Annotated in this window: 56 protein-coding genes (1 of these 56 only partly in view); 24 read left to right on the top strand and 32 right to left on the bottom strand. The window is 66.9% G+C overall.

The window, feature by feature from the left end:
* The 12 genes from BR47_RS0113775 to BR47_RS0113720 all read right to left on the bottom strand — a co-directional run.
* Window positions 1-553 carry the beginning of a hypothetical protein gene (locus BR47_RS0113775; RefSeq protein WP_141772233.1) on the bottom strand. 2,300 nt of this gene lie to the left of the window's left edge, so the window shows 553 of its 2,853 coding nt (coding positions 1-553); it begins with the start codon at window positions 551-553; its stop codon lies off the left edge, out of view.
* 2 nt (window positions 554-555) lie between these two features.
* The gene (locus BR47_RS0113770) at window positions 556-1,197 is read right to left on the bottom strand and encodes a hypothetical protein (RefSeq protein ID WP_141772232.1); all 642 of its coding nucleotides are present in this window, start codon (window positions 1,195-1,197) and stop codon (window positions 556-558) included.
* 66 nt (window positions 1,198-1,263) lie between these two features.
* A complete protein-coding gene (gene nrdE / locus BR47_RS0113765; protein ID WP_029119866.1) occupies window positions 1,264-3,432 on the bottom strand; it encodes a class 1b ribonucleoside-diphosphate reductase subunit alpha in 2,169 nt (722 codons plus the stop codon).
* Window positions 3,399-3,851, bottom strand: coding sequence for a class Ib ribonucleoside-diphosphate reductase assembly flavoprotein NrdI (gene nrdI / locus BR47_RS0113760; RefSeq protein ID WP_029119865.1), 453 nt, complete (start codon window positions 3,849-3,851; stop codon window positions 3,399-3,401). Before nrdI ends, nrdE begins: the two co-directional genes overlap by 34 nt.
* Before the next feature lie 32 nt (window positions 3,852-3,883).
* On the bottom strand, window positions 3,884-4,123 hold the full coding sequence (gene nrdH, locus BR47_RS0113755) for a glutaredoxin-like protein NrdH (RefSeq protein WP_020104016.1): 240 nt from the start codon (window positions 4,121-4,123) through the stop codon (window positions 3,884-3,886).
* Window positions 4,124-4,651: 528 nt separating this feature from the next.
* A complete protein-coding gene (locus BR47_RS0113750; protein ID WP_051634802.1) occupies window positions 4,652-4,981 on the bottom strand; it encodes a hypothetical protein in 330 nt (109 codons plus the stop codon).
* 32 nt (window positions 4,982-5,013) lie between these two features.
* Window positions 5,014-5,955, bottom strand: coding sequence for a metallophosphoesterase family protein (locus tag BR47_RS0113745; RefSeq protein WP_020104018.1), 942 nt, complete (start codon window positions 5,953-5,955; stop codon window positions 5,014-5,016).
* Window positions 5,952-6,266 (bottom strand): cupredoxin domain-containing protein, encoded by a 315-nt coding sequence (locus BR47_RS0113740; RefSeq protein ID WP_029105817.1) that lies wholly within the window; start codon window positions 6,264-6,266, stop codon window positions 5,952-5,954. The genes BR47_RS0113745 and BR47_RS0113740 overlap by 4 nt, the downstream gene beginning before the upstream one ends.
* 231 nt (window positions 6,267-6,497) lie before the next feature.
* On the bottom strand, window positions 6,498-7,214 hold the full coding sequence (locus BR47_RS0113735; protein ID WP_029119863.1) for a Rieske (2Fe-2S) protein: 717 nt from the start codon (window positions 7,212-7,214) through the stop codon (window positions 6,498-6,500).
* A complete protein-coding gene (locus BR47_RS0113730; protein ID WP_029119862.1) occupies window positions 7,211-7,756 on the bottom strand; it encodes an RNA polymerase sigma factor in 546 nt (181 codons plus the stop codon). Before BR47_RS0113730 ends, BR47_RS0113735 begins: the two co-directional genes overlap by 4 nt.
* Window positions 7,757-7,864: 108 nt before the next feature.
* Complete coding sequence (locus BR47_RS0113725; RefSeq protein ID WP_051634792.1) at window positions 7,865-9,142, bottom strand: PucR family transcriptional regulator; 1,278 nt, start codon at window positions 9,140-9,142, stop codon at window positions 7,865-7,867.
* 125 nt (window positions 9,143-9,267) lie between these two features.
* Window positions 9,268-9,807 carry an NADPH-dependent FMN reductase gene (locus tag BR47_RS0113720; protein ID WP_029119860.1) on the bottom strand — a complete coding sequence of 180 codons (540 nt, stop codon included), beginning with the start codon at window positions 9,805-9,807 and terminating at the stop codon, window positions 9,268-9,270.
* 105 nt (window positions 9,808-9,912) lie between these two features.
* Between BR47_RS0113720 and BR47_RS0113715 the strand changes: the two genes are divergently transcribed.
* Genes BR47_RS0113715 through BR47_RS0113705 form a run of 3 tightly spaced genes read left to right on the top strand, consistent with a single transcriptional unit; the run spans window position 9,913 to window position 12,735 of the window.
* Window positions 9,913-10,545: a TetR/AcrR family transcriptional regulator gene (locus BR47_RS0113715; RefSeq protein WP_090562732.1), complete on the top strand. Its 633-nt coding sequence runs from the start codon at window positions 9,913-9,915 to the stop codon at window positions 10,543-10,545.
* Between the two features lies 1 nt (window position 10,546).
* Window positions 10,547-11,581, top strand: a complete 1,035-nt coding sequence (locus BR47_RS0113710) for a DNA polymerase IV (RefSeq protein WP_029119858.1) — start codon at window positions 10,547-10,549, stop codon at window positions 11,579-11,581.
* Entirely contained in the window at window positions 11,575-12,735 is a 1,161-nt protein-coding gene (locus tag BR47_RS0113705) for an AAA family ATPase (protein WP_029119857.1), read from the top strand. Before BR47_RS0113710 ends, BR47_RS0113705 begins: the two co-directional genes overlap by 7 nt.
* A gap of 19 nt (window positions 12,736-12,754) precedes the next feature.
* Here BR47_RS0113705 and BR47_RS0113700 read toward each other — a convergent pair whose 3' ends face one another.
* Together BR47_RS0113700 and BR47_RS0113695 are read right to left on the bottom strand one after the other, a co-directional pair.
* Window positions 12,755-13,612 carry an SDR family oxidoreductase gene (locus BR47_RS0113700; protein WP_029119856.1) on the bottom strand — a complete coding sequence of 286 codons (858 nt, stop codon included), beginning with the start codon at window positions 13,610-13,612 and terminating at the stop codon, window positions 12,755-12,757.
* A 9-nt stretch (window positions 13,613-13,621) separates the two neighbouring features.
* On the bottom strand, window positions 13,622-14,254 hold the full coding sequence (locus BR47_RS0113695; protein ID WP_020104028.1) for a TetR/AcrR family transcriptional regulator: 633 nt from the start codon (window positions 14,252-14,254) through the stop codon (window positions 13,622-13,624).
* Between the two features lie 127 nt (window positions 14,255-14,381).
* Between BR47_RS0113695 and BR47_RS0113690 the strand changes: the two genes are divergently transcribed.
* Window positions 14,382-15,863: a cytochrome P450 gene (locus BR47_RS0113690; protein ID WP_029119855.1), complete on the top strand. Its 1,482-nt coding sequence runs from the start codon at window positions 14,382-14,384 to the stop codon at window positions 15,861-15,863.
* Window positions 15,864-15,887: 24 nt separating this feature from the next.
* Here the strand turns inward: BR47_RS0113690 and BR47_RS0113685 are convergent, their stop codons facing one another.
* The 3 genes from BR47_RS0113685 to BR47_RS0113675 all read right to left on the bottom strand — a co-directional run bounded on the left by BR47_RS0113685 (window position 15,888) and on the right by BR47_RS0113675 (window position 18,320).
* The gene (locus BR47_RS0113685) at window positions 15,888-16,370 is read right to left on the bottom strand and encodes a 2-isopropylmalate synthase (RefSeq protein ID WP_029119854.1); all 483 of its coding nucleotides are present in this window, start codon (window positions 16,368-16,370) and stop codon (window positions 15,888-15,890) included.
* 154 nt (window positions 16,371-16,524) lie between these two features.
* On the bottom strand, window positions 16,525-17,316 hold the full coding sequence (locus BR47_RS0113680; RefSeq protein WP_029119853.1) for a Fic family protein: 792 nt from the start codon (window positions 17,314-17,316) through the stop codon (window positions 16,525-16,527).
* Window positions 17,316-18,320: a putative nucleotidyltransferase substrate binding domain-containing protein gene (locus BR47_RS0113675; protein WP_020104032.1), complete on the bottom strand. Its 1,005-nt coding sequence runs from the start codon at window positions 18,318-18,320 to the stop codon at window positions 17,316-17,318. Before BR47_RS0113675 ends, BR47_RS0113680 begins: the two co-directional genes overlap by 1 nt.
* Window positions 18,321-18,426: 106 nt before the next feature.
* Between BR47_RS0113675 and BR47_RS0113670 the strand changes: the two genes are divergently transcribed.
* Window positions 18,427-19,176 (top strand): sulfite exporter TauE/SafE family protein, encoded by a 750-nt coding sequence (locus BR47_RS0113670; RefSeq protein WP_020104033.1) that lies wholly within the window; start codon window positions 18,427-18,429, stop codon window positions 19,174-19,176.
* On the opposite strand, the gene BR47_RS0113665 is transcribed toward BR47_RS0113670, so the two are convergent.
* On the bottom strand, window positions 19,167-20,219 hold the full coding sequence (locus tag BR47_RS0113665) for a phosphotransferase family protein (protein WP_081831296.1): 1,053 nt from the start codon (window positions 20,217-20,219) through the stop codon (window positions 19,167-19,169). The two genes, BR47_RS0113670 and BR47_RS0113665, sit on opposite strands and share 10 nt — an antisense overlap.
* A gap of 101 nt (window positions 20,220-20,320) precedes the next feature.
* On the opposite strand from BR47_RS0113665, the gene BR47_RS0113660 reads away from it, so the two are divergent.
* The 6 genes from BR47_RS0113660 to BR47_RS0113635 all read left to right on the top strand — a co-directional run bounded on the left by BR47_RS0113660 (window position 20,321) and on the right by BR47_RS0113635 (window position 28,146).
* Window positions 20,321-21,853 carry a molybdopterin-dependent oxidoreductase gene (locus BR47_RS0113660; RefSeq protein WP_029119851.1) on the top strand — a complete coding sequence of 511 codons (1,533 nt, stop codon included), beginning with the start codon at window positions 20,321-20,323 and terminating at the stop codon, window positions 21,851-21,853.
* A gap of 55 nt (window positions 21,854-21,908) precedes the next feature.
* Window positions 21,909-22,271 carry a GatB/YqeY domain-containing protein gene (locus BR47_RS0113655; RefSeq protein ID WP_029119850.1) on the top strand — a complete coding sequence of 121 codons (363 nt, stop codon included), beginning with the start codon at window positions 21,909-21,911 and terminating at the stop codon, window positions 22,269-22,271.
* Window positions 22,272-22,306: 35 nt separating this feature from the next.
* Entirely contained in the window at window positions 22,307-23,833 is a 1,527-nt protein-coding gene (locus tag BR47_RS0113650) for an ATP-dependent DNA ligase (RefSeq protein WP_029119849.1), read from the top strand.
* Between the two features lie 44 nt (window positions 23,834-23,877).
* Complete coding sequence (locus tag BR47_RS0113645) at window positions 23,878-26,172, top strand: carbon starvation CstA family protein (RefSeq protein ID WP_020104038.1); 2,295 nt, start codon at window positions 23,878-23,880, stop codon at window positions 26,170-26,172.
* A complete protein-coding gene (locus tag BR47_RS32610) occupies window positions 26,172-26,309 on the top strand; it encodes a YbdD/YjiX family protein (protein ID WP_020104039.1) in 138 nt (45 codons plus the stop codon). The genes BR47_RS0113645 and BR47_RS32610 overlap by 1 nt, the downstream gene beginning before the upstream one ends.
* Before the next feature lie 154 nt (window positions 26,310-26,463).
* A complete protein-coding gene (locus BR47_RS0113635; RefSeq protein WP_051634791.1) occupies window positions 26,464-28,146 on the top strand; it encodes an acyl-CoA synthetase in 1,683 nt (560 codons plus the stop codon).
* Window positions 28,147-28,211: 65 nt separating this feature from the next.
* Here BR47_RS0113635 and BR47_RS0113630 read toward each other — a convergent pair whose 3' ends face one another.
* Together BR47_RS0113630 and sigI are read right to left on the bottom strand one after the other, a co-directional pair.
* Window positions 28,212-28,580, bottom strand: coding sequence for a SpoIIAA family protein (locus BR47_RS0113630; RefSeq protein ID WP_029119847.1), 369 nt, complete (start codon window positions 28,578-28,580; stop codon window positions 28,212-28,214).
* A 121-nt stretch (window positions 28,581-28,701) separates the two neighbouring features.
* Entirely contained in the window at window positions 28,702-29,559 is an 858-nt protein-coding gene (sigI, locus tag BR47_RS0113625; protein ID WP_029119846.1) for an RNA polymerase sigma factor SigI, read from the bottom strand.
* Between the two features lie 91 nt (window positions 29,560-29,650).
* On the opposite strand from sigI, the gene BR47_RS0113620 reads away from it, so the two are divergent.
* Together BR47_RS0113620 and BR47_RS0113615 are read left to right on the top strand one after the other, a co-directional pair.
* Window positions 29,651-30,502: an NmrA family NAD(P)-binding protein gene (locus BR47_RS0113620; protein ID WP_029119845.1), complete on the top strand. Its 852-nt coding sequence runs from the start codon at window positions 29,651-29,653 to the stop codon at window positions 30,500-30,502.
* On the top strand, window positions 30,495-30,938 hold the full coding sequence (locus BR47_RS0113615) for a nitroreductase/quinone reductase family protein (RefSeq protein ID WP_029105822.1): 444 nt from the start codon (window positions 30,495-30,497) through the stop codon (window positions 30,936-30,938). Before BR47_RS0113620 ends, BR47_RS0113615 begins: the two co-directional genes overlap by 8 nt.
* Before the next feature lie 2 nt (window positions 30,939-30,940).
* Here BR47_RS0113615 and BR47_RS0113610 read toward each other — a convergent pair whose 3' ends face one another.
* The 5 genes from BR47_RS0113610 to fabG all read right to left on the bottom strand — a co-directional run bounded on the left by BR47_RS0113610 (window position 30,941) and on the right by fabG (window position 36,263).
* Window positions 30,941-32,284, bottom strand: a complete 1,344-nt coding sequence (locus tag BR47_RS0113610; RefSeq protein WP_029119844.1) for an MFS transporter — start codon at window positions 32,282-32,284, stop codon at window positions 30,941-30,943.
* Between the two features lie 154 nt (window positions 32,285-32,438).
* Window positions 32,439-33,122, bottom strand: a complete 684-nt coding sequence (locus tag BR47_RS0113605; protein WP_029119843.1) for a GntR family transcriptional regulator — start codon at window positions 33,120-33,122, stop codon at window positions 32,439-32,441.
* Window positions 33,106-34,299 (bottom strand): acyl-CoA dehydrogenase family protein, encoded by a 1,194-nt coding sequence (locus tag BR47_RS0113600; RefSeq protein ID WP_029119842.1) that lies wholly within the window; start codon window positions 34,297-34,299, stop codon window positions 33,106-33,108. Before BR47_RS0113600 ends, BR47_RS0113605 begins: the two co-directional genes overlap by 17 nt.
* Complete coding sequence (locus BR47_RS0113595; RefSeq protein WP_029119841.1) at window positions 34,296-35,516, bottom strand: acetyl-CoA C-acetyltransferase; 1,221 nt, start codon at window positions 35,514-35,516, stop codon at window positions 34,296-34,298. The genes BR47_RS0113600 and BR47_RS0113595 overlap by 4 nt, the downstream gene beginning before the upstream one ends.
* Window positions 35,517-36,263: a 3-oxoacyl-ACP reductase FabG gene (gene fabG / locus BR47_RS0113590; RefSeq protein WP_029119840.1), complete on the bottom strand. Its 747-nt coding sequence runs from the start codon at window positions 36,261-36,263 to the stop codon at window positions 35,517-35,519. It abuts the gene before it with no gap.
* 128 nt (window positions 36,264-36,391) lie between these two features.
* Here fabG and BR47_RS0113585 point away from each other — a divergent pair, with 128 nt between their 5' ends.
* On the top strand, window positions 36,392-37,588 hold the full coding sequence (locus BR47_RS0113585) for an acyl-CoA dehydrogenase family protein (RefSeq protein ID WP_020104050.1): 1,197 nt from the start codon (window positions 36,392-36,394) through the stop codon (window positions 37,586-37,588).
* A 12-nt stretch (window positions 37,589-37,600) separates the two neighbouring features.
* On the opposite strand, the gene BR47_RS0113580 is transcribed toward BR47_RS0113585, so the two are convergent.
* Complete coding sequence (locus BR47_RS0113580; protein ID WP_029105825.1) at window positions 37,601-38,053, bottom strand: MaoC family dehydratase; 453 nt, start codon at window positions 38,051-38,053, stop codon at window positions 37,601-37,603.
* A 380-nt stretch (window positions 38,054-38,433) separates the two neighbouring features.
* Between BR47_RS0113580 and BR47_RS0113575 the strand changes: the two genes are divergently transcribed.
* The 3 genes from BR47_RS0113575 to BR47_RS0113565 are packed head-to-tail and all read left to right on the top strand — an operon-like array spanning window position 38,434 to window position 43,172.
* Window positions 38,434-39,150: a hypothetical protein gene (locus BR47_RS0113575; protein ID WP_020104052.1), complete on the top strand. Its 717-nt coding sequence runs from the start codon at window positions 38,434-38,436 to the stop codon at window positions 39,148-39,150.
* The gene (locus tag BR47_RS0113570) at window positions 39,150-41,279 is read left to right on the top strand and encodes an Rv1355c family protein (RefSeq protein WP_029119839.1); all 2,130 of its coding nucleotides are present in this window, start codon (window positions 39,150-39,152) and stop codon (window positions 41,277-41,279) included. The genes BR47_RS0113575 and BR47_RS0113570 overlap by 1 nt, the downstream gene beginning before the upstream one ends.
* A 12-nt stretch (window positions 41,280-41,291) precedes the next feature.
* Entirely contained in the window at window positions 41,292-43,172 is a 1,881-nt protein-coding gene (locus BR47_RS0113565; RefSeq protein WP_029119838.1) for a putative bifunctional diguanylate cyclase/phosphodiesterase, read from the top strand.
* A gap of 12 nt (window positions 43,173-43,184) precedes the next feature.
* Here the strand turns inward: BR47_RS0113565 and BR47_RS0113560 are convergent, their stop codons facing one another.
* Complete coding sequence (locus BR47_RS0113560) at window positions 43,185-44,090, bottom strand: hypothetical protein (protein WP_138158445.1); 906 nt, start codon at window positions 44,088-44,090, stop codon at window positions 43,185-43,187.
* A 185-nt stretch (window positions 44,091-44,275) separates the two neighbouring features.
* Between BR47_RS0113560 and BR47_RS0113555 the strand changes: the two genes are divergently transcribed.
* The 3 genes from BR47_RS0113555 (at window position 44,276) to BR47_RS0113545 (ending at window position 47,373) form a co-directional block, all read left to right on the top strand.
* Entirely contained in the window at window positions 44,276-44,944 is a 669-nt protein-coding gene (locus BR47_RS0113555) for a ScbR family autoregulator-binding transcription factor (protein WP_020104056.1), read from the top strand.
* Between the two features lie 71 nt (window positions 44,945-45,015).
* The gene (locus tag BR47_RS0113550; protein ID WP_029119837.1) at window positions 45,016-46,248 is read left to right on the top strand and encodes an acyl-CoA dehydrogenase family protein; all 1,233 of its coding nucleotides are present in this window, start codon (window positions 45,016-45,018) and stop codon (window positions 46,246-46,248) included.
* Entirely contained in the window at window positions 46,249-47,373 is a 1,125-nt protein-coding gene (locus BR47_RS0113545) for an acyl-CoA dehydrogenase family protein (protein ID WP_029119836.1), read from the top strand.
* Between the two features lie 38 nt (window positions 47,374-47,411).
* Here the strand turns inward: BR47_RS0113545 and BR47_RS0113540 are convergent, their stop codons facing one another.
* A complete protein-coding gene (locus tag BR47_RS0113540; RefSeq protein WP_020104059.1) occupies window positions 47,412-48,674 on the bottom strand; it encodes an amidohydrolase family protein in 1,263 nt (420 codons plus the stop codon).
* 75 nt (window positions 48,675-48,749) lie between these two features.
* On the opposite strand from BR47_RS0113540, the gene BR47_RS0113535 reads away from it, so the two are divergent.
* Window positions 48,750-49,610: an AraC family transcriptional regulator gene (locus BR47_RS0113535; protein ID WP_177127381.1), complete on the top strand. Its 861-nt coding sequence runs from the start codon at window positions 48,750-48,752 to the stop codon at window positions 49,608-49,610.
* A 9-nt stretch (window positions 49,611-49,619) separates the two neighbouring features.
* On the opposite strand, the gene BR47_RS30480 is transcribed toward BR47_RS0113535, so the two are convergent.
* The 3 genes from BR47_RS30480 to BR47_RS0113520 form a co-directional block, all read right to left on the bottom strand.
* A complete protein-coding gene (locus BR47_RS30480) occupies window positions 49,620-50,261 on the bottom strand; it encodes a nucleoside/nucleotide kinase family protein (protein WP_036427295.1) in 642 nt (213 codons plus the stop codon).
* A gap of 138 nt (window positions 50,262-50,399) precedes the next feature.
* The gene (locus BR47_RS0113525) at window positions 50,400-51,581 is read right to left on the bottom strand and encodes a WXG100 family type VII secretion target (RefSeq protein ID WP_029119834.1); all 1,182 of its coding nucleotides are present in this window, start codon (window positions 51,579-51,581) and stop codon (window positions 50,400-50,402) included.
* Window positions 51,578-52,093 (bottom strand): WXG100 family type VII secretion target, encoded by a 516-nt coding sequence (locus BR47_RS0113520; protein WP_029119833.1) that lies wholly within the window; start codon window positions 52,091-52,093, stop codon window positions 51,578-51,580. The genes BR47_RS0113525 and BR47_RS0113520 overlap by 4 nt, the downstream gene beginning before the upstream one ends.
* Window positions 52,094-52,239: 146 nt before the next feature.
* On the opposite strand from BR47_RS0113520, the gene BR47_RS0113515 reads away from it, so the two are divergent.
* Together BR47_RS0113515 and BR47_RS0113510 are read left to right on the top strand one after the other, a co-directional pair.
* The gene (locus BR47_RS0113515; protein WP_231506706.1) at window positions 52,240-53,256 is read left to right on the top strand and encodes a quinone oxidoreductase family protein; all 1,017 of its coding nucleotides are present in this window, start codon (window positions 52,240-52,242) and stop codon (window positions 53,254-53,256) included.
* Window positions 53,257-53,363: 107 nt separating this feature from the next.
* Entirely contained in the window at window positions 53,364-54,818 is a 1,455-nt protein-coding gene (locus tag BR47_RS0113510) for an AMP-binding protein (protein WP_029119831.1), read from the top strand.
* An 11-nt stretch (window positions 54,819-54,829) separates the two neighbouring features.
* On the opposite strand, the gene BR47_RS0113505 is transcribed toward BR47_RS0113510, so the two are convergent.
* Window positions 54,830-55,597 (bottom strand): DUF2127 domain-containing protein, encoded by a 768-nt coding sequence (locus tag BR47_RS0113505; RefSeq protein ID WP_020104066.1) that lies wholly within the window; start codon window positions 55,595-55,597, stop codon window positions 54,830-54,832.
* Window positions 55,598-55,818: 221 nt separating this feature from the next.
* Here BR47_RS0113505 and BR47_RS30475 point away from each other — a divergent pair.
* Window positions 55,819-56,115 (top strand): response regulator (locus tag BR47_RS30475; protein ID WP_036427332.1); only part of this gene is annotated, 297 nt, incomplete at its 3' end.

The raw sequence follows: 56,115 nt of genomic DNA, 5'->3' as shown, positions 1-56,115 counted from the left end.
GTTCGAACCAGTACGCGCCCAGACGCGCCGCGGGTCGACGGCGATCCCTTGTTTTGAACGGTTTAAAGAGCTGCTTGGCAAACCATGTGCCATCTCTCTGTTGCCCGCCTTGAAGGAGGTTCAGAGTGAACGCCACAAGATCCTCTGGATCCGTCCTCCAACCGAATCCGGTAGGTTGCCACGACTTAATCAGCGGCATCAATCGGACGGCTTGATCTGCAGAAATATTTGCGCCGACTTCAAACGTGCCTCTTCGGACCCACGCATTAGTGCTGTTCCCCAATTGCAGCAGCACGTTCACGACGGCTTCAGGTTCATCCGGCGCGACACGGACAAGATATCCGATCTCAGGCCAATAGATGTCTCGAACTAGACCGTTTTCGGTCTTCTCCGGCTCTGGCGGATAACTGAAGGCGCCCTTCTTTGCCAAAGGCACGACCCAGTGCGGATTCATCAGCCCCTCGAAAAAGGCACGCCTCAACGGAACAGTAGGTATTCTCCGCAGTACTTCGTCGACTTTTTCTTCAGTGGGTGGCAAGAACTTCGACGTCACGCTTACTCCTCGAAGGTCGCATTGATCTCGTCGAGCAGACTTTTCACCGCGACGAAATTTCCGAAGAAAGGAGCCGTGCGAACGTCGACTACGTCCTCAACAAACTTGATAGCGTCCAATAATTCGGTGTCGGTCGGTAGCGGGCGGTCGCCATGGCTATCGATGTGGGCCCACCGCACAAAATAGTGGTTATACATGTCCAACCACTGACTTACTGTGGGGTGGTTCTGGTTTCGCTCAGACCCTCCCGTAACCAAGGCAGCAGCGTTATCTCGATTCCGCCCATGCTCTTTCCGGGCCGCGCCAATCAGTGAATCAACAACGCAGGCCATAGCTTTCGGGACAGGAATCGATTCTTCTTCGCCCCCCAGGTCGAGCTGTGGGTGTTCGTCGGCCAGCTCCCTCAGCTTCCGTGCAAGATCGCTTGACGAAGGCCGGACGCGCTCGATCGGATCGTCGATTAGCGCAGTCTGCAGGCCCATCATCAACTCACGTATGCAATGACATATGACCGAAACGCGCGCTGATTCAAGACCGGATTCAGCGGGAGTCTGCAAAATCCGCAATGCCATTTCATACATACCCGCTAGGCGCGGGCTCCGATCTCGCAAGACCTTGACGATCTTCTGTTGTGCATCATTCATCGGAATTACCGCATCGGCGGCGGTCGGCGCGGCTACGCCACCTACACCACACACGCTTGATACGCCCTACAACATGCAGCTGACGCAACCCTCCACGGACGTGCCTTCCAGAGCCATCTGGCGCAGGCGGATGTAGTACAGCGTCTTGATGCCCTTGCGCCAGGCGTAGATCTGCGCCTTGTTGACGTCGCGGGTCGTGGCGGTGTCCTTGAAGAACAGTGTCAGCGAAAGCCCTTGATCTACATGCTGAGTGGCCGCAGCGTACGTGTCGATGATCTTCTCGTAGCCGATCTCGTACGCGTCCTGGTAGTACTCCAGGTTGTCGTTCGTGAGGTACGGCGCCGGGTAGTAAACGCGGCCGATCTTTCCTTCCTTGCGGATCTCGATCTTCGACGCGACCGGGTGGATCGAGCTCGTCGAGTGGTTGATGTACGAGATCGAGCCCGTCGGCGGGACGGCCTGCAGGTTCTGGTTGTAGATGCCGTGCGCCTGCACCGACTCCTTCAGCGAACGCCAATCGTCCTGCGTCGGAATGTGAATGCCGGCGTCGGCGAAGATCTGACGGACCTTGTCGGTCTTCGGCGCCCACTCCTGCTCGGTGTACTTGTCGAAGAACTCGCCCGAGGCGTACTTCGACTTCTCGAACCCGCCGAACTTCGTACCGCGTTCGATCGCAATGCGATTCGAGGCGCGCAGCGCGTGGAACAGCACCGTGTAGAAGTAGATGTTGGTGAAGTCGATGCCCTCTTCGGAGCCGTAGTAAATCTGCTCACGGGCGAGGTAGCCGTGCAGGTTCATCTGCCCGAGGCCGATGGCGTGAGAGTCGTTGTTGCCCTGCTCGATCGACGGCACCGACCAGATGTGCGTCTGGTCCGACACCGCGGTCAGCGCCCGGATCGACACCTCGATGGTCTGCGCGAAGTCCGGCGAATCCATGGCCTTCGCGATGTTCAGCGAGCCCAGGTTGCACGAGATGTCCTTGCCGACCTTGGCGTAGGACAGGTCCTCGTTGAACAGCGACGGCGTCGACACCTGCAGGATCTCCGAGCACAGGTTCGAGTGCGTGATCTTGCCGTCGATCGGGTTGGCCCGGTTCACCGTGTCCTCGAACATGATGTACGGGTAGCCCGACTCGAACTGCAGCTCGGCGAGGGTCTGGAAGAACTCGCGCGCCTTGATCTTCGTCTTGCGGATGGCGCCGTTGTCGACCATCTCGTAGTACTTCTCGGTGACGTTGACGTCGGCGAACGGCAGTCCGTAGACCTTCTCGACGTCGTAGGGCGAGAAGAGGTACATGTCCTCGTTCTTCTTCGCCAGCTCGAACGTGATGTCCGGGATGACGACACCCAGCGAGAGGGTCTTGATCCGGATCTTCTCGTCGGCGTTCTCACGCTTGGTGTCGAGGAAGCGGTAGATGTCGGGGTGGTGCGCGTGCAGGTAGACCGCACCCGCGCCCTGACGGGCACCGAGCTGGTTGGCGTAGGAGAACGAGTCCTCCAGCAGCTTCATGATCGGGATGACACCCGAGGACTGGTTCTCGATGTTCTTGATCGGCGCACCGTGCTCACGAATGTTGCTGAGCAGCAAGGCAACTCCGCCGCCGCGCTTGGACAGCTGCAGCGCCGAGTTGATGGAGCGGCCGATGGACTCCATGTTGTCCTCGATGCGGAGCAGGAAGCACGACACGGGCTCGCCGCGCTGCTTCTTGCCCGAGTTGAGGAACGTCGGGGTGGCCGGCTGGAACCGGCCGTCGATGATCTCGTCCACGAGCTTCTCGGCCAGCTCGGTGTCACCGGCGGCCAGGGTGAGGGCGACCATCACGACGCGGTCCTCGAAGCGCTCGAGGTAGCGCTTGCCGTCGAACGTCTTCAGCGTGTAGCTGGTGTAGTACTTGAACGCGCCCAAGAACGTCGGGAAGCGGAACTTCTTGGCGAAGGCCCGGTCGAGCAGCTGCTTGACGAAGTTGCGGCTGTACTGGTCGAGCACCTCACGCTCGTAGTACTCCTTCTCGATCAGGTAATCGAGCTTCTCGTCCTGCGAGTGGAAGAACACCGTGTTCTGGTTCACGTGCTGCAGGAAGTACTCCCGCGCCGCGAGCACATCCTTGTCGAACTGGATCTTGCCGTCCGCGTCGTACAGGTTGAGCATCGCGTTGAGAGCGTGGTAGTCGCTCTCACCGGGCAGCGCGTGCGTGGTGGCGGCTACCGGTTCTGCAGCTGTGACGGTTGGTGGCACGAGAGTTCCTTCCAGAAATCTTCCAGACCCTCACGAACGGCGATGACGTCGTCCGGGGTTCCCATGAGTTCGAGGCGGTAGAGGTACGGAACACCACACTTACGAGAGACCACATTGCCCGCGTACGCGAATTCAGCACCAAAGTTGTTGTTGCCCGCGGCAATAACGCCGCGGATCAACGACCGGTTGTGTTCGTTGTTGAGAAAGGCGATGACCTGCTTCGGGACGTAGCCACCGTCGTTGATGTCCGGGGTGGCACGTCCGCCGCCGTAGGTCGGGAGCACCAACACATAGGGCTCGTCGACCTCGATGCGGCCGTGCAGGGGGATTCGAGTGACGCGGTCGGCCGGCCAGTCCAATTTCTGGACGAAGCGGTGGGTGTTCTCCGACACGCTGGAGAAGTAGACGAGATTGCTCACTGTTTCCTTCTCCTCCCCCGGTTGGTTGATTGCTAGGCGGTGACCGCCACGGTGCTGAGCGCCTTGATCCGGTCGGGACGGAAGCCCGACCAGTGCTCGCTGTCGGTCACGACGACCGGGGCCTGCAGGTAACCGAGCGCGAGCACGTACTCGCGAGCTTCGTCATCGATGCTGATGTCGACCTTCTCGTAAGCGATGCCCGCCTTGTCCAGCGCCTTGTAGGTGGCGTTGCACTGCACACATGCCGGCTTGGTGTACACGGTGACGGTCATCTCGGTACGACTCCTCTTCGAAGGCCTGGAAGCTGAACTGAACATGGCTGGCAACTGACGGGGTAGCGCTTTCCGCTGATATCCCCATCTGGATCAGCGGCCCGGCAACCCCTGAAATTCCCGCATCTCCGGTCGTCCCGGGCCGTTCGGTCAGCACGTCCGAGAATCCCCGTCGAACTGACTTTCCGGCCCCGGCCGACCCTCAAATTGTGGGGGCCTGTCGGTCCGTCAAACACTACACCTAGTGGGCGACAAACCGAACAGATACAAGATGTTCTGAACAACATTCGTGAAATTCCCAGGTCGTAAGGCCGAATCCGAGACACTCTCTCGGCGTGTCGCACATCACACCCGGGGGCGTGTCGCGCTCCAACTACTGGTTTAGCACCAGGCACCGACAAGTTCCGGCGGCGCGCCGTCCGCGACGCGCCGAGCTCGGCCAGACGGAAGTCGCCAGCTACGCCGATTTCCGCGCGACGGACGCCACAGCTGTGGTACCAGCGTGACGAACGTGACAAATGTGGCCTGTCACCCCCGCGTGGCGCGCACTGCCCACACCCCCGCCGCCAGTACGGCCACCGCTTCGGCGACCACACTGAGGACTGCATACGGTACCGGCTCCCAGCCCGTCTCCACGAATCCGAACAGTCCGACCGTTCGCGACAACCCGAACGCCACCAATGCCCCCGCCGACAGCAGTCCCGACGCCCATCCGAACCACCGCGGGGCGCCCACCGCCAGCAACGCGCCGACGGCACAGAACACCGCCGCCTGCACCAGGAAGCCGGTGCCGATCGACGGGATGTGCCCGTACCCGTGGACGTAGAGGTAGGCGTGCAGCAGGCCGCTCGCCAGCATGGCCGCCGCGAGCACCAGACGGTAGACGAGAGTCACAGCAGGGTCCGTTCTTTGAGCGCGAGCATGTGCTGACCGGCCTGGTAACTCACCTCACGGATACCGAGCGCGTCGTGCAGTTTGCCGGCCGGCAGCGTCAGCGGCTTGGGCGCCGGACCATCGCCGGGGTGCGGCAACGGATAGGCGGTGGTCGTGCCGCTGTGGAAGGTGATGTTGCCCTCGGTCTTGGAAAACACCTGGTGCACATGGCCATTGAGGCACGTCACCGATGCGAACCGCTTGAGATAGCTCAGGGCCTGGGCGGAGTCGTCGGTCCCCCAGCCCCAATCGGGATACATCGCGAACAGCGGGATGTGGCTGAACACCACGATCGGCGTATCACTCGACAGCGGGGCGACGTCCTTCTCCACGAACTCGAGCTGATCGACGCCGAGGTGGCCGAGCTTCTTGAGGTTCAGCGTGTTCACCAGCGCGATGACGTGGACGCCGGCGATGTCGAAGCTGTACCAGCCGTCGCCGCGGGTGCCCGCACCGAAGGCCTGGCGGTACTTGGCGCCGGCGTCGTCGGCCGAATCATGTTCGCCCGGAACGGTGAATACGTGCGGGGTGCGCAGTCCGGTCATCATCTGCCGGACCTGATCGAACTGCTCCGGGGTGGCCAGATGCGTCAGATCGCCCGTATGGATGACGAAATCGGGGGTGTAGCCAAGGTTGTTGACGGTGTCGATGGCGTGCGTGAACGAGCCGGCGACGTCGGTGTTGGCGGCGCCGGTGAAGCCGATGTGGCTGTCACTGACCTGAGCGAAGCGCAGCGTGGGCGGTGCCGCCGGCGCGGATGAGCTGCTGCCCGCAACGTGCGACAGCACTTCCCCACCGACCACTGACAAGCCCACAGCGGCGCCGAACCACGCCGAGTGCCGGAGCAACTGGCGACGGTTCATCTGCTGCGGGTCGCCCTGAGCCGTGTTCTCGGTCATCGGACCACCACCGTCCCGTGCATGAAGGGATGAATGCCGCAGACGTAGGTGTACGTGCCCGGCGCCGCGAAGACGTAACTGAACGTCGCTCCGGAACCCATTGTCGGAGAACGGAACTGACCACCTTCGGCGACGACGTTGTGGGGGTCTTCGTCGTGGTTGGTCCACGTCACCGCCGTTCCGGCGGGCACCGTGAGGGTGTCGGGCGCGAAGGCGAAGTTGTCGATGTTGACCGCGTTCGGCCCCGCCGGCATCGGCGCCTGGTGGCCCGGTTCGGGCGGGGACATCGTCATCGACCCCATCGACCCCATGGTGGGTCCGGAGCCGGCACCGGCTCCGCTCATCCCGGGCGTCCCGCTGACGTCGGAACTGAAAACCGGTGTGGGTGCTGCCTTTTGCTGTGGCGCGGTCGAGGTGCATGCGGACAGGAGCAGGACTGCGCCGGTGAGCGCAACCAGGGATCGTCGCGACACGACGGGGACCTCCGTGGTCGTCGGGTACGGGTGCGCCTGCGCACCCTCACCAACAGATACGGTGGCGGGTTACACGCCTGCGGCGGGCCAACTCGGCGGAGACGGCGCGAACACCTCGATCACGCCACTCACCTCACGAACCTCGAACGTGGGCAACGGTTTCGGCGCAATCGGCAACTGATGCGTCAGCACGTGCCCGTCCGTGGCGAACGACGTGGAATGGCACGGGCAGCGCAGCCGGTTGTCGGGTCCGTCGAACCACAGCCGGCAGCCCTGATGCGTGCAGACACCAGAGATGCCCTGCACGTTCCCGTCGACCCGGCGCACGAATCCCACGACCGAGCCCAGATCGAACGGATGCACCGCCCCCTCCGACACGTCGGAGCTGTCGGCGACCTTCTGCCAGCTGCCCGCGGTCGGGACCAGCTCCTGGCTCGCGGTGTCCTGAGAGCCGGCCGCACCGCGACCCACCAACGCCCGGTCGACGGCCACCGCCGCGACCGCGGCACTGGCAGCCGCGGAGGTCCCGACGATCACCTGGCGGCGATTGGCACGCAACCAGCCGGGCTTCGGTGCCGCCGCGTCGTCGCCGTCGAACTGTGCGGCGAGCCTGCTCTGCAGGTCGGCGAGAAACTCCGGCCGCGGCTCGTCGGCGCCGGGCCGGGCCGCCTGTAGGTCGATCGCCGTTCGCATCTGCGCCGCGTCGAAATCGTCGGGCGTGAATCCCGACGGCTTGCGCCCGCGCAGCAGGTCGTCGAGGTACCGGCGCAACCCCCGCGCGTTCATGGCTCGCCCTTCTCGTTGATCTGTGCCGCCAGCCGTAATGCCCGGTGTTGCAACACCTTTGCGTTGGCGACGCTGACACCGAGCTCCGCTGCGGACTCCTTGATCGACTTGGTCTGGAGAAATCGCAGCTCCAGTATGCGTCGATAGTTGTCCGGCAGGGCGTCCAACACCGCGGCGACACGATCCGGTGCGGTGCTGATGGACTCTTCGGCTTCCGGTGGCGCCTCGATATCGAGGTCGATGCAGGTGATCTCCCGCCCCATCGTCTCGCGCCAGTGCGCGGCGAGCACGGTGCGCGCGGTACTCCGTAGATAGGAGCGCACCTCGGCGGCACTGGCCGTCAGCCGCAACGGCCGCAGCGCGGCGAGAAACACCTCGGCGGTGAGGTCCTCGGCGTCGGCCTGATTGCCGACCCGCGCGTAGATCGTGCGGTACACCCACGTCGCGTTGTCCTGGTAGACGGATTCCCAGTCGGGATACCGGGAATCCGACGAGACCACGCGCAGTGGGGGCCGGTGCACAGGGTCACGCTGCGCAGACACATTGGCCCCGTCTCATCGGTGCGGCCCGGCACACCCCGGGGCCACTTCGAGAAGTAGATAGCCCCCGGGGTTACATGCCGGGGAGGTGGGCACCGACTTCATCCGCTCTTAGCCGCCATCATCCGCCGGATCCAGCATTCGGTCGCCGAACTGACTGCACAACAGCAGGGCGACCTCCACGTCGAGCCGGTCGTCTTCGATGGGCCTGCCGCGGCGTTCGATCGCGCGCTGCACCCGGTACTTCACCGAGTTCGTGTGCAGATGCAACTCCTCTGCCGCGGCCTTGTTGCTGCCGCCCGCCTTCAGGAAGGCCTGCAGTGTCTCCCGCAGGCGCTGGTCGCTGACCGTCGAACAGGCCAGTGGGCCAAGCACTTCCGTGGCCCACGCCGACAGCGCGTCGACGTTCGACCCCAGCAGCGCCGCGAGCGCGACACCGCGGTGACCGAACGCGGTGAACCGCCGGCCCTGCGGTCCCGACGCCACTGCGACGATGCGGGCGTCTTCGGCCTGCCGGTGTGACAGCCGAAAGCCGGCGACGCCGGACTGTGGGGTGCCGACCGCCACGTACAGGCCCTCGGCCGGCACCAGGCTGCCCAGCCACGTCACCGCCTCATCCAGGACTACCGCGGGCACCGCGACCCAGGCCCACGCGGTGGCCCGATCGACCGAGATGAACAGTGGCGAATCTGCCGCGCCGATCGATGCGGCGAACTGCTGGATCAGGCGCTCCATCTCGGCCAGCCGATCCTCGGAGTCGTCGCACCACAAGACCACTGCGAGGTGGGTGCGCTGCAGCGGGTACCGGATCGCCACCGTCGCGGTATCGATGTCGACGTCGCCGCCGGCAAGTAGTTCACGAATCTCGGTGATGCGCACGCTGTTTCGATTCTCCAGCCAGCTCTCCCGAGCCTGCTGGTAGACCTCGACGACCTCTTGCGAGATCCGGTCGATGTAGTTGAACGAGATCGTCGACATCACGTCGAACACGTCCAACGCCAATCGCGGATCGAGTTCGGCCGTCCGAATCTCCTCCAGCACGGCTTTCAGCACCGCCTGCTGGCCCAGTCGGTACGACCGGACCAGCACATTGGCCGAGATGTCCCGTTGCGCCAGCCGGAGCGCGTGTTCGATGGCCGCTGCCGGAGCGTGCACGAGGTCGATCGAGATACCGTGCCGGGCTGCGGCGAAGAACGCGTCGATGTTCGCGGCGACCGAATCGCCCAGAATCTGCTGCAGTTGTTCCTCGCCGCGCAGCTCGGCGATATCGGACACCAGCTGATCCGAGACCGTGCGCGTGATCTCGGTGAGGCGAGTGTCCAGTCGCGTGCCGATTCCGGCCACCGCTTGGGTCAACGCGTCATCGTTGAGGTCCCCGCCACCGGCCATTAGCTGCCTGTTCTCCCGGCCACCCCCAAACCGTAGTTCGTCGTCAGTCCTTTTTGTCCCCGAAGGACGACAAAGGGCCGTCGGCATCCGTTCCCGGATGCCGACGGCCCTTTTGCGTTCTCGAGTCAGCCGACCTCGGCGGCCAATTTGGCGATCACTCCGCGCACGCCATCGACAACCTCGGCAGCCTCGCGCGGATGCTTGCCGTCGAACGCCGAAGCCGGCACCGACAGCTTGACGTCCACGACATCCGCACCGGCGATGCCGAACGACTTGCGCGTCTCGTCATGCGCCCACACACCGCCGTACTGCCCGAGCGCGGTACCGATCACGGCCAGCGGCTTACCGCTGACGGCACCGGCGCCATAGGGGCGGGACAGCCAGTCGATCGCGTTCTTCAAGACGGCGGGAATGGTGCCGTTGTACTCCGGGGTCACGGCCAGGATGGCGTCGGCGTCGCCCGCGATCTGGCGCAGCGCGACCACGGCTTCGGGCAGCGACTCGTTGTCCAGGTCTTCGTTGTAGAACGGCAGGTCGCCGAGGCCGTCTGCCACTCGTACCGTCACACCGTCGGCCGCCGACTCGACCGCGACCTCGGCGAGTTGCCGGTTCAGCGAGGCCGCACGGAGGCTGCCGACCAGGACCAGGACCTTGGTTTCTGCCATTTTCTTTCTCCTAGCTTGTGTCTGTGGCCGGTTCCGGCGAACCGATCCTCGCACGAGTCAACCGGACTGCGGTCCGATTAATTCCACCTGAGCTAAAGTTTTTTCATGAGCGACGGGTTGGCGCAACTGCGGCCGACGAACCTGCCCCTGGCCGGCCTGCCGATGACCCCTGCGGCGCCGGTCGAGCGCGGCGACGCGGCGCGCAACCGGCTCCTGCTGCTCGACGCGGCCCGCCGCCTCATCGCCGAGCGCGGCGCCGAGTCCGTCACGATGGACGACATCGCGGCCGAGGCCGGCGTCGGCAAGGGCACCTTGTTCCGCCGGTTCGGCAGCCGCTCCGGCCTGATGCTCGTGCTTCTCGACGAGGACGAGCAGGTCGAGCAGAGCGCCCTGATGTTCGGCCCACCCCCGCTTGGTCCCGGCGCACCGCCACTGGAACGGCTGATCGCCTACGGCCGCGACCGGCTCCAGTTCGTCTGGCAGCACCGCGCGCTGCTGTCCGACGCGGGGCGCGACCCGCAGAGCCGCTTCGGGGCCGCCGCCGCCGTCCACCGCACCCACGTCCGGATGCTGCTGAACTCCGCCGGCACTACGGGGAACCTGGACGCCCAGACCGACGCCCTGCTGGCCCTGCTCGAAGCCGACTACGTGAGCCACCAGCACGACGACCTCGGCCATAGCCTGCAGGCGCAGGGCGCGGCGTGGGAAAGCGTGGCGCACAAGCTTTGTGGGCACTGAGATGACGTGGGTGCTGCACGTCGATCTCGACCAGTTCCTGGCTTCCGTCGAACTGCGCCGACACCCTGAGCTGGTCGGACAGCCGGTCATCGTGGGAGGTAGCGGCGATCCCACCGAACCTCGCAAGGTCGTCACCTGCGCCTCCTACGAGGCAAGGGAATTCGGCGTCCATGCCGGCATGCCGCTGCGCACCGCGGCCCGCAAGTGTCCGCAGGCCGTGTTCCTGCCCTCCGACGCGCCCGCGTATGACGAAGCCTCCGAACAGGTGATGGGCCTGCTCCGCGACCTCGGACATCCGGTCGAGGTGTGGGGCTGGGACGAGGCGTATATCGGTGCGTCCGTGGCTGATCCGTTCGAGCTCGCCGAGAAGATTCGCGCCGTGATCGCCGCCGAGACCGGGCTGTCGTGCAGCGTCGGCATCAGTGACAACAAGCAGCGCGCCAAGGTCGCCACCGGATTCGGCAAGCCGGCCGGGGTTTTCGCCCTCTCGCCCGAGAACTGGATGACGGTGATGGGCGACCGTCCGGTCGACGCGCTCTGGGGCGTCGGCCCCAAGACCGCGAAAAAGCTTGCCGAGCTCGACATCACCACCGTCGCAGAGCTGGCCCGCACCGATGCGGAGCTACTCACCTCGACCTTCGGTCCGACGACAGGACTGTGGATTCTGTTGCTGGCCAAGGGCGGCGGCGACAGCACCGTGACGACCGAGCCGTGGGTGCCACGCTCGCGCAGTCATGTGGTGACGTTCCCGCAGGACCTCACCGACACCGCCGAGATGGAAGCCGCTGTCACGGAGCTGGCTCGGCGCACTCTGGATGAAATCGTCGAGCAGGTCCGGGAGGTAACCCGGGTCGCCGTGACCCTGCGGACCAAAACGTTCTTCACCCGCACCAAGATCCGCAAGCTACCGGTGGCCGGTACCGATCTGGAGACGATCACGCGGACCGCGATCGACCTGCTGCACGACTTCGAACTGGACCGGCCGGTGCGCCTGCTCGGGGTACGGCTGGAACTGGAGATGCCCGACAAGTGCTGACCACCATCGCCATCCGGGGCTACCGGTCGCTGCGCGAGATCGTCCTGCCGCTGTCGGAGCTGACCGTGGTGACCGGAGCCAACGGCACCGGCAAGTCCTCGGTGTACCGGGCGCTGGGCCTGCTGGCCGACTGCGGACGCGGAGAGGTCATCGGCTCCCTGGCCCGCGAGGGCGGCTTGCAGTCGGTGCTGTGGGCCGGCCCGGAGAACACCAGTGGCGCGCGGCGGACCGGCACCACCGAGGGCACCAGCCGGACCCGGCCCGTGTCGCTCGAACTCGGCTTCGCGGCAACCGATTTCGGCTATTTCATCGACCTCGGGCTGCCACAGGACCCGGGCCACAACTCGATGTTCGGCCAGGATCCCGAGATCAAGCGCGAGACGGTGTTCGCCGGGCGCTCTCCCCGGCCCAGCAGCGCCCTGGTCCGCCGGACCCGCACGTACGCCGAGGTGGCCTCCGACTCGGGCCGCGGCTTCGACGAACTGACCCGCGCCCTGCCGAGCTACCGCAGCGTCCTGGCCGAATACGCGAATCCCGAAGCACTGCCCGAGCTCGCCGCGGTGCGGGATCGGTTGCGCGACTGGCGCTTCTACGACGGCTTCCGCGTCGACCGGGACGCACCGGCCCGCCGCCGCCAGGTCGGCACCCGGACGCCGGTGCTCAGCAACGACGGCAACGACCTGGCCGCGGCCGTGCAGACCATCCTTGAAGCCGGGTTCGACGACCTGCCGCGGGCGGTCGGCGACGCGTTCGACGGCGCCGAGATATCGGTGAGTTCCGACAGCGGGTTGTTCGAACTGCAGCTGCACCAGCGCGGCATGCTCCGTCCGCTGCGCTCGGCCGAATTGTCCGACGGCACACTGCGGTTCCTGCTCTGGGGCGCCGCCCTGCTGTCGCCGCAGCCGCCTGCGCTCATGGTGCTCAACGAGCCGGAGACGTCCCTGCACCCCGACCTGGTGGGTCCATTGGCGGACATGATCGCCGCTGCCGCACGCAAGACGCAGGTCGTCGTCGTCACCCACTCGGCACGGCTGCGCGAGCGGCTGGCCGCGTGCGACGCGAGCGAGGTCGAGCTGGTCAAGCAGTGGGGCGAAACCCAGATCGACGGCCAGACGATGCTCACCGCGCCGCCGTGGGACTGGGGAAAGCGCTGACGCTCAGCGGCTTTGGGGCTCAGCGCCGCTTCGGCCGCAAGGCGCGCGTGAACAACACGTTCACCTGACGCATCGACACGCTGTAGGGCCACCAGGCCAGCCGCTTGAACAGATACAGCGCCCGGATGTCGGGCGACGTGTAGATCATGAACCGGTTCTTGGCCACCCCGGACAGCAGCTTGTCGGCGGCCTGCTCGGGCGAGACTGCGTGCCCGGCGAACCTGGCCACCCAACGCTGCACCTGCGGATCGTCGCGATCCACTCCCGCGATCTGAACCGTCTGCACCAGAGGCGTTTTCACCGCGCCGGGCACCACGACCGACACCCCGATACGGTGGCGTGCCAGGTCGAAGCGCAGCACCTCGCTGACCCCGCGCAGGCCGTACTTGCTGGCGCTGTAGGCGGCGTGCCACGGCAGCGCGACGATGCCCGCGGCCGACGAGACATTGGCCAGCCGACCGCCGCGGCCGGCCGCCACCATGGGCGGCACCATGGTTTCGATGACGTGGATGGGCCCCATGAGGTTGACGTCGACCATCGAGCGCCAGTGCTGGTGGGTCAGGGTGCTGACGGTGCCCCAGGCCGAGATCCCGGCGATGTTGAGCACCACATCCATGGGCTCGTGCCGGCTGTGGATGTCCGCGGCGAACGCCGCGACGGCGTCATAGTCGGAGATGTCCAGCGCGCGGTGTTCGGCCACCTCCCCGCCGAGCGCCCGGGCGTCGGCGACGGTCTGTTCCAGCCCGGTGGCGTCACGATCGGTCAGATAGAGGACCGCGCCCTGCTGAGCCAGTTTGAGTGCGGTCGCCCGGCCGATGCCACTGGCCGCCCCCGTCACGAAACACCGCTTGCCTGCGTAGCCGCTCCACCCCGTCATGGCCCGACCCTACACAGGCAGGTCGCCGCCACCCCATAACGCGCTGAGCCACAGGCGTTCCACGATGTCGACGGCGCGCTGCGGGTCTCCGCCCCGTCCGATGAATGCGCTGTCGCGCGACAGCGTATAGGCCGTGGTCGACACCAGGGTGCGAACCAACGCCGGCAAGTCGTCGGAAATCGGGCGCCGACCGGCGTCCTGCTCGATGAGTCCGACGATCTTGTCGATGACGCCGTCCTCGAAGTCGGCCATCAGGTCGCGGATTTCGGCGTCGGTGTTCTGGGCTGCGGTGCACGCCGCCATGATCGGGTCGTTGATCGCGTAGACCGCCGCCGCGTTACCGACCATGCGCTTGGCGAAGGATGCCGGCGTCTCGTCCGGTTCGCGCGGCGCGAAGTTGTGGGTGAGCTCGTCGAGTTCCTCCATCGCCTCGGACACGATCCGGGCCAGCACCGAGTACTTGGAGTCGAAGTAGAAGTAAAAGCCTGACCGCGCCACACCGGCGCGGGCACTGATGGTGCTGACCGACAGATCAGCGAACGGCCGCTCCTCCAGCAGTTCGCGAACCGCCTCGATGATCGCGTCGCGTTGCTTGTCGCCGCGACTACGGCCCTTGTCGGCCGTCTCGACTTCAGCACTCATGGCGCTCACGATGTCATCGCCGACACACCAATTCAAAACTTGACACGCGTCAAGTATGGCGGCCAAGATGACAACAGGTGGTGACTTTCACCACAAATGAGCATCAAGAGCAGACAGGAATCCCTGGATGGCGACTATCAGCACCCCGAACTACCTCCTCGATCAGGCCATGCGGCGCCTCAAGCCGACACCCGTCACGGTGCCGGGCATGGGCATCATCGAGCAGCGGCTGCTGGCCACCGACTGGGAGCAGTTCAAGCTCGCCGAGCCGCCGACAGGCAGCGGCCTCAAACCGATCATGGGCGACTCCGGGCTGCCGGTCATCGGACACCTGATCGAGGTGTTCCGGGGCGGGCCCGACTACGTTCTGGACATCTACCGCAAGCACGGGCCGCTGTACTACGCGCAGACGCCGGCGCTGCCGGCCGTGATGGCGCTGGGACCGGATGCGACGCAGGCCGTGTTCTCCAACCGCAACAAGGACTTCTCGCAGCGTGCCTGGGATCCGGTGATCGGGCCGTTCTTCGAGGGCGGCCTCATGCTGCTCGATTTCGACGAGCACATGTTCCACCGCCGGATCATGCAGGAGGCGTTCACCCGCTCGCGGCTGACGGGCTATGTGTCCCACATCGATTCCGTGGCGACCAAGGTGCTGGCCAACGACTGGGTGGCGAACGATCCCCGATTCCTGTTCCATCCGGCGGTCAAGGAGCTGACGCTCGACATCGCGTCCGAGGTGTTCATGGGACACCCCGCGGGAACCGACCACAAGCTCGTCACCACCATCAATCAGGCCTTCACCACCACGACCCGGGCCGGCAACGCGATCATCCGTAAGCCGGTGCGCCCCTTCGCCTGGTGGCGCGGTGTCCAGGCCCGCAAGACGCTCGAGGACTACTTCTCCGGCTCCATCGCCGAGAAGCGCCGCTCCGAGGGCACCGACATGTTCAGCGTGCTCTGTCACGCGCAGGACGAAGACGGGCAGACCTTCACCGACGACCAGATCGTCGCGCACATGATCTTCCTGATGATGGCCGCGCACGACACCACGACGTCGACGCTGACGACCATGGCCTACCACCTGGCGGCCAACCCGCAGTGGCAGGACAAGCTGCGCGAGGAGTCCGAACGCATCGGTGACGCGCCGCTCGACATCGAGGCACTGGAGAAGCTGGAAACCTATGACCTGGTGATCAACGAGTCGCTGCGGTTGCAGACGCCGCTGGGCTTCAACTTCCGCCGCGCGGTCCGGGACACCGAGCTGTTGGGCTACTACATCCCGGCCGGGACCGACGTCGTCACGTGGCCCGGCATGAACCACCGCCTGTCCGAGCTGTGGACCGACCCCATGCGGTTCGACCCCGAACGGTTCGCCGAGCCGCGCAACGAGCACAAGGCGCATCGCTACGCGTTCGCCCCGTTCGGTGGTGGTGCGCACAAGTGCATCGGCATGGTCTTCGGGCAGCTGGAGATCAAGACCGTGATGCACCGTCTGCTGCGCCAGTACCGGTTGGAGCTGACCCACCCCGGCTACGAGCCGTGGTACGACTACGGCGGCATGGCCGTGCCGGTGGACGGCATGCCGATCGTGTTGCGTCCCATTCGCTGACCCGCGCCGAGACGGCCTTCCAGACTAGGCGTGCAGCCGGTTCGCGCACGCGATCATCGCCCGCAGCGCTGACTGGACCGGGTCGCGGGCCCAGCCTATGGCCCACTCCGCGCGCACGCCGTCGCTGCCGTGGATGAAGGTCGCGATGCCGCCGCCGACAGCGGGCAGTTGATGGAACTTGATCATCTCGACGGCCATGCCGCGCTCGTGCAGCATCGCGGTCAGGGCCGCGACGGGGCCGGTCGCGGAGGCCGTCGAGGTCGCGATGCGGTCGCCGACGGCGATGCTGGCGCGATAGCGGCGCGGGGCGGTGATGCCGCGGCGACGGTCGTCGTCGCCCGCCGTTCCCCAACTGCCCAGGCGGACCGGACCACCCTGGTGGCCGTAGTGGTCGACGAAGGTGTCGTGACACATGGTTTCGGCGTGTTCGCGCAGGTCACGGGGCAACGGACGGTCAAACAGATCCGCGAAACGCGACGTGGTGGAAATGGCGGTGGAGGTGAACATGCGTCGGTCTTTTCTGCTCGAAAGGAGTGACCGACAGGTAGTAGCGTCCGACCCACAGCGAGGGGTCGGTCAGGATCAGACCCCGCTGTGGGTACTGGCTACTACGAGCATGTGAAGCATGGTCGCCGAGGTTAGTCCGCAACCGCGCCTCGGGTCAAGACGATTTCACCGCCGGGTTGAGCAACCACAGGAACGGCCGGTGGCTGAGGCGCCCGTCGCGGTGCAGCGGCATGCTGTCCCGCGCCGCCGAATACCAGGCGGCACGGCTGACACCGGTGAAGTCCAGTTGCCGTCCGCACCGGCCGGCGAGCGCGTGCAGCAGCAGCATCCCGGTGCGTCCGTTGCCTTCCCGGAATGGGTGAATCTGGTTGTACCGGGCGTAGATCCGCGACAGTTCCCACGCCAGCCTCGGGTTGCCGAACTCGGCGCCGACGTCCGCCAATGCCGTTGCCGCGAGCTCGATTTCGGCCAATCCGGCGGCAATGTCGACCTGCCAGGTGAACGCCGAGTCACCGCGGCGGATGTCGACGGTGCGCAGCTCCCCCGCCCACTCGTACACGTCGCCGAACAGCTCCCGGTGCATGGCACGGACGTCGATCTCGGTCACCGCCGCGGATTGCCGGCAGTGCCACAGCACCATTCGGCCCGCCGTCACCTGAAATTCGACCGCCGCCAGGTCCGGCCCGTGTTGAATACCGAAGTTGTTGCGCAGCACCGATGTTCCGGGAATCAGATACGGCGCCCGGCGCTGGAAGAACCGGCGGCGCTTTTCGGGCGTCGGCGGATACTGCGCACGGCACCGTGCCAGGTAATCGTCGAATTCGACGGCACCGGACGCCAATGCACCCAGCTCGACGATATGGGCGGGCTGGGGCTCCCAGCCTTCGATGCGCTGGGCGGCCAGGGTCTGCTGCACCGCGTGCTGCGCCAACAAGGTCGTCGCCATCAGCGGAACGCCGACGTCGAGGCGAGGTAGGTCAGCTTGCGGCTGATGCCGGCCACCTCGCGGGCGACGCTGCGCAGCATGGCCCGCTCCTGTGGCGGCAGTTCCGACAGCACCACCTGATCGCCGCCGGCGCGAGACGTCCACCGGAATCGCACCAGGGCGGCGAAGCAGTCCCGCAGCGTCGAAACATCCTCAGCATCAAGCACATTTGCCGCCCCCGCCGCGTCGATGCGGCTCGGCGTCGACAGCGCGGTGGAACCTGCCGACACGCCGGCCCACCGCGCGATCTTCACCAGCGGATCGATGGCCGCCAGCTTGAGGTCGACGGTGTCGGACTGATTGGCCAGCATGCGCAGCCGGGAGGGAAACGTCGCGCGGAACGTCGTGGCGTCCTGCAGCAGGTACTGGCGGGCCGGGTAGTTGCCGACAGCGGCGCGCACCACCTGTGCGCGGAGCAGATCCTCGGCCACCCCGTCGTCGGCCGGATGGACGCCGCGGGAATCGGCCAGCACGCCCGTCATCACCACGCCGCGGTCCGCGCGCGGGTCGGACGTCCAGTGCGCGATGCCGTCGGACCAGGCACCCGCCGTCCGGCAGAACCGCGGCCGGCTGGCCAGCACCCCGTTGGCGTCGGCGCGCACCCCACACCGTTCCAGCACGGCGTGCACCTGCGCTGCCGCCGCCAGCGCTTCGTCGCGCACGGTGTCGTCCGCCAGCACGACGAGGGTCTCGACGTCCGAGCCTGCCACCGCCTCGCCCCGCGCGACGCTGCCGGAGACGAACCACGACCAGGACGGGCCGGGCGTCAGCCGGACGGCCGCATCGACGCCGGAGCGGAGCACCTGCGACCACGCGGCCGCGACTTCAGCGGCGGGCACGGAGGCGCGCGCCGCGGCCCGCACCGCCTGCAGGCCCTGCTCGATTCCCGACCGCAGCGCGTCCTCGCCACCCGCCGCGAGGATCGCGGCGCGGGCGGCGTCGACACCAAGATCAGCCGGGGACATGCAGATGTTTCTATCGGACGACAGTTACCGCCGCGTTTCGTGCACGCTATTCCGCGGTCAGCGCGGATTTTCGTGCACAAATCGCGAGGTTGTAGGGTTTGCCGCGATGAGCTGGCAGCACGCGTTACTTCTGCTCGTCGCCGGTATCGCAGGCGGTCTGACCGGAAGTATCGCCGGGCTGGCGTCCGTCGCGACGTACCCGGCCCTGCTGATGGCCGGGCTGCCGCCGGTGGCGGCGAACGTGACCAACACCGTCGCGTTGACCTTCAACACCATCGGATCGGTGTGGGGTTCACTGCCCGAACTCGAGGGCATGGGCCATTGGCTGCGCCGGGTCATGCCGATGGCCGTCCTCGGCGGCGCGGCCGGCGCGGCACTACTGCTGTCCCTTCCCGCCGAGGGTTTCGAGCAGGTGGTGCCGATCCTGCTGGCACTGTCGAGCCTCACCATCGCGATACCCCAGCGCCGCGGCGCGGACGACGAGCCCGGCCGCTGGCGTTCGGTGCTCATCTCCGTCGCGATCTTCGCAATCTGTTTGTACGGCGGATATTTCGGCGCCGCGGCGGGCGTGATGCTGCTGGCGCTGTTCCTGCACGGCGGCAGCGAATCGCTCGCGCATGCCAACGCCGCCAAGAACGTCGTCCTCGGGGCGGCCAATGGTGTTGCCGGCATTGGCTTCATCGCGCTGGCGCCGGTGCACTGGATTGCCGTGTGGCCGCTCGGCCTGGGTTGCCTGATCGGCGCCCGGCTCGGCCCGATCGTGGTCCGCCATGCTCCCGCGACCCCGCTGCGGCTGGCCATCGCGCTGGGCGGCCTGGCGCTGGCGGCCAAGCTGGGTTACGACGCCTACCGGTAGGCGAACGGGTTGTCTCCCTTGGCAACCCGGACACCCAGGTGTATCAGCTCGGTGGCCGAGGCATGCAGCTTCTCCCCCGCCTCACGGTCTGCCAGGCCCGCCAGGAACCGCGACCAGGTGCCCTCGATGACGATGCCCAGCTTGAAGCAGGCCATCGCGATGTACCAGTCCAGGTGCTCGGTGCGGCGGCCACCCGCGGCGAGGTAGGCGTCCAGCAGTTCGTCACGACCGGCCAGACCACCGGCCTCTGCCAGCGCGGCGCCGACCACGATGGCGTTGGGCGCGGTCGGCCAACACACCAGCATCCAGCCCAGGTCCAGCAGCGGGTCGCCGACGGTGCACATCTCCCAGTCGACGAACGCCGCCAGCTCCGGCCGGTCGTGGCGCAGCATGACGTTGTTGAGGTGACAGTCGCCGTGCATGATGCCGGGCTCGCCATCGGGTGGCCGGTTGTCGGTCAGCCAGGTCGCCAGCTGCTCGACCCCGTCGAGCGATTCGGGATCGTAGTGGTCATGCCGATAACTCTGCAGCAGCCCGACGAACTGCGGAACCTGTCGTGCCACAAACGATCCCGGCTTACGGATGGCCGCCAACGGGCTGCCCTCCCAGGCGACGTTGCCCAGCTGCGCCAGGCTTCCCGCGTACGACAGCCCGACGTCGTGCCGCAGACCGGAGTCGGCGGCATAGGCCGGCGAGAGTTCCTCGCCGGGGTTGAAGCCGTCGACCTCGGCCATCAGGTAGAAGACGACGCCGAGCACCGACGGGTTCTCGCAGCCGGCGATGAAGGCGGGATGCGGCACCGCGGTCCCGGCCAGGGTCCGTAGTACGGCGATCTCGCGCTGCATCGTCTTGTCACTGGTCGGCCGCGGATGCCGGGGCGGGCGGCGCAACACCACCGGGCGGCCGTCGATGTGCAGTCGCACCACGATGTTCTGGGTGCCGCCGGTCAGCGGTTCGACGGCGGTGACGTGCTCACCCAACCCCTCGGCGCGAATCCAGTTCTGGACGATGTCTCGGTCACGGTCGGTCAGAGTCGGCTGCATGATGCAGTGATTCTGGCCCGGAATCAGCCGAACGGGCAGCCAATTCTTACGATCCGTTTTCATTTGGCGTCGGCACAGCGGGTGCGTCGTACTGTGAACGTGTGGCACTTCGACTGGATCCGCACCGATCGCTGGCCGGACTGGCGGCCGCCGCCGTTGCCCTCGGTGTGGCGGCGCTCCTGGCGATTCCGCTTGGGCCACATGCCGATTCCCGCACCGCTGTCGGGTCGGTGGTCATCGACCTGACCCCGGGACCGCTCAAAGAGTGGGCGATCCAGACCTTCGGCACCAACGACAAGCTGTTCCTGACCGTGGCCGTGCTCGTGGCCATCGCGGTGATCGCCATGGTGACAGCACAATTCGAGGACCGGAAGCTCGGCAGCATCGCCCTGGGACTGGCCGGGGTGCTGGGCGGCGCCGCGGTGCTGTCGCGCACCGGCGCCCGCCCGATCGACGTCGCGCCGTCGCTCGTCGGCGCGGCCGCGGGCATCGCGGTCCTGCGGCTGCTGGTCTCCGATCGCCTCAGTCCCGCGGCCCCGGAACCGGAGGCAGATACAGAGACCGATGCCGGCCGCCGCCGATCGCTGGCGGCGCTGGGCTTCCTGGCCGCCGGCACGCTGGCCGGGGTCATCGGGACCGTGCTGGGCCGCGCCGCGTCGTCGGTCGCAGGTGACCGCAGCGCCTACACCCCGCCGGCGCCCAAGATGCCGGGACCACCGATCCCCCCAGATGTGCAGCCGGCCGGGGTGGACCTGCCGCCGTTCATCACGCCGAACGCCGACTTCTACCGCATCGACACCGCACTGTCCGTCCCGCAGGTGCAGCGGCAGGACTGGCGGCTGCGGATCCACGGGATGGTCGATCGTGAGGTCACCTTTCGCTTCGACGAGCTGGCGCAGTTCGAGGCGATCGACAAGGTGGTCACGCTCACCTGTGTGTCAAACCCGGTGGGCGGCAACCTGATATCGAACGCCACCTGGACCGGCTACCGCGTGCGCGACCTGCTGGCCCGGGCCGGTGTTCACGCGGACGCCGACATGGTGCTGTCCAAGTCCATCGACGGGTTCACGGCGGGCACGCCCGTCGAGGCACTGACCGACAACCGCGACGCGCTGCTCGCCGTCGCCATGAATGGCGAACCGCTGCCGACCGAACACGGCTACCCGGCGCGGCTGGTGGTTCCCGGCCTGTACGGCTACGTCTCGGCGACGAAGTGGCTCGTCGACCTCGAACTCACCAGATTCGACCGGGCACAGGCTTATTGGACGAGGTTGGGCTGGTCCGCGCACGGGCCCATCAAGACCGAGTCACGCATCGACGTGCCGCGCGCCGGGTCCGCGGTGCCGATGGGTACCGCGACGTTCGGCGGCGTCGCGTGGGCGCAGAACCGCGGGGTGCGTGCCGTGGAGGTCCGCATCGACGACGGCCCGTGGCGACCGGCGACGCTGGGCGCCGCGTACTCGAACGACACCTGGCGGCTGTGGAGTTACACCTGGCAGGCGGACCAGCCCGGGCGCCACACCATCACCGTGCGCGCCACCGACAACACCGGCGCGGTCCAGACCTCCGAGGTCGCCGGCGCCGTCCCCGACGGCGCGACGGGCTGGCACTCGGTGCCCTTCACCGTCGCGTGACCGGAGCCCGAAATATTCACTTGGCGAGCCGGATTCGCGTCACTACGGTGACCGGATGACCGAACCCGCCCAGCAGTGGCGCACCGGCCTCCGGGCCCGACTCATCGCGGCGCGCAAGGCGAAGGACAACGTGGCGACTGCGGCGCTCCGCAGCGCGCTCAGTGCCATCGACAACGCCGAGACGCCGGACGTGCCCCTGCCCCGCGCCGGCGCCATCGCCGACAGCGCCCACGGCCTCGGCGCCGCCGAGGTCGCCCGCCGGCACCTCACCGAGGACCAGATCCGGGAGCTGATCGAAACCGAGGCCGACGAACGCCGAGCCGCGGCCGGACAACTGCGGTCGATGGGCCACGACGACCGCGCGGTGCAGGTCGAGGCGGAGGCACAGGTACTGAGCGAGCTCCTCTGCGCCGACTGAACAACATTGTCGGTGCCCCGTGCCAAGCTGGGGTCGTGCTCCTCTCCGACGTCGCGACGGCCTCGGCCGAAGTCGGTGCGGTGTCTGCCAGGTCCGCGAAGATCAGCCGCATCGCGGCCCTCCTCGGCAGCGCGGCCGACGATCCGGCGACCGTCGCGATCGTCGTCGACTGGCTGTCGGGCGAGCTGCCGCAGCGCCAGATCGGGGTCGGCTGGGCGGCGCTGCGCTCGCTGCCGCCGCCGGCCGACGGCGACTCGACGCTGACCGTCACCGAGGTCGACGCCGCGCTGTCGGCCATCAAGGCGGTGGCCGGCCCGGGTTCGGCCGCCGCGCGTACCACGCTGCTGCACTCACTGTTCGGCGCGGCCACCGCGGTCGAGCAGACGTTCCTGCGTGGGCTGCTCAGCGGCGGGCTGCGGCAGGGCGCGTTGGCCGGGGTGATGGCCGACGCGGTGGCGAAGGCCACGGGCATCCCCGCCGCCGAGGTGCGCCGTGCCGCGATGCTCAGCGGCAACCTGGCCACCGTGGCGGCGGTGGCGATGTCCGACGGCGCCGACGGCCTGCAGCGTTTCACCCTCACCGTGGGCCGGCCAGTGAGCCCGATGCTGGCGCAGACGGCGACCGATGTCGGCGACGCCCTCGAAAAGCTCGGTGGCGCGGCGATATTCGAGACGAAACTCGACGGCGTTCGGCTGCAGATTCATCGCTCCGGCACCGAGGTGTCGGTCTACACCCGCAGCCTCGACGACATCACGGCCCGGGTGCCCGACGTGGTGCGCGCGGTGCTGGAACTGCCGGTGACGGACCTGATCGCGGATGCCGAGGCCCTGGCCATGCGGCCCGACGGGCGCCCGCACCGGTTCCAGGTGACGTCCTCCCGGATCGGCAAACGCTCTGACGATGGGGCGCAACCACTTTCGGTGTACTTCTTCGACATCCTGCACCGCGACGGCACCGACCTGCTGGACCAGCCGGCCGAGCACCGCCGCCAAGCGCTCGACGAGGTCGTCCCCGAGCCGCTCCGGGTGCGGCGCTGTGTCACCGCCGATTCGGTTGTCGCGCAACAGTTCCTCGACGACACCCTGGCCGCCGGCCACGAAGGCGTGATGGCCAAGCACCCGGAGTCACCGTACGAGGCGGGCCGGCGCGGCGCCGGCTGGCTGAAGGTCAAGCCGGTGCACACACTGGATCTGGTGGTGCTCGCGGTCGAGTGGGGTTCGGGGCGGCGCACGGGCAAGTTGTCGAACATCCATCTGGGCGCGCGTGATCCGGCCACCGGCGGTTTCGTCATGCTGGGCAAGACCTTCAAGGGCATGACCGACGCGATGCTGGACTGGCAGACCGCGCGATTCACCGAACTGGCCGACGGCCCGATGAACGGTTACGTCGTGCGGCTGCGGCCGGAGCAGGTCGTCGAGATCGCGTTCGACGGCGTGCAGGGGTCCAGCCGCTACCCCGGAAAGATGGCGCTGCGGTTCGCGCGGGTGCTGCGCTACCGCGACGACAAGCGGCCCGACGAGGCCGACACCATAGACACCGTCCGGTCGCTGTACGAACGCTGAGGGTTACCCCACGATCCGGAGCCACCGATGACAGGATGTGGGGCATGTCACCAGCCACCGCACACCCCGACGAATCCGTCGGTGACATCACCTATGTGCGTACCGACCCGGACCTGCCACCGGTCGCGATCGTCGACCGCTCGCCCATCACCGCCCGGCATCGGGTGATCTTCGGCGTCATCGCGGTGCTCGCCGCGGTGGCGTGGGCCGTCATCGCCTTCGCGCGCGGCGAGACGGTCAACGCGGTGTGGTTCGTCATCGCCGCGATCTGCACCTACGTCATCGGATACCGGTTCTATGCGCGGCTGATCGAGATGAAGATCGTCAAACCCCGCGACGATCACGCCACCCCGGCCGAGCTCCTCGAGAACGACACCGACTACATGCCGACCGACCGCCGGGTGCTGTTCGGTCACCATTTCGCGGCCATCGCCGGCGCCGGCCCGCTGGTCGGCCCGGTGCTGGCCATGCAGATGGGTTACCTGCCGGGCACCATCTGGATCATCGTCGGCGCGGTCGTCGCGGGGTGTGTGCAGGACTATCTGGTGCTGGTCATCTCGACGCGGCGGCGCGGCCGGTCCCTGGGCCAGATGGCGCGTGACGAGCTCGGGCCCATCGGCGGCATCGCCGCGATCGTCGCGGTGCTGGTGATCATGGTGATCCTGCTGGCGGTGCTGGCGCTCGTCGTGGTCAACGCGCTCGCCGAAAGCCCGTGGGGCGTGTTCTCCATCGCGATGACGATTCCGATCGCGATCTTCATGGGGCTGTATCTGCGGTATCTGCGGCCGGGCCGGGTGTCCGAGGTGACGCTCATCGGCGTCGCGCTGCTGCTGCTCGCGGTGGTCTCGGGCGGCTGGGTCGCCGAAACATCCTGGGGTGCAGACTGGTTCACGCTGTCGAAGGTGACGTTGTCGTGGTGCATCATCGTCTACGGCCTGGCCGCGTCGGTGCTGCCGGTGTGGCTGCTGCTCGCGCCGCGCGACTACCTGTCGACGTTCATGAAGGTCGGCACCATCTCGCTGCTGGCCGTCGGCATCTTGATCGCCCACCCGGTCATGTCGGCCCCCGCGGTGTCGCAGTTCGCCACGCGGGCCGACGGTCCGGTGTTCGCCGGCGCGCTGTTCCCGTTCCTGTTCATCACCATCGCGTGTGGCGCGCTGTCGGGCTTCCATTCCCTGATCTCCTCGGGCACGACGCCGAAGCTGCTGGAGAAGGAAGGGCAGACGCGGCTCATCGGTTACGGCGGCATGCTGACCGAGTCGTTCGTGGCGATCATGGCGCTGATCACCGCGGCGATCCTCAACCAGCACCTGTACTTCGTGATCAACTCCCCCGGCGCGGCGACCGGGAACAGTGCGGCCACGGCCGCGACGTATGCGAACGGGCTGGGGCTGTCGGGAGCTCCGATCACCGCGCAGCAGATCACCGCCGCGGCAACCGATGTCGGTGAGCACTCGGTCGTCTCGCGTACCGGCGGCGCACCGACGCTGGCGCTGGGCATGTCCGAAGTGCTGCACCAGGTGTTCGGCGGGTCGAGCATGAAGGCCTTCTGGTACCACTTCGCGATCATGTTCGAGGCGCTGTTCATCCTCACCACCGTCGACGCGGGCACCCGCGTGGCGCGCTTCATGCTGTCCGATGCCCTGGGCAACCTCGGGGGGCCGCTGCGGAAGCTGCGTGACCCCAGCTGGCGTATCGGCGCGTGGACCTGCAGCCTGCTGGTCGTCGCGGGCTGGGGCAGCATCCTGCTGATGGGTGTCACCGACCCGCTCGGCGGCATCAACACACTGTTCCCGCTGTTCGGCATCGCCAACCAGCTGCTCGCGGCCATCGCGCTGACGGTCGTCACTGTCGTGGTGATCAAGAAGGGGCTGCTGAAGTGGGCCTGGATTCCTGGGCTGCCGCTGTTCTGGGACGCCCTGGTCACACTCACCGCATCGTGGCAGAAGATTTTCTCCCACGACCCCAAAATCGGCTACTGGCAACAGCATTCGCAGTACCTGGCGGCCAAGGCGGCGGGCAAGACGAGCTTCGGCTCGGCCAAGAACCCCGACCAGATCGACGCCGTCATCCGCAACACCTTCATCCAGGGCACGCTGTCCATCGTGTTCGCGCTGCTGGTGGTGGTCGTCGTGGTCGTCGGCATCGTCGTCGCCCTGCAAGCCATCCGCGGCGGCGGCCGGCCACTGACCGACGACGAGCCGGTGCCGTCACGGCGGTTCGCGCCGCGCGGCCTCTTCGCCACCGACGCCGAGAAGGAGGTGCAGAAGCAATGGGACGAGTACTGGTCGACGCACGCAGGATCACCGCAAAAGCCCGTTGGTACTGGTCATCATTGATGGGCGACAACCACTACGCGCGATACCTGGAGCACCACGGCCGCACGCATCCCGGCGAGCCGGTGCTGACCGAGCGCGAGTACTGGAAGGCGCGGCACCGCGCCGCGGACCGCAACCCGCAGGGCCGCTGCTGCTGAGCCCGCCCGGGTGAACAGCCGATCGTCAGGCCGGGGCGCAACGGTCGTCTACACAACCGCCCGCACAGTGGACGCACACCGCTGTCGGCACCTCACAGGGTGGTACCAAAAGAGACGACCCTCACTCCGTGGTACTAAATGAGTGTATGGACAGATGTCCAGTTGTTGCCCCACCAGCCTTAGGAGAAACGTGCTGTTCACGGTTTCCGACGTCACCGACGCCGTCGCTGCAGCCATCCCGGACCGCACCCTGATCATTCAGGGCGATCGCCGCTTCACCTACGCCGAGGTTGTCGCCCGCGCCAACCGGCTCGCCGCCTACCTGCACGCGCAGGGCCTGGGCGTGCACACCGAGCGCGATCAGCTGGCCGGCCACGAAGTGGGCCAGGACCTGGTGGGCATCTACGCGTACAACGGCCCCGAGTTCGTCGAATCCCTGCTCGGCGCGTTCCGCGCCCGGGTGGCGCCGTTCAACGTCAACTACCGCTACGTCAAGGCCGAGCTGCAGTACCTGCTGAACGACGCGGGTGCCTCCGCCCTGATCTATCACGCCGCGTTCGCGCCGACGCTGGCCGAGGTGCTGCCGGATCTGCCGAACCTCAAGGTCCTGATCCAGATCGCCGACAGCTCGGGCAACGACCTGCTGCCCGGTGCCGTCGACTACGAGACCATCGTGAACGCCGACGTCCCGCCGCCGCCGGTGACGCCGTCGCCCGACGACCTCTACGTGCTGTACACCGGCGGCACCACCGGTATGCCCAAGGGCGTGCTGTGGCGCCAGCACGACATCTTCATGGCCTCGTTCGGCGGCCGCAACGCGATGACGGGCGAGCCGGCGCAGTCTGCCCAGGAGATCGTCGACCGGGCCTCGGCGGCCGCCGAGATGCGGATGATGATCCTGCCGCCGCTCATGCACGGCGCCGCTCAGTGGGGCGTGATGACGGGCATCAACAACGGCCAGACCATCGTGTTCGCCCAGGAGGTCGAGGGCTTCAACGCCAAGGAGATCGTCGAGACCATCGCCCGCGAGAAGATCGCGATCGCGACGGTCGTCGGTGACGCGATGGCCCGGCCGCTGGTCACCGCGATCGAAGAAGCCATCGCCGACGGTAGCCACGACCCGACGTCGCTGGTCGTCGTCGCCAACGGCGGCGCCCTCTTCACGCCGGCCGTGAAGGGCCGGCTTGTCGCCGCACTGCCGAACGCCATGGTGATCGACGGCGTGGGTTCGTCGGAAACCGGCGCGCAGATGTCGCACGTGTCGACCAAGGCCAACGTCTCCAGCGGCACCTTCACCGCCGGTCCGGCCACCCGGATCGTCTCGGAGGACTTCACCTCGCTGCTGGCCCCCGGCCATGAGGGCAACGGCTGGCTGGCGCAGGAGGGCCACGTGCCGCTCGGCTACAAGGGCGACGCCGCCAAGACGGCCAAGACCTTCCCGGTGATCGACGGCATCCGGTACGCGGTGCCGGGCGACCGTGCCCGCCTGCTGGAGGGCGGCACCGTCGAGCTGCTCGGCCGCGACTCGGTGACCATCAACTCGGGCGGCGAGAAGATCTTCGCCGAAGAGGTCGAGTCCGCCATCGCCTCGCACCCAGCCGTGGTCGACGTCGTCGTCGCCGGACGCCCGAGCGAGCGCTGGGGCAACGAGGTCGTCGCGGTCGTGGCACTGGCCGACGGTGCCGAGGCCGACGCCGCCGAACTCATCAAGCACGCGTCGGAATCCATCGCGCGCTACAAGCTGCCGAAGGCCGTCGTGTTCCGGCCGACGATCGTCCGCAGCCCCGCGGGCAAGGCCGATTACAGGTGGGCCAAGGAGCAGGCGCTGCAGGACTAGATCCCGCCAGAAGTAGAACGGCCCCCTTTCTTCCGAGAGGGGGCCGTTCGCTGTCTGCCGACAGCTCAGCCGGCGGCCCACTCCTTCGCGCGGTCGAGCGCGTCGAGCCCGAAGATCTGCAGTTCGCCGGGAATCATCCAGGCCACGGCATGCAGCGTGTGCGCCACCCACGGCTTGTCCGACACCACGGCAATGCGTTTGAACGCCGAATGGTGTTTGAACAGCGCACCGAAACCGACCTTCAGATCCTCGACCAGTCCGCCCGGGCCGAAGCCCTCGTAGTCGGCGGCGATGACCTCGACGATCCTGATCTCACCACCGACGACGAGATCGTCCATCGTGGGCTCGAATTCGCGGATGTCGTCACCGCTCACCCGACCGGACACCCGAATGCCGGTCACGCCGTCGGGCATGTCTGACAGCACTTCGATCATGGCGCCAGCCTACGGCGCAGCCGTGCCTCGCGAGCTGGGGGCACCTCCCGCTTGCGGGGGAACGCAAAACTGTCAACTTCGCGACGAAAACGACAGTTTTGCGTCTTCTCGCGGGAGCTGATCATGCCCCGAACCGGGCCAGCGGATCGGCTGTCGCCTCGATCTTGGCGACGAGACCGTCGCGAATCGTCAGGACCACCACCGCGAAGAGCTGCCGGTGCGCGAACGCCAGCAGGACGGGTTGGCCGAGCGGTCCGGCGACGACGGTGGTCCCCGGTCCGAGGTACAGCATGAGATTCTCGGCGACCCGCTGCGGTCCGTGGTTGACGATCGGCGGGATCGGCGGATCGCTCAGCACCGTGCCGACGCCCCAGACCGTCGGGTCCAGCACCGCGGCCAGCGTCTGCACGTCGCCGCCGGCGCAGGCGGTGATGAACTTCTCGGTGACCAGTTGATGTTCGGTCGCCTCGACGTCGTCGGCTCGCCTGTCGGTACCGGCCACCTTCGCCCGGGCCCGGCGGGCCAGCTGCCGGCACGTGCCGACGGGTCGGCCGACGGTCTCGGCGATCGACTCGAACGGGACGCCGAAGACGTCGTGCAGGATGAACGCCACGCGCTCACCGGGACTCAGCTGCCGGAGCACCCGCAGCAGGGCGCTCGACACCTCGTCGTCGAGGGTGATGCGGTCGGCGGGGTCCGGCTCATTCGATGCCAGTGGCGGCATCTCGTCCTGCTCGGTCGGTTGTTCGCGCCGCGCCCGCGCCGACCGGACGAGGTCGAGGCACAGCCGGCCGGCGACCGTCGTCAGCCACGCGCGGACGTCCTCGATCTCGCCTGGCTCTGTGCGGGACAGCCGCAGAAACGCTTCCTGCGCAACATCTTCGGCGTCGCCGACGTCACCGAGCATCTGGTACGCGAGGTTGACCAGATACGGATGGTGGTGGCGCCAGGCCGCGGTGAACTCAGTGGTTTCTGTCATCAGTTGAAGACGATCCAGGGTGGTGAAAAGTTACCGCACCGCCGCATCCCGTGGGTCGTAACATTAGCGACGGGTACTCCGTCCTTGATTCATGACCATTCTCATCACCGGGGCCACCGGCAACGTCGGTCGCCCCCTCGTCGAACAATTACACGCCGCGGGCATGAAAGTCCGTGCCGTCACCCGTAATCCGTCCCCACAGCTCCCGGCCGGGGTCGAGACCGTCGCATCCGTCCGCGACGGCATCGCCGGAGCGAGCGCGGTGTTCCTCAATTCGCGTGCCCTCGGTCCGGACCTGGCGTGGACGGTCGACGCCGCCAAAGATTCCGGCGCCAAGCTGGTCGCGCTGTCCGCGATGAACGTCGACGAAGACTTCACCCGGCAGCCGTCGCGTCTGCGGGGCGACCGCAACAAGGAGGTCGAACAACTGGCTGTCGACTCCGGACTGCCGTGGGTGAGCCTGCGGCCGGCGTTGTTCGCCACCAACTTCATCGGCATGTGGGCCGGGCAACTGCAGGCCGGTGACGTTGTGGCCGGACCCTATGCGGAGGCCTCCAGCGCACCCATCGTCGAAGCCGACATCGCGGCCGTCGCCGCGCGCGCCCTGCTCACCGATGACCTGAACGGCCGCAAGATTCCGCTGACGGGGCCGCAGGCACTCACCAACGCCGAGCTGCTCGCCATCGTCGGCGAGGTGCTGGGGCGCGACCTGCGCTACCGGGAAATCCCGGTCGAACAGGTCCGCGCGCGGTTCGTCGCCATCGGCTTCCCCGCCGAGTTCGGTACCGCCTACACCGCGCTGCTCGCCGAAACCGTCGACACCCCGGCGCGGGTGAGCGACGAGGTCGAGCGCATCCTCGGCCGCCCGGCCCAGACCTTCGCCGCCTGGGTGGGCCGGCACCGCGGCGCCTTCACCCCGCGTTTGGAGACCAGCCATGTCTGATCCGCGACCGCCGCGCTACCTCAAGCCGATGAACAAAGTCGTTGTCGCCGTGGGGAAGCTCGGCATCCCCGTCGGCCCCGCGATGGTGCTGACCGTGCCCGGCCGCAAGACCGGTACACCGCGAAGCACGCCGATGACACCGTTCGTCGTGCACGGCGAGATGTACGCCGTCGCCGGCTATCCCGGCGCGCACTGGGCCCTCAACGCCCGCGCCGCCGGCACCGGCACCTTGACGCGGGGCCGCAAGTCGCGGCCCGTGCGGATCACCGAGTTGACGGTCGACGAGGCACGGCCGGTGCTACGTGAGTTCCCGGTGCAGGTACCCGTCGGCGTGAAGTTCGCCAAGAGTTCCGGCATGGTCACCGAGGGCACACCCGACGAATTCGAGGCGCTGGCAGGAAGACTCGCCGTCTTCCGGTTCGACCCGCTGGGCTGATCTCAGCGGTAGGCGCTGCCCTGTTCGCGGTCGAGGTAGGTGTCGGACTTGTTCTTCAGGAAGAACAGATACACCAGCAGCGACGCCGCGATGCAGACGGTGACGTAGACGATGAACAGCGGCACGTCACCTCGGGCCTTGAGGGCCTGGTAGATCAGGGGCGCGGTGCCACCGAAAATCGAATTGGCCAGCGCATAGCCGACGCCGACGCCGAGCGCCCGCACGTGGGCCGGGAACAGTTCGGACTTCACCAGCGCGTTGATCGAGGTGTATCCGGTGAGAATGATGTACGCGACGGCCACCAGCACGAACGACAGGATCGGCGAGTGCGTCTGCGGCAGGTAGGTGATCAGGACGTAGGTGTAGACCACACCGCCGAATCCGAACCACAGGAGTAGGGGTTTGCGGCCGACGCGGTCGCTGATCATGCCGCCGATCGGCTGGATCAGCATCAGGAAGATCAGCCCGAGGAGGTTGATCCAGGTCGCGGTCATGGGTTGGCTCTTGTAGGTCGCCTTCACCATCGCCGGCGCGTTGACGCTGTACGTGTAGAACGCGACGGTGCCGCCGAGCGTGATCAGGAAGCAGAGCAGCAGCGGCTTCCAGTAGCGCGTGAACAGTTCACGCATCGAACCGGCACTCGCGTCTTTACCCTCCTGAACCGCCTTGAGGGTCTCCTCGGAAAGTGACTCGTCCATGCTGCGCCGCAGCCAGAACACCACGACCGCCGCGACACCGCCGACCGCAAACGCTATGCGCCAACCGAATTCGCTCACCTGCGCGGTGTTCAGCGCCGTGAGGATGATGAGCAGGGTGAACTGGGCGAGCACGTGCCCACCGACCAGGGTCACGTACTGGAACGAGGAGAAGAACCCGCGGCGTTCCCGGGTCGCCGCCTCCGACATATAGGTCGCGGATGTGCCGTACTCGCCGCCGGTGGCGAAACCCTGCACCAGCCGGCAGATGATCAGGATGATCGGCGCCGCGACACCGATGCTGGCGCGCGACGGAACCAGGGCGATCACCATCGAGCAGGCCGCCATCAGCGACACACTGACCATCAGTGCGGTGCGGCGCCCCCGGCGGTCGGCGAAGCGGCCGAAGAACCACGACCCGATCGGCCGGGTGATGAACGTGACCGCGAAGATCGCGTACACGTAGATCGTCGAATTCTGGTCGGCCTTGTCGAAGAACTGGTTTTCGAAGTAGGTGGCGAAGACGGTGTAGACGTAGACGTCGTACCACTCGACGAGGTTGCCCGACGATCCCCGGATGGTGTTCCAGATCGCGCGACGGGTCGCTGCGCGGCCCGACGGCGTCGGTGTGTCTTCGGTCAGTGCGGTCATGCTGCTCTCCAACGGTGGGCAACGAATCGGGTGTGGGCACATCATTGCGGCGAACCGACGGTACGGAATGGAATTCGGCCACAGCGCCGTTTTCCTTGCACGATTCACAGATTCACCCCGACCGTACCCTTGCGTGGTACCGGCTCATCGCGCTTCAGCCCTCGCGGATGACTCCGCGTTCGCAGAGGTGCTCCGTCAGCGGCGCCACCCCGACTTCGAAGTGTTCAGCCATCGCCGTTCGGGCCGCATCGCCGTCACCGGCCTGCAGCGCGGCGATCACGCGGCGGTGGTCCCGGATCGACAGGTCCGGCCACCCCTGCAGCGTCGGGAACACCGCCTCGGGCGCGTAACGGGTTATGCCTGACATGAATTGGGTCAGCTTGGGTGAGTCGGCGACGACGTTGATCAGCCGGTGGAACTCGTGGTTGAGCTGCACCATGCGGTCGACATCGGTGTGCTGGTAGGCCTGCTCCAGCGCCTCCTGGATGCGCGTGAGCTCGGCGACCTGAGCGTCCGTGATGTTCTCGGCAGCACGCGCCGCCAGTTCCCCACCGACGAACGCCTGCACCATGGCCACGTCGGCGACGTCGCGGGCCGTCACCTCCAGCACCATGAAGCCACGCCGGGGATGCTGCACCAACAGCCCTTCGGCCCGAAGGTTCAGCAGCGCCTCCCGGACCGGGGTGACGCTGACACCCAGCTCGGTGGCCAGCTGGTCCAGCCGCAGGTACTCCCCCGCCGGGAACGCACCGCTGAAGATGCGGCGGCGGACGTACCGCGCCACGTCGTGGGAAAGCTGTGCGGGCGCGGCGAATTGGGGTTCAGATGCGGTATTCATTGAGCAGGTTCTTGCTGATGATGGTCTTCTGGATTTCACTGGTGCCCTCGCCGATCAACAGGAACGGCGCGTCCCTCATCAGTCGTTCGATCTCGTATTCCTTCGAGTAGCCGTAGCCGCCGTGGATCCGGAAGCTCTGCTGGGTGACTTCCGAACAGAACTCACTGGCAAGGTATTTCGCCATCCCGGCGGCGACGTCGTTGCGCTCGCCCGAGTCTTTGAGCCGGGCCGCGTTGACCATCATCAGATGTGCCGCTTCGACTTTGGTGGCCATCTCGGCGAGTTGGAAGGCGATGGCCTGGTGGTCGGCGATCGGCTTGCCGAACGTCTCGCGCTGTTGGGCGTAGCGCACCGCCAGTTCGAAGGCGCGGATGCCGACACCGCAGGCCCGCGCGGACACGTTGACCCGGCCGACCTCGATACCGTCCATCATCTGGAAGAAGCCCTCGCCGGGCTTGCCGCCGAGGACATCGTCGGCGCCGGCGCGGTAGCCCTCGAAGATGAGCTCGGTGGTGTCGATGCCCTTGTAACCGAGCTTGTCGATCTTGCCCGGAATCGTGAGGCCGGGTTTGACCTCGCCGAAGCCGGTCGGTTTCTCGACCAGGAACGCGGTCAGGTTACGGTGCGGCTTGTCCGCGCCCTCGTCGGTTTTCACCAGTGCCGCAACCAGAGTCGAGCTGCCGCCGTTGGTCAGCCACATCTTCTGGCCGGTGATGGTGTAGCCGCCGTCGGCGTCTCGGGTGCCCCTGGTGCGGATCGCGGCGACGTCGGACCCCAGCTCCGGCTCGGACATCGAGAAGGCGCCGCGCACCTCACCGGTCGCCATCCGGGGCAGGTAGCGCTGCTTCTGTTCGTCGGTGCCGTGCTGACGGATCATGTAGGCGACGATGAAGTGGGTGTTGATGACGCCCGAGATGCTCATCCAGCCCCGGGCGAGTTCCTCGACGCACAGGGCGTACGTCAGCAGTGACTCACCGAGCCCGCCGTACTCCTGCGGGATCATCAGGCCGAACAGGCCCATGTCCATCATCTGATCGACGATGGCCTGCGGGTAGGAGTCCGAGTGTTCCAGCTCCTGTGCTGCCGGAATGATCTCCCGGTCGACGAATTGCCGTACCGTGGCGACGATTTCGCGCTGCACCTCGGTGAGTCCGGCGGTCTGGGCAAGGCGTGTCATGACTCGATCCGTTCGAATACGGCGGCCAACCCCTGGCCGCCTCCGATGCACATGGTCTCCAGCCCGTAGCGCGCATCCCGCAGGTGCAGTTCGCGGGCCAGGGTCGCGAGCATCCGGCCGCCGGTAGCGCCGACGGGATGGCCGAGCGAGATACCCGAACCGCGCACGTTCGTGCGTTCCCAGTCCGCGTCGGTGAACTTCCATTCCCGGGTGCAGGCCAGCGCCTGGGCGGCGAAGGCCTCGTTGAGTTCGATCAGGTCGATATCGGCAAGAGCGAGGCCGGCTTTGGCCAGCGCGATCTCGGTGGCCGGCACCGGTCCGATGCCCATGACGTTGGGCGGCACCCCGGCCACGCCCCAGGACGCCAGCCGGACCAGTGGCTGCAGCCCCAGTTCGGCCGCGCGCTCCGGGGTGGTCACGACGCACATCGCCGCCGCGTCGTTCTGCCCACTGGAGTTTCCCGCCGTCACGGTGGCGTCCGGATCACTCTTGCCCAGAACAGGTTTGAGCTCACCGAGCGCCTCGACGGTGGTGTCGGCGCGTGGATGTTCGTCGGTGTCGATCACCTGGTCACCGGCGCGGGTGGTGACGGTCACCGGGACGATCTCGTCGGCCAGCACCCCACTGCGTTGCGCTGCAACAGCTTTCTGATGCGACCGCACCGCCAGCGCATCCTGCTCCACCCGGGAGATCGCGTACTGCCTGCGCAGGTTCTCCGCGGTCTCGAGCATGCCACCGGGCACCGGATAATTCTTGCCGCCGGCGGTGGTCCGGCCGCGCGCCAGCCCGTCGTGCACCGTGATGCCGCCGCGCGCGCCACCCCAGCGCATATCGGTGGAGTGGAAGGCGACGTTGCTCATCGACTCCGCACCACCGGCGATCACCAGATCGTTTGCGCCACTGGCCACCTGCATGCAGGCCTGGATGACGGCCTGCAGTCCTGACCCGCAGCGCCGGTCGACCTGCATGCCCGGAACGGTGACCGGCAGCCCGGCGTCGAGCGCCACGACGCGGCCGATCGCCGGGGCTTCACTGGACGGGTAGCAGTGCCCGAGAATGACATCCTGTACCGCGTCTGCCGGAATCCCGGTGCGCTGCAACAAACCCCGCAGCGCCGCGACGCCGAGTTCGACCGCGGTCAGCGATTTGAACATGCCGCCGTAGCGGCCGATCGGGGTACGTACCGGCGCGCAGATGACGGGACTGGTCGCGACCATCTAGAGGTGCCGTCCCCCGGTGATTTCCAGGACGCAGCCGGTCATGTACGACGACATGTCCGACGCCAGGAACGCGACCACCGACGCCACTTCACTGGGCTCGGCGGCCCGTCCCATCGGAATCTCCGCCAGCTTCTGATCCCAAATCCGTTGCGGCATGGCCTCGGTCATCGCGGAGCGGATCAGGCCCGGCTGCACGGCGTTGACCCGCACGCCGAGGTGGGCGACCTCCTTGGCGGCCGCCTTGGTCAGGCCGACGATGCCCGCCTTGGCCGCCGAGTAGTTGGTCTGGCCGACCAGGCCGACCTTGCCCGAGATCGACGAGATATTGATGATGGCACCGCTTTTCGCCTCCCGCATGAGGTTGGCCGCCAAGCGGGTGCCGTTCCAACAGCCTTTCAGGTGCACGTCGATGACCTGGTCGAACTGCTCCTCGGTCATCTTGCGCATGGTGGCGTCGCGCGTGATGCCGGCGTTGTTGACCATGATGTCGATGGTTCCCCGGCCGCCGAACTCGACCGCGGCGTCGATCAGTGCCTGCACGTCTGCGGCCGACGTCACGTCGCAGCGCACGGCCTTGGCCACGTCGGAACCCCCGAGCTTGGCGACGGCGGCCTCGGTCGCGTCGAGATTCAGGTCGCCGATCACGACGCGGGCGCCTTCGGCGATGAACCGTTCCGCGATCGCGTATCCGATTCCCTGGGCACCGCCGGTGATCACCGCGATACGTCCGTCCAGCAGCGGCATGGTCGTGCACTCCTCCTGATCGACTGATCCGGTCCGGGCGGCAGCACCGCCAGCCGGCTTCATACATAAAATATGATATTTCTTGCATCAAACCAGAAGCACCCTCGTGTTGCGCAAGGAGACCTCACATGGCCGAACCCACCGGTTCCCCCGCCGCAGAAGTCAGCGATCAGGATTTCCGCGACATCCTCGACGCGACCCGCCAGTTCGTCCGCACCGCGGTCCTGCCGCGCGAGCTCGAGATCATGAACGAGAACCGGGTGCCCGACGACATCCGCGATCAGGCGAAGAACATGGGCCTATTCGGCTATGCCATCCCCCAGGAGTGGGGCGGTCTGGGACTGAACCTCGTCCAGGACGTCGAGATGGCGATGGAGTTGGGCTACACCACGCTTGCCGTGCGGTCGATGTTCGGCACCAACAACGGCATCGCCGGCCAGGTGCTGGTCGGGTTTGGCACCGATACCCAGAAGCAGCGCTGGCTGGAACCGATCGCCAGCGGCGACTGCGTCGCGTCCTTCGCGTTGACCGAGTCCGGCGCCGGCTCCAACCCCGCCGGCCTGCGCACCAAGGCCGTGGCCGACGGGGACGACTGGATCATCACCGGCCACAAGCGATTCATCACCAACGCGCCCACCGCGAACCTGTTCGTGGTGTTCGCCCGGACCCGGCCGGCCGACGCCGACGGACCCGGCATCGCCGTGTTCCTCGTCCCCGCCGACGCTCCCGGCGTCGTGGTCGGGCCGAAGGACGCGAAGATGGGCCAGGAAGGGGCCTGGACCTCCGACATCACGTTCGACGACGTGCGGGTCGGTCCCGATGCCCTCATCGGCGGCAACGAGGACATCGGCTACCGCGCCGCGCTGACGTCATTGGCCCGGGGCCGGGTGCACATCGCAGCCGTCTCGGTGGGCGCGGCGCAACGCGCCCTCGACGAGTCGGTGACGTACGCCGCGACCGCCACGCAGGGCGGCACCGCAATCGGCGAATTCCAGCTGGTACAGGCGATGCTGGCGGACATGCAGACCGGCGTCATGGCCGGCCGGGCCCTGGTCCGGGACGCCGCGCAGTTGTGGGTCAGCGGCGCGGACCGCCGCATCGCGCCGTCGGCCGCGAAGCTGTTCTGTACCGAGATGGTCGGCAAGGTCGCCGACCTGGCCGTGCAGGTGCACGGCGGCAGCGGGTACATGCGCGACGTGCCCGTCGAACGGATCTATCGCGACGTGCGCCTGCTCCGGTTGTACGAAGGCACCAGCGAGATTCAGCGGTTGATCATCGGCGGCGGCCTGGTGAAGGCGGCGCAGCGCTCGGCGTCGGGTCGCTGACGCCGCCAGCAATCATCCGATGATTCGCACGATCGATTCGACGACGGCGGCCGGCTTATCCGATCCCTCGATCTCGACGGTCACTGTCATCGTCGCTTGAACGGCACCGTCCAGCTCGTCGACTTTCGAAATGACGGCACCCGCGCGAACGTTTGCTCCGACCTTGACCGGTGTGATGAATCGCACCTTGTTATATCCGTAATTGACGGCCAATGCGACGTTGTCGACGCGATAGAGCTGGTGCATGAAATGCGGTAGCAGTGAAAGTGTCAGCAAACCGTGTGCAATTGTGCCGCCGAACGGGCCCGCGGCGGCGCGCTCAGGATCGACGTGAATCCACTGGTGGTCGTCGGTGGCGTCGGCGAACAGATTCACCCGATCCTGGGTGATCTCCATCCACTCCGTCGGCCCAAGCTGACTACCTGCTGCTGCGACGAACTCGGACAGATTGTCGAAGACCTTCACGCTTGCTCCTCTCGAGCGCGTCCGCTTTCCGGGCCGCACCGCTATTACTTCTAACGCGTCCGTCAGAGCAGCACAATGCACAGATTTTGGGCCGACGTCACCTACTTAGCCACTCAAAGTTCGCCATCCCTAGGCATCGTCTAGGCTAACCTGCAAAAATAGCGATATCCGGGATTGCCAAGGTCCTTCGCACCAGCACACTCGCTTTGACCAATTCTTCGGCACGCCGAAGGTCGGCAGACAACGTTTCACCACTAGCTGGCCGCGGGACCCCAACAACCCCGATACTGAATTAAGGAATGCAGTCCGCGCGAGATGCGTTTACCGCAACCGACTGCCAACTGACGTTGCAGTGACTGCTGAAAACGAATGGGGCAACGATGTCGGTGGAGTATGTCGAATACGAATCCCACCTCGATATTCGTTTTCCCGAAAACATCGCCTGGTCCGACACCGATACCGATTGCAGCGTGGTGCTGTCGCAACCCGACACCGACCCGGAACTCTGGCACCGCTACGTGGACGCGGCTGCGCAGAGTTATCGCCGGCACGGCGTCGAAGCGGTCGTCGACGCTGCCGCGATCCGCGATGGTGCTGACACCGCGTTGTTCTGGACGGTCCTCGACCGCCGGGGCAACATGGTCGGCGGCCTGCGCGCCAAAGCCCCACTCGGCTGTGCCGACGACTCGCATGCGGTGGTGGAGTGGGCCGGCCGGCCGGGGCTGGCCATGGTGCGCAAGATGATCAACGACCGCGTGCCATTCGGCGTCATGGAGATGAAAACCGCGTGGGTGTCCGACAGCCGCGCCAGCCAGCACGCCGTCACCAATCTCCTGGCCCGGACCGCCTATCACGCCACCAGCGTCATGGGCGTGCAGTTCGTGATGGCCACGGCAGCCCAGCACGTCCTGGAATTGTGGAAATCCGGGGGCGGCGTGGTGGCGCCGATTCCGGCCACGCCGTACCCCGACGAGCGGTACCGCACCAAGATGATGTGGTGGGATCGAAGGACCATGGTCAATCATTCCCAGCCGGAGCAAATTACGAAGGCGCTGCGTGAGATCGACGCGATATCAACCAGGCTGGTCGCCGGTTGATGGCAGCTCTGGACGCTAACCACATCTCGATCCTCGACCCCCAGAACTCCGCTGACGCGGCAGCACTCGAAGAGCTGCTGCGCGATCCGGCGGTCAACACCGTTGACACCTGGGCCGACCAGTTCGCGGCGCTGGCCGAACTCCGGCCGGCCCCGACGTCCGACCTTCTCGACGAACCCGCCCGCTGGGTCTACTACCCGTGGCGTGCGGCGGTGCTGAAGCTGCTGGGCCCGCGGTCGTATCGCCGCCTGCGCCTGGACCGCAACCGGCATCTGGCCACCAGTGCCGAACAGGACCGGCTGGGCCGCCTGCGCGTCGGCATCGTCGGACTCAGCTCGGGCCACCTCATCGCTCATTCGCTCGCCGTGGCGGGATTCTGTGGCGAGCTCCGGTTGGCCGATTTCGACGAGCTGGGCGTGTCCAATCTCAATCGCATACCCGCAACGGTCTTCGACATCGGCCTCAACAAGGCGACCGCCGCCATGCGCCGGATCGCCGAGCTCGATCCCTACCTCCTGGTCCGGCATTCGACCGCCGGACTGAGTGCCGAGTCCCTCGCGCCGTTCCTCGACGGGCTCGACGTGCTGGTCGAGCAGTGTGACTCGCTCGAGATGAAACTGCACCTCCGCCACGGCGCCCGGGCCCGCGGCATCCCGGTACTGATGGCCACCAGCGACCGCGGCCTGATCGACGTCGAACGCTTCGACGTCGATCCCACCCGCCCGGTCTTCCACGGACTGCTCGGCGACATCGACCCCGACACCATGGCGGGCCTGCCGATCGCTGAAAAGCTGCCGTACCTGATGCAGGTCTTCGACCCGGCCAGGGTTTCGCCGCGGATGGGCGCGTCCCTGCTCGAGGTGGGCCGCACCCTGTCGGCCTGGCCGCAACTCGTCGGCGACGTAACCGTCGGAGCGGCAACCGTTTTGGAAGCCATCCGCCGCATCGGGCTGAACGAGCCCCTCGCGTCCGGTCGCACCCAGGTCGACATCGGCGGTCTGCTCGGTGAACTTGCCGAACCCACCCACGTCGCCGGACCCGCCGATGTCCCCCTGCCGGAGGCCGGTGCGGTCTCGACCGGGCTCGGCCAGGTCATCGACGCCGCCGTTGCCGCCGCGATTCGCGCGCCGTCGGGCGGCAACGCGCAGCCGTGGCGCATCGCGGCGACGGCCGACAGCCTCGTCATCGGCATCGATCCCGCACGCACTTCGGCCATGGACGTCGGTTTCCGGGGCAGTGCGGTCGCCGTCGGGGCCGCGGCCTTCAACGCGCGAGTTGCTGCCGCCGCCAACGGTTTTGCCACGGAGGTGAGCTATACCGAGCCCGACGGCGCATACCCGTTGCGGATCGCCCTCCGACTGCGGCCGGGTGGTGCCCCTGAGCTCGCGCGGTGGCACCCCGGGGTCTTCGAGCGCGAGACCAACCGGCACCGCGGAACGGGCGCACCGTTGACACCCGAGGTGGCCGAGACGTTGTCGCAGGTGGCAAAGGAATACGACGCACGCGTGCACGTCATGGTCGACCACGGTGAGATCGCACGCGCGGCAACGGTCTTCGCAGCTGCCGACCGGATCCGCTACCTCACCCCTACCCTGCATCGCGAGATGATCTCGGAGCTGCGCTGGCCCGGCGACGACGACATGGACTTCGGCATCGATGTCCACTCCCTCGCGCTCGATTCCGGCGATCTGGCCGTACTGCCGCTGCTGCGCCGGACCGACGTCGTTGCGGCACTCGACGAATGGGATGCCGGCGCCGTGCTCGGGGACGACACGAGTGATCGCCTGCGTGCCAGCAGTGCGGTCGTCACCGTACTGATCCAAGGCGCGGCGCTGAGCGACTTCGCCCGTGGCGGTGCCGCCGTGGTCGCCGTGTGGATGGCGGCGCAGGCCGCCGGACTGGCCGTGCAGCCGATGTCGCCGCCGTTTCTCTACGCCCACACCGGAACCGAGTTCGGCGAACTCTCCGGCAAGTACGCCGACCAACTCCACCGACTACAGGACACATTCAACGAGTTGACCAGCAAAGGGCAGGACGAGTCGGTGGTCCTCGTGCTCCGAATATCGGATGCGCCACCGGCTTCGGTACCGAGCCGTAGGAGCACCGCCTTTGAGGTCGGTGCAGGTTAAGCTGATCGTCTCATGTCCATCGACGAGTCTCCCCCTTCACTGGATCGCGTGGTCACAGAGGTAGCGACGCGGCTGATGGCGGCGGACTCCAGCAACTACACCCAGGTGTACACGGACGTGCTGGAGATCCTCGTCGACTACTTCGGGGTCGACGTCAGCTTCCTGCGGCGCAATGATCACGAGATCGGTGCCTCGATTCTCGTCGCGGAATGGCCACTGCGGCCGGAGATTCCGGACCCCGATCCCCTGCGCGTGGTGTACTTCGCCGACGCCGACCCGGTCTTCGCGGAATTGGAACATCGCAAGAAACCGCTCATCGTGCGCCCCGAGCCGGAGACCGACGACTATCAGCGGCGCATCGAGGCCGGCCGCAATGTCTCTCAGATATCCCTGGCAGCAACGCCTTTGGTGTCCGGCGAACGCACCACCGGGGCGCTCGGCTTCGTCAAGTACGGCAACCGCGAATGGGTCACCGAAGAGATCAACGCGCTGCAGGCCATCGCATCACTGTTGACCCAGGCCCAATCTCGGGTGCTCGCCGAGGAGCAGCTCCGGTACCTGGCCGAACACGATGACCTGACCGGCCTGAACAACCGGCGCGCCCTCATCGCCCACCTCGATGCCCGGTTGCAGCCGGGACAGCCCGGTCCGGTGACCGCCCTGTTCTTCGATCTCGACCGGCTCAAGGCCATCAATGACTACCTCGGGCACAGCGCCGGCGATTCGTTCATCCGCGTCTTCGCCCAGCGCCTCACCGAGGGAGTCGACAGCAAGACCGTGATCGCCCGGCTCGGCGGTGACGAGTTCGTGGTCGTCCCGGCAGACCCGATATCCGCCAACAAGGCCGAGGCACTCGCCTACCAGCTTCAGGACTCCTTGCGGCGCCGCGTGTGGATCGACGGTGAACGGCTCACGCGGGCAGTGAGTGTCGGCGTCGCTTCGGGCCTTCCGGGCTCCGACACCTCCTCCGACCTGTTGCGCCGCGCCGACCAGGCCGTCTTGAGCGCGAAGTCTGCCGGCGGGGACCGTGTTGCGGTGTTCACCACCGCCATGTCCCTGGAAACGGCCTACCGCAACGATATCGAGCTGCACCTGCAGGACGTCATCGAGAACGGCGCGCTGCTGCTCAACTATCTCCCGGAAATCGACATGCGCACCGGGAAGCTGCTCGCGACCGAAGCGCTCGTACGCTGGGACCACCCCACCCGCGGGCTGCTCCCACCTGCCGCATTCATCGGCATCGCCGAATCGATCAACCTGGCAGGCGAATTGGGCCGGTGGGTGCTGCGGACGGCATGCCGCGAATTCGCCCGCTGGCGCGAGGACTTCCAAGCCTCGAAACCCGGCAGCGACGATCGCGACGATTTCGAGTTGCGCGTCAACGTCTCCCCGGTTCAGCTGGTCACCGACGGCTTCGCCGAGTCGGTGGCCGAGATCCTCGACGAATTCGGTCTCGACCGCGGGTCGGTGTGCCTGGAGATCACCGAGAACGTCGTCGTGCAGGACAGCGAATCCTCCCGCGCCACATTGGCCGACCTCCGCAGAACCGGCGTTCGGTTGGCGATCGACGACTTCGGCACCGGATACAGCGTGCTGTCCCACCTCAAGTCGCTGCCTGTCGACATCCTCAAGATCGATCGCAGCTTCGTGACCGACCTCGGGTCCAACCCCGGCGACCTGGCGATCGTCCGGGCGATCATCGCGCTGGCCGACTCGTTCGGTCTGCAGATCGTCGCCGAGGGCGTCGAAACCAAGGCTGCCGCAACCACATTGCTGCGCCACGGCTGCCACCGGGCGCAGGGGTTCCTGCTGTCGCGGCCGCTGCCGAGCGACCAGATGGCGACGCTGTACCGCAAGGGACGGGTGCCGGTCCGGTTCACCAGCGACATGTGACCCCGAACAGCGCTAGCGCGCAACCAGTTCCACGCGGGCGAACCTGCTGGCGGGCTGGCCCACGATACAGACTTCGAGGTCGCCGGCCGGCAGGGCGTCAGCCTCCGCCGGTCCGCCCCCGCCGGTGAAATCGGGCGAGATCACGACACCGTGACGCGCACGCACGAAGTACGGTCCGTCGGGCGTGTTCAGTTCCGCTCCGATGATCCGGCGGTCTTCGAAGAGCAGCGCCCGCAGCGTGCTGTCCGCGCTCACCGCGATGTCGCGTTCGGCAGCGGCCACCGCCAGCCAGTCGAACAGTTCGTCCGGTCCGTCACCGGCGCGCCATTCGATGGCGCCGAGCGAAGCCAGCCGAAGCGTCTTGCCCACCGAGTCGCGCAGGGTCTCCGCGGACCAGCCGCGAACCGTGCTGTAGAGCGCGCCGGTGACGGAATCCAGACACGCCCCGGCCCAGTCGAGCAGGCCCGCGCCGAAGAACGTCTCGATGGTGCGTGCGTGTGTTTCGGACTCCGTCAGCTCGCGTACGGCACGGGCCGGCACCGGCCGGCCGTTCGCCGGCGGTGCGCTCGCGTCGACGTCGACCTCGGCGGTCACCGCGGCGAAGTAGACGGCGGTGGCGTCGAGCTGCTCCTCGGTTTCGGGCTCGGCCGATTCGGCCTCACCGGGTCGAGCGGCGTCCGGCTCGGGCGCGTCGTCGGGAACCCCGCGCGGTACACCGAACTCGTCGATGCGAGCATCGAGGACGGCGCCCAGAGTGACGCAGTGCACATCGTCACCGCGCAGCCAGCGCCCGTCATCGGCGGGCAGCGCTCCGGCAACCATCACATCTGCGGCGGCGTCGACCGCGGCAATGGCTGTCGCCAGGCCACCGATACCGGCGCCGACGCACAGCACGTCAACTTCTGCGTCCCAATCCAACCTGAATTCCCTGAGTTGAGCGTTAGCGAACTGCAACAATCCGACAGTCAGGGATCGCTTTCGCCGTTCGGCTACTTTACATACTCACGGAATGAACGACACCAACAACGGCCTACGTTATGGCACCCTTAGGATGATCCGGGGGGCTAGCCACTGAACGCGCGCTGACGGAAGGTGATCGACGAATGGGGCGCCAGCCGCGATCCGAAGTGACCCGACGCAAGATCATTGACTCTGCTGTCGATTTGATCAACGAGATCGGTTATCCCGCCGCCGGATTGGCTGACATCATCGAACGCGCCGAGCTGACGAAGGGCGCGCTGTACTACCACTTCGATTCCAAAGAAGCCCTGGCCACTGTCATCATCGAAGAGGCAATGGTCTTGCTGCACAACGTGTTCCAGTCTGCCCGGGACTCGGAGCACAGCGCGATGAAGTCACTGATCGTCGGCACCTTCACCACCAGCGATCTGCTGGCGACCAACCGGACCGCCCAGGCCGGAACGAAACTGTTGCGCACGTTCGCGGGGTTCAACCCGACAGCGCGACACAGCTACGTGAACTTCGTCGACCAGTTCACCTCGGACATCAAACGCGCCGAAACGGACGGCGATCTGCGCCCCGGCGCGGACCCTGCCGATGTCGCCAACACACTGGTGGCCTGGATCCTCGGCGCGGAGCTGATGTCCAGCGCCGCGTCCGACGGCGACGACCTCCGCGACCGGTTCACCAGGCAATGGCGCGTTCTGATGCCGGCGATCGTGACCCCGGAATCGCTCGACCGCCACCTCGACTTCATGGTGGCCGCGTCCACGCGACAGCCGAACATCGTGGAGCACACCGCCACCCCCTGACTCCACATCGCTAACTAAGTTCACTTCTTTGTTGCTAGGCTGCCATCAGCCCAAGCGACAGAGGAGTCTGCATGGACCTCAATTGGTCGGCCAGCGATCTGGCATTCCGCGATGAAGTACGCACATTTCTGCAGGAAAATCTGACACCGGACATCCGAGAAGCCGGTCGTCTGATGACGAGCGTCTATAGCGATCACGACGCGAGCCTCGCCTGGCAGCGCATCCTGCACGAGCGCGGTTGGGCCGCACCGGCCTGGCCCGTCGAATACGGCGGCTGCGATTGGAGCCTGACCCAGCACTACATCTTCAGCCGGGAGTCGACCCTGGCCGGGGCGCCGGCACTGTCCCCGATGGGTATCCGGATGGTCGCTCACGCGATCGTCCGGTTCGGCACCACGGAACAGAAGGACTATTTTCTGCCCCGCATCCTGACCGGTGAGGTCTTCTTCTGCCAGGGCTACTCCGAACCCGAAGCCGGATCCGACCTGGCCGCCCTGACCATGGCGGCCGTCTCCGACGGCGATGACCTGGTGTGTACCGGCAGCAAGATCTGGACCACCCACGCCACCGAGGCCAACTGGATGTTCGCGCTGGTGCGCACCACCCGCACGGCCAAGAAGCAGCAGGGCATCACCTTCGTGCTGATCGACATGAGCACGCCGGGCATCGAGATCCGGCCACTGGTGATGACGTCCGGCGAAGAGGTCCAGAACCAGGTGTTCTTCGACGAGGTCCGGGTGCCCAAGAGCAACGTCATCGGGCAGATCGACGACGGCTGGACCGTCGCGAAGTACCTGCTCGAGTTCGAGCGCGGCGGCGGCGCCGCCGCCCCGGGGCTGCAGGTGCTGGCCGACGACATCGCCACGGCAGCGGCGCAAGCGCCGGGCCCCGAAGGCGGCCGCCTGCTCGACGATGCCGCGTTCTCGCGCAAGCTCGCCGACGCCCGGATCCGTACCGAAGTGCTCGAGATACTCGAATACCGCGTGCTGGCCGCGCTGGCCGGCGGCGGCCATCCGGGCGCAGCGTCGTCAATGTTGAAGGTGCTCGGCACGGAGCTGAGCCAGACCCTGACCGAACTGGCCATGGAGGCCGCCGGACCCCGCGGCCGGGCATACCAGCCACACGCCACCCGTCCCGGCGGCCCGGTGGCCGAATTCACCCCTCCCGCAGACGGTTACGTCAGCGGCGAGGCATGGCAGGCGGTCGCGCCACTGCGGTACTTCAACGACCGTGCCGGGTCGATCTACGCCGGCAGCAACGAAATTCAGCGCAACATCCTCGCCAAAGCAGAATTGGGGCTGTAAATGGACTTCACCTTCTCCGCGGAACAGGAACTTCTCGCCGGCGGCCTGTCCAAGTTCCTGTCCGGCCGGTACGACCTCGAAACCAGCCGGGCCGCGGCGAAATCCGGCCCCGGCTGGCAGCCCGACATCTGGCAGTCGTTCGCCGAGGAACTCGGCATTCTCGGTGCGGCCCTGCCGGAGGACGTCGGCGGCATCGGCGGCGGACCCGTCGAGGTCATGCTGATCGCCGAAGCGCTGGGTCACGCCCTGGTCATCGAACCGTACGTGGACACCGCGGTGGTCGCCGCCGGTCTGTTGCTGCGATCCGGTAGCCCGGTTGCCGGCCCCATCTTGGCGGAAATCGCTTCCGGCACAGCCGTTGTCGCGCTCGCCGCGGCCGAGGCCCACAGCGGCGACCGGTGGCAGGACGTCCAGACCACCGCCTCCCGAGAGGGCGACGCCTGGGTACTCAGCGGCGACAAGATCATGGTGGTGAATGCGCCGTTGGCCACCCACCTGCTCGTCACCGCGCGGACCGACAACGGCGTCTCGCTGTTCCTGGTCGACATCTCCGAGCCCCGCGAGGGGCTGGTGATGCACAGCTACCGCACCGTCGACGACCGTCGGGCCGCCGACCTGGAGCTGCGCGAAGTCCGGCTGCCGGGCGACGCGCTCCTGGGCGCTGAAGGCGAGGCCTGGCCGTCGATCGCCCAGGCCCGCGACGAGGGCGCCGCCGCCGTGTGCGCCGAAGCCGTCGGCAACATGCGGAAGGTGTTGGCCGACACCGTCGAATACGCCAAGCAGCGCCAGCAGTTCGGCCAGCCGATCGGCAGCTTCCAGGCCCTGCAGCATCGCATGGTGGACATGCACATGGAGCTCGAACAGTCCGTGTCGGCGGTCTACCTGGCCGTGCTCAACCTGGAAGCCGACGCGCACACCCGGGCACGCGCGGTTTCCGCGGCCAAGGCCACCGTCGGCCGCGCCGCGCGGTTCATCGGCCAGAACGCCGTACAGCTGCACGGCGGCATGGGTATGACCGAGGAACTCGCCATCGGCCATTACTTCAAGCGGCTCACCGCCGTTCAGTACGAGTACGGCTCCACCGACCACCACGTGACCCGTTATGCAGAACTGACCCGCCGCTGAGTTCGGCGCGCGCCCTCACCTGATCCGGCCGGGCCGGATCAGGTCAGGGTCATCTGCTTCTGCGCGTACAACTTTGCCCACTCCGCCCGCGGCCGGATCGACGTGTCGACGTCGGCGGCCTTGGCGCGCAGGGCACCTGCCGTCGCCTGTGCCTTCGGGGTCAACTTGAACGGATCCCAGCCGAAGAACCGGCAGGAGTTCTCCCAGGTGATCTTGTTGATGTCGGAGTCCGAGGCGCCGGCCGCGTTGAGTTCGGCCAGGACCTGCTCGGGCGCGTCGGGCCAGAAGCAGTCCGAGTGCGGGTAGTCGCACTCCCAGGCGATGATGTCGATGCCGATTTCGTGGCGCAACTTCAGCGAAGTCTTGTCGGTGACGTAGCAGGCCAGCGAATGCTCACGGAAGACGTCACTGGGCAGCTTGTCCCCGAAGTCGCGGCGCAGCCACTTCTGATTGGTGTAATGCCGGTCGCTGCGATCCAGATAGAACGGAATCCAGCCGATACCGCCTTCGGAGAACGCGAATTTCAGGTCCGGATAGTTGCGCATCGCCGGGCCCCACAACAAGTCCTGGGCGCACATCGCCGACACCTGCGTGGCCAGGATGATCAGGTTGTCGATCGGGGCGTCCTTGGCCATCGAGATCGCGCCGAAGCCGGTGCCGATGTGCAGACACATCACGACGTTCTCTTCGGAGAGGGTCCGGAACACCGGGCCCCAGTAGTTCTCGTCGAAGTAGCTGGGCAGGCCTTCCAGGTGCGGCAACTCGGGCATGGTCACCGCCCGGCAGCCCTTCGCGGCCACCCGGCGGATCTCACGGCACATCGCCTCGGGGTTCCACGTCGGCAGAATCGCGATCGGGATGAACCGGTCCGGGTACGCGCCGGCCCATTCGTCGATGTGCCAGTCGTTGTAGGCCGAGACCATCACCAGGGTGGCCTCTTCGCGGTGCATGTTCAGGTGCCGGGCGGAGAAACCCGTGAAGGTCGGGAAGCACATCGAGGCCAGGATGCCGTTGCGGTTCATGTCCCGCACCCGCTCATGCACGTCGTAGACACCGGGACGCATTTCGGCGAAGCCGGCGGGATCGCGTCCCCACTCCTCGGCCGGCCAGGAGACCACGGCGTTGAGCCCGCTCACGCCTTGGGGGCGGCCCTGATACATCCACTGGTCGACGCCGTTGGCGTCGGTGACGACGATCGGCGCCTCGGGCTTGTACTTGTCCGGAACGTGGTTGACGAACATGTCGGGCGGCTCCACGACGTGGTCATCTATGCTCACCAGGATCAGGTCGTCGGTATTCACGGGACTCCAATTGCTCCTCACGTGCGCGGCATCCTCACGTCCGCGACTGCACACTCAGTAGTACCGTCTAGAGGCGTGACCGTCTCTGCACTTTCGGACAGAGGTTTATCCCAAACGGCCAAGATGCCCGAGCGGCCGGTGATCGAGCTGCGTCGCGGCGGCGGCGCCCTCGGCGGCAGCTATCTCTACGAGGGCGACGCGCTGATCACCGGCTGGCACTCACATGAGGTGCACCAGATCGAATACGCACTGCACGGTCTGGTCGAGGTGGAAACCGATGTCGCCCACTATCTGCTACCGCCACAACAGGCCGCCTGGATTCCGGCGGGTCTACCCCATCAGGCAGTGATGAATCCGGACGTCAAGACCGTTGCCGTGATGTTCGATCCCGGGCTCATCTCGGACCGGTCGGATCGGGCCCGCATCATCGCCGTTTCCCCGCTGATCCGGGAGATGATGATCTACGCGTTGCGGTGGCCCATCGACCGGCCGCGGGGTGACGCCGTCTCGGACGGGTTCTTTCGCACCCTGGCACATCTCGTGGCCGAAGCGCTGGACCACGAAGCGCCGCTGAGCCTGCCCACGTCCGAGCACCCGATCGTTGCCGCGGCAATGGCCCACACCAAAGCGCATCTGGCTTCGGCGACGGCCGAACAGGTGAGTCGCGCAGTCTCGGTATCTGAGCGGACGCTGCGGCGGCTGTTCCAGGAGAACATCGGATTGTCTTGGCGGACTTATCTTCTCAATGCCCGGATGCTCCGGGCGATGGCGTTGCTCACCGAGCCGGGACAATCGGTGCAAGCCACCGCCACCGCGGTCGGTTTCGAGAGCCTCAGCGCGTTCACCCGCTGCTTCACCCAGTTCAGCGGGCAATCACCGTCGGCGTACCGCCGCCAGACTGCCGAGACGGCGCGCTCGCCGCACGAGCCCCGGTAAAGGCCGCGATCACGACCGGTCGCCGTCATCCATCTCCCAGGTGCGATCACATCGCTCCTCGGTCTCGGCGATCAACTGCGCGTTCGGCTCGTCGACCGCACGAACCCAATGCTCGGCGGCGATCAGACTCCGCCCACCGGCAATGTGACGCGCGAGCAGACGCCGGCGCCGCACGTCGTCAGCGCCCCTGAGGTAGTAGAGCCGATCGATCAGCTCCCGCGCACCGGAGAAACCGTGGGACGGCAACGCCAGGTAGTTACCCTCGGTGACCACGAGCCGGGCCGCCGCCGGCACGACCAAACCAGCTGCGACAGACTCCTCGAGCGCCCGATCGAACTGCGGCACATAGACATCAGCAGTCTGATAAGCGTCCCGCACCCGGGCCAGGGACACCACGAAGCCGGCGGCATCGAAGGTGTCGGGGGCACCCTTGCGTCCTTTGCGGCCCAGCCGCACCAGCTGCCGGTTGGCGAGATGAAACCCATCCATGGGCACCAGGGCGGCGAAATCGCGCTGAGTGGAAGTAAATTCATCGACGAGGCGCTCGGCTGCCGTCGACTTGCCGACACCGGGCGGTCCGGTCAGACCGACGATCACCCTGCCCGACCGCTCCTCGAGCAGTCGGGCGACATCGTCGGTCAACCGGGCCATGGCGCGGACACTAGCCGCTCAGCGCGTCCAAGTCGAAGACGTGACGCACCCGACGTCGAAGGTGTCACCGGCGCTGCGGCTCAGGCGCGCACGCCGTCAACGTCACCAAAGCCGCACCCAGGCACAGGGTTCGACGAATCACGAATAGCCGCCATCGGAAGCGCCGGCGTTGGTCTCGAACGGATTTCGACGGCCGGTGAGCCTTTCGGCGCCCAGGCTGATCGCGTACTGCTTGACGAATTCGACACGTCCCAACGCGGCCCACTGTGCCGAGTGCCGCTCTTCGTGATGCAGGACACGATCGATGTCCACGTCCTGTTGGCGTGCACCGCGGGGCCCGTCGTACCACATCTGCCCCGACCCGATGATCTTGCGGAGTTGGTCGCCCGCATCGGTCGGGTGGGCGATGTTGATCAGGAACACGTCACCGTAGGTCGACCCGGCCTGTTGGCTCAGCTGGTTCTGGATGAACCCGCCGCCCAGTCCCATCAGCATGCCGTTGGGCGTGGTGGCGAACCGTCCGCCGTTGCCCGCCAGTCGCGGAACCTGTTCGTAACTCCAGGAATTCGAAGCCTGCCGGTCGACGATGCGCTGCACCTCGTTCGCGGTGTAGGGCGTCTCGGCGAAGTCGGTGTTCGGGTTTCCCTTCGTGTAGCCGGTGCCCGCATTAAGGATGTACGTCATCAGCGCGGCCCGGCGGGCGTCGCCGGCACTGGTCCCGGCAGGCAAAAGGAAGTAGGTGTTGTCGTCGCTGGGATCGCTGCTGGTCCGGTTGTTGTCGACGACGCGCTCCATGCCCGTGAGGATGTCGAAACTCGCCGTCGTGATGTGCTGCTGCCGCGCGATGTCGACGATGACCTGGGGTGGCACACCCTTTTTCGCCGCATTCTGCAGCCACTCCCGGTGATACCCCTCGCTCGTTCCGCTCAGCAGACCCGCGTCGCGCAGCGCGTCCTCGTACTTGTTGACGGGGTCGTATCCCGGCTCCCCGGGATCGTCGCCGATTCGGGTGTCTTTCGCCTCCGGCACATCGAACGCAATACGTTCGGCGGCCGCGCGATCGCCGTGCTCGTAAAGGAACGCGGCCGATTCGAGCTTCCCCGCGAACACGGACATGCCCTGTCCGAGCACCTGCGCACGGCGGACAAACGCATCACCCACCTCCCGGCACGCCTGGCCGCTGTCGAGTGCGGCCACCGGATCCGCGGCGGCCGAGAGCGCGGGGCCACCATCGTCGTCGCACAGGCCGTCGGCCAGACCCGCCAACCGGGCCGCGGTGTCGCGCAACGAGGCCACGACGACGGTCAGCGGCGCGGTCATGCCAGTTCCCAACCGACCTTGCGGATCTGATAGCCGGTGTCCCGGTCGGCCGCCTCGAATTTCGCGAGCAGTAGTTTGATCGCGTTCTCGACCTCGATCCGCTTGGCTGCGATCTGCAGCGCCTGGACCGGCGAAACCCGCGCATACCAGCGGAGCCAGAAACCGGGTGTGACGCCACCGTCGTCGGCGACGTCCCACTGTGCCTCAGCGGCGTCGACTGCCTTCTTCAGGCCCGCGCGGAGCTCCGCGAGCAGCGCACCACCAGTCGCCAACGGCCCCGCCACCGCATCGAGGTGGTTCCGATATGCGGTCTGCTCGTCGAGTGATTCGCGGCCCTGCTTCTGCGCGGCATCGGCGGCAGTGCCGGTCCAGCCCTCGGCAAGGTGGGCGAATTGCGTTCGTGCCCGGTCGATCTGAGCGTCGACACGCTGGGCCGCGGCGCGCGCATCGAGGGATGCCGTCAGCAGGGATTCCGGATCGGAATTGAGCACCTGCGACACCGTGTACGGCATGGACCATCCCCCGTTCCAATCGGTCCTTTCATTGTCCCCCACAGGCCGCAGGCCACCGGTCACGAAAATCGAATCCCTCGCTGCAAGGGTGTCACCGAGTGGGAACCCGCCTTCCGCGGACCGCGCGGGCCGACTAAGACCGAATGATGACCTCCCATATCGCTCCTCCGCCGGACACCATGCGGGCGATGGTGCTCACCGAGTTCGGCGGCCCCGATGTCCTGCATGCCGCCGAGCTGCCCACCCCGGTGCCCGGAGCCGACGAGGTGCTGGTGGAGATCGCCTGCTCCAGCGTCAACCCGGCGGATTGGAAAACCCGCGAGGGCAAGCTCTCCGCGTACATCGACTACCACTTCCCGTTCGTGCTGGGCTTCGACCTGGCCGGCGTCATCGCTGCCGTCGGGCCGGGCGTGACGCGCTGGCAGGTGGGTGATCAGGTTTTCGGGATGTCCAACCAGCGCAGCGGTGAAGACGGCACGTACGCCGAATACTGCCTCGCCTCTTCCGAACTGCTCGCGCCGTTGCCCGATGGCTGGGGCTACGTCGACGCCGCCGGTCTGCCAGTGGCGGGTAGCACCGCCTACGGCGGCATGGTCGACGCCGGCGAGCTGCAGAACGGCCAGACCGTGTTGATCAACGGCGGTGCCGGCGGTGTCGGCAGCATCGCGATCCAGATCGCTCACGCGCTGGGTGCACGGGTCGCGGTGACCTGCAGCCCGAAGAACTTCGATTACGTCTCCGCACTCGGCGCCGACCTGGCCATCGACTACCGGGGCGGCGACGTCGTGACACAGCTGCGTGCCTGGGCTCCGTCGGGTGTCGATCAGGTGCTCGACGCCGTGGGTCTGGACACGCTGCTGCCGCACGCCGAGGAACTGGTGGCACCCGGCGGCCGCTACGTCGAGATCGAGACGCTCATCTCGCGTGCCGACGAGGAGCGGGTGGCCCGCGCTGCCGAGCGCGGGGTGCGGATCGTCTCCAACATGATCGCGATCCAGCGCCAGCCGCAGCACCTGATGGAGTTGGCTGCACTCTGCGCCAAGGGCGCGATCCGGCCGCCCGAGACCGAGGTGCTGCCGCTGTCCAGGGTGGCTGACGCGCACCGCCTCGTCGAGGCCGGTCACGTTCGCGGGAAGGTCATCCTCGCCGTGCACACCGACTGAGCTCTCGGGCCAAAGCCCTTGGGACGGAGATGTATCCGACCGCGGGGCTGGTAGCGTGATGCGGACGTTCAGGCCGAGGTACGGGAGGCGTTGTGGGGCACGGTGAAATGCTCCATCACCTGGTGTCCGACGCCGCTGCCGCCGCACCCGATCGTCCTGCCATCATCGCCGAAGACGGCACCGTCACGACGTTCGCGCAATTCGACCGGTCGATCGCGGCAGTCGCCGGCTGGATCGCATCCCGAACCACCCGCGGCGACCGCGTCGCAGTGATCGCCGACAACGGCCCGGACTACGCCACGCTCTACTACGCGGTGCCGCGCGCCGGATGCATCCTCGTCCTGATCAACCAGCGGCTCAGCGCCGACGAGCATGTCGCGCAACTCGCGACCGCGGCTCCCACCCTGGTCCTCGGTGACGGCCGGTATCTGGAGTCTCTGGGCCGCCCCGATGCGATCTCGTTCGACAACGAACAATGGGCTGCGGCAACGCAATCGACGCAACGTTCCGTGCCCGACGAACCCGACCCGGACGACCCGGTCTGGCTGCTCTTCACCAGTGGGTCGACGGGAACACCGAAAGGTGTTGTCCACACGCATCGTTCGATCACCGCAGCGGTCCGGGGCAGCATCGCCGGCAGGTCGGTCCGTCCCGGCGGCGTCTATCTGCTGCCGTTTCCCATGTGCCACATCGCCGGGTACAACATGCTGGTGCACCACGGCGCACAGTCGACGGTGCTGCCGGTGGCGGCATTCCGGCCCGACGCTTTCGCGGCCACGGTGAACCGGTACCGGGTGACCTCGTGTTCGTTGGCCCCGACCATGCTGCACAGCCTGTTGGCCCATCTCGACCAGACCGGCATCGAGCTGCCGTCATTGCGGGACATCGCCTATGGTTCGTCCGCCATCCCGGCCGACCTGCTGCGGCGTGCCCTCGACCGTCTCGACGTGGGATTCCACCAGGGCTATGGCATGACCGAAACCGGTGGCAACGTCACGTTTCTCGGCCCCGAGGACCACCGCGCGGGCGCCGCCGGTGATACCGCCGTGCTCACCACCGCCGGCCGTCCCCATGCCGACGTACAGATCCGGATCGCGGCGAACGGCGAGATCCTGGTTCGCGGAGACCAAGTGGCGGTCCGGTACTGGCCCGACACACCCACGACCGCCGATGGCTGGTTACCCACCGGCGACGTCGGATACCTCGACGACGAGGGCCGGCTCGTGGTGTCCGACCGGCTGAAGGACATCATCATCACTGGCGGCGAGAACGTGTCCTCGCGGGAAGTCGAGGACGTGCTGTCATCGCACCCCGACGTGGATCAGATTGCGGTCGTGGGGGTCCCGGATCCGTATTGGGGCGAGGCGATCTGCGCAGTCGTCGTGCCCACCGCCGGCACTCGACCTGACGCGGACGCCCTGACCGCGCACGTGCGGAAACGCATCGCGGCCTTCAAACGCCCCCGGCACGTCGTGTTCGTCGACGCGCTACCCCTGACGACAAACGGCAAGATCGCGAAACAGGTACTGCGCGAACAACTCCGGGCGCAGTTCGCCGGTTAGCGCAGGCCGGCTCACTGCGTTGCCGTCGCCAGGCCGGCCCGCTCGACACTCATCAGGCTCTCGGTCTCGTGTTCCCGCCGGTACGCCGCACCACCGCCATTCAGGCCGAAAAGCCGCTTGCTCCACAACAACCACAGCACGGCGATGATGTTCACCAGCAACATCGCCACCCGCAGCGTGGTGACCTTCTCGGTCAGTTCGTAAATCTCCAGCGGCAGGAAGATACCGGTGGCCACCACCGCGAAATACTCTCCCCAGCGCCACATTCCCCACAGCCCAACGGCTTCCACCAGCTCGATCAACGCATACACCGCGATGCCGATCCCGATCCACAACAGGGTTGTGCCCGACATGGTGAACGCGTCGTTGATATGCCGAATGATCTTGGAGCCGTCGATGTTCCAGCCGATCTGGTCGGCCAGCGGCCGCAGCAGAGGCAGGTCCTTCTCGAACATGTCCCGCAGATGCACTCGTGCCGCCCGCACCCGGAAGACGCCATAGGACATCAAGGCCAGCAGCAGAAATCGGAAGACACGCTCGACGGCCAGCACCCGCATCAGCACTCGGTCACGCAGCAGTCGGCCGCGCGGGACTTCGGGTGCCGATTCCGCCGGCCCCTTCCCTCGGGGCGGGCCGACGACGAATGTCTCGCACCGCAGGCAGCGCCATGCCTCACCGACCGGGGTCTGCACGTGCAGGCGGGCGGCCAGGTCCGGTTCATCCGGTGCGAATGTTGCATGGCCGCGCAGGCCACAGGACCGGAGGGCGAAATCCACCATGTCAGTACCGTAGTGGCACCATCCGGCAGTCGGCCCGAATTCGACCGGTGCGCCCGAAATCCCGGGCCTACCAGCGGGAACTCCGTGCTCATAGCCTATCCATAGGCTAACCACAGATCGTCGCTAAACCGGTTGGCAACAATGTCGCGATGCGATATGCGCCAGACGCCTACGCCGCGACCGGGCGGCCACACACCGCCGGACACGCAGCTCCGGCGCCGATGACCCGCCACGATGGCAGCCCGATCGAGGTCCTCGTGGTCGACGACGAACCGGCGCTCGGCGACCTGGTGTCCATGGTGCTGAGGTATGAAGGGTGGCAGGTCACCGCCGCTCAGGATGGTGCGACGGCCATCAAGAAGGCCGCTGCCGAGAAGCCCGACATCGTGGTGCTGGACATCATGCTGCCCGACATGAGCGGGCTCGACGTGCTCCACGAACTGCACCGCATCCGCCCCGAACTGCCCGTGCTGCTGCTCACCGCAAAGGACACCGTCGAGGACCGGATCGCCGGATTG

The organism is Mycobacterium sp. UNC410CL29Cvi84 (assembly GCF_000686745.1).
GTDB lineage: Bacteria > Actinomycetota > Actinomycetes > Mycobacteriales > Mycobacteriaceae > Mycobacterium > Mycobacterium mucogenicum_B.
The sequence above is the reverse complement of the archived record's forward strand: the minus strand, read 5'-3'. Positions and strand labels throughout refer to the sequence as shown.

Excerpts from the sequence above, each read along its gene's own strand:
- BR47_RS0113770 (WP_141772232.1), bottom strand. The coding sequence starts at position 1,197 with ATGAATGATGCACAACAGAAGATCGTCAAGGTCTTGCGAGATCGGAGC.
- nrdH (WP_020104016.1), bottom strand. The coding sequence starts at position 4,123 with ATGACCGTCACCGTGTACACCAAGCCGGCATGTGTGCAGTGCAACGCC.
- BR47_RS0113750 (WP_051634802.1), bottom strand. The coding sequence starts at position 4,981 with ATGCTGGCGAGCGGCCTGCTGCACGCCTACCTCTACGTCCACGGGTAC.
- BR47_RS0113745 (WP_020104018.1), bottom strand. The coding sequence starts at position 5,955 with ATGACCGAGAACACGGCTCAGGGCGACCCGCAGCAGATGAACCGTCGC.
- BR47_RS0113740 (WP_029105817.1), bottom strand. The coding sequence starts at position 6,266 with ATGGGGTCGATGGGGTCGATGACGATGTCCCCGCCCGAACCGGGCCAC.
- BR47_RS0113735 (WP_029119863.1), bottom strand. The coding sequence starts at position 7,214 with ATGAACGCGCGGGGGTTGCGCCGGTACCTCGACGACCTGCTGCGCGGG.
- BR47_RS0113725 (WP_051634792.1), bottom strand. The coding sequence starts at position 9,142 with ATGGCCGGTGGCGGGGACCTCAACGATGACGCGTTGACCCAAGCGGTG.
- BR47_RS0113720 (WP_029119860.1), bottom strand. The coding sequence starts at position 9,807 with ATGGCAGAAACCAAGGTCCTGGTCCTGGTCGGCAGCCTCCGTGCGGCC.
- BR47_RS0113715 (WP_090562732.1), top strand. The coding sequence starts at position 9,913 with ATGAGCGACGGGTTGGCGCAACTGCGGCCGACGAACCTGCCCCTGGCC.
- BR47_RS0113710 (WP_029119858.1), top strand. The coding sequence starts at position 10,547 with ATGACGTGGGTGCTGCACGTCGATCTCGACCAGTTCCTGGCTTCCGTC.
- BR47_RS0113700 (WP_029119856.1), bottom strand. The coding sequence starts at position 13,612 with ATGACGGGGTGGAGCGGCTACGCAGGCAAGCGGTGTTTCGTGACGGGG.
- BR47_RS0113695 (WP_020104028.1), bottom strand. The coding sequence starts at position 14,254 with ATGAGTGCTGAAGTCGAGACGGCCGACAAGGGCCGTAGTCGCGGCGAC.
- BR47_RS0113690 (WP_029119855.1), top strand. The coding sequence starts at position 14,382 with ATGGCGACTATCAGCACCCCGAACTACCTCCTCGATCAGGCCATGCGG.
- BR47_RS0113685 (WP_029119854.1), bottom strand. The coding sequence starts at position 16,370 with ATGTTCACCTCCACCGCCATTTCCACCACGTCGCGTTTCGCGGATCTG.
- BR47_RS0113680 (WP_029119853.1), bottom strand. The coding sequence starts at position 17,316 with ATGGCGACGACCTTGTTGGCGCAGCACGCGGTGCAGCAGACCCTGGCC.
- BR47_RS0113675 (WP_020104032.1), bottom strand. The coding sequence starts at position 18,320 with ATGTCCCCGGCTGATCTTGGTGTCGACGCCGCCCGCGCCGCGATCCTC.
- BR47_RS0113670 (WP_020104033.1), top strand. The coding sequence starts at position 18,427 with ATGAGCTGGCAGCACGCGTTACTTCTGCTCGTCGCCGGTATCGCAGGC.
- BR47_RS0113665 (WP_081831296.1), bottom strand. The coding sequence starts at position 20,219 with ATGCAGCCGACTCTGACCGACCGTGACCGAGACATCGTCCAGAACTGG.
- BR47_RS0113655 (WP_029119850.1), top strand. The coding sequence starts at position 21,909 with ATGACCGAACCCGCCCAGCAGTGGCGCACCGGCCTCCGGGCCCGACTC.
- BR47_RS0113645 (WP_020104038.1), top strand. The coding sequence starts at position 23,878 with ATGTCACCAGCCACCGCACACCCCGACGAATCCGTCGGTGACATCACC.
- BR47_RS32610 (WP_020104039.1), top strand. The coding sequence starts at position 26,172 with ATGGGCGACAACCACTACGCGCGATACCTGGAGCACCACGGCCGCACG.
- BR47_RS0113635 (WP_051634791.1), top strand. The coding sequence starts at position 26,464 with ATGTCCAGTTGTTGCCCCACCAGCCTTAGGAGAAACGTGCTGTTCACG.
- BR47_RS0113630 (WP_029119847.1), bottom strand. The coding sequence starts at position 28,580 with ATGATCGAAGTGCTGTCAGACATGCCCGACGGCGTGACCGGCATTCGG.
- sigI (WP_029119846.1), bottom strand. The coding sequence starts at position 29,559 with ATGACAGAAACCACTGAGTTCACCGCGGCCTGGCGCCACCACCATCCG.
- BR47_RS0113620 (WP_029119845.1), top strand. The coding sequence starts at position 29,651 with ATGACCATTCTCATCACCGGGGCCACCGGCAACGTCGGTCGCCCCCTC.
- BR47_RS0113615 (WP_029105822.1), top strand. The coding sequence starts at position 30,495 with ATGTCTGATCCGCGACCGCCGCGCTACCTCAAGCCGATGAACAAAGTC.
- BR47_RS0113610 (WP_029119844.1), bottom strand. The coding sequence starts at position 32,284 with ATGACCGCACTGACCGAAGACACACCGACGCCGTCGGGCCGCGCAGCG.
- BR47_RS0113605 (WP_029119843.1), bottom strand. The coding sequence starts at position 33,122 with ATGAATACCGCATCTGAACCCCAATTCGCCGCGCCCGCACAGCTTTCC.
- BR47_RS0113600 (WP_029119842.1), bottom strand. The coding sequence starts at position 34,299 with ATGACACGCCTTGCCCAGACCGCCGGACTCACCGAGGTGCAGCGCGAA.
- BR47_RS0113595 (WP_029119841.1), bottom strand. The coding sequence starts at position 35,516 with ATGGTCGCGACCAGTCCCGTCATCTGCGCGCCGGTACGTACCCCGATC.
- fabG (WP_029119840.1), bottom strand. The coding sequence starts at position 36,263 with ATGCCGCTGCTGGACGGACGTATCGCGGTGATCACCGGCGGTGCCCAG.
- BR47_RS0113585 (WP_020104050.1), top strand. The coding sequence starts at position 36,392 with ATGGCCGAACCCACCGGTTCCCCCGCCGCAGAAGTCAGCGATCAGGAT.
- BR47_RS0113575 (WP_020104052.1), top strand. The coding sequence starts at position 38,434 with ATGTCGGTGGAGTATGTCGAATACGAATCCCACCTCGATATTCGTTTT.
- BR47_RS0113570 (WP_029119839.1), top strand. The coding sequence starts at position 39,150 with ATGGCAGCTCTGGACGCTAACCACATCTCGATCCTCGACCCCCAGAAC.
- BR47_RS0113565 (WP_029119838.1), top strand. The coding sequence starts at position 41,292 with ATGTCCATCGACGAGTCTCCCCCTTCACTGGATCGCGTGGTCACAGAG.
- BR47_RS0113555 (WP_020104056.1), top strand. The coding sequence starts at position 44,276 with ATGGGGCGCCAGCCGCGATCCGAAGTGACCCGACGCAAGATCATTGAC.
- BR47_RS0113550 (WP_029119837.1), top strand. The coding sequence starts at position 45,016 with ATGGACCTCAATTGGTCGGCCAGCGATCTGGCATTCCGCGATGAAGTA.
- BR47_RS0113545 (WP_029119836.1), top strand. The coding sequence starts at position 46,249 with ATGGACTTCACCTTCTCCGCGGAACAGGAACTTCTCGCCGGCGGCCTG.
- BR47_RS30480 (WP_036427295.1), bottom strand. The coding sequence starts at position 50,261 with ATGGCCCGGTTGACCGACGATGTCGCCCGACTGCTCGAGGAGCGGTCG.
- BR47_RS0113525 (WP_029119834.1), bottom strand. The coding sequence starts at position 51,581 with ATGACCGCGCCGCTGACCGTCGTCGTGGCCTCGTTGCGCGACACCGCG.
- BR47_RS0113520 (WP_029119833.1), bottom strand. The coding sequence starts at position 52,093 with ATGCCGTACACGGTGTCGCAGGTGCTCAATTCCGATCCGGAATCCCTG.
- BR47_RS0113515 (WP_231506706.1), top strand. The coding sequence starts at position 52,240 with ATGACCTCCCATATCGCTCCTCCGCCGGACACCATGCGGGCGATGGTG.
- BR47_RS0113510 (WP_029119831.1), top strand. The coding sequence starts at position 53,364 with ATGCTCCATCACCTGGTGTCCGACGCCGCTGCCGCCGCACCCGATCGT.
- BR47_RS0113505 (WP_020104066.1), bottom strand. The coding sequence starts at position 55,597 with ATGGTGGATTTCGCCCTCCGGTCCTGTGGCCTGCGCGGCCATGCAACA.